This window comes from Bordetella tumulicola, from assembly GCF_965138755.1.
Lineage (GTDB): Bacteria > Pseudomonadota > Gammaproteobacteria > Burkholderiales > Burkholderiaceae_B > Bordetella_A > Bordetella_A tumulicola.
The window spans coordinates 743927-801064 of sequence record NZ_CBCSFP010000001.1; the positions used below are offsets into that span (position 1 = coordinate 743927).

At 59.3% G+C, this 57138-nt stretch carries 55 protein-coding genes (2 of these 55 only partly in view); 13 read left to right on the forward strand and 42 right to left on the reverse strand.

Features of this window, described 5'->3' with window-relative positions:
- The 19 genes from rpoD to ndk all read right to left on the reverse strand — a co-directional run.
- Positions 1-55: the 5' portion of an RNA polymerase sigma factor RpoD gene (gene rpoD / locus ACNAZS_RS03480; protein ID WP_415786175.1), read on the reverse strand. Its footprint begins 2243 nt before the window's first position; the window shows 55 of its 2298 coding nt (coding positions 1-55); the start codon lies at positions 53-55; its stop codon lies off the left edge, out of view.
- A 495-nt stretch (positions 56-550) separates the two neighbouring features.
- The gene (gene dnaG, locus ACNAZS_RS03485; RefSeq protein ID WP_415786177.1) at positions 551-2653 is read right to left on the reverse strand and encodes a DNA primase; all 2103 of its coding nucleotides are present in this window, start codon (positions 2651-2653) and stop codon (positions 551-553) included.
- 19 nt (positions 2654-2672) lie between these two features.
- Complete coding sequence (gene rpsU / locus ACNAZS_RS03490; protein WP_012417992.1) at positions 2673-2885, reverse strand: 30S ribosomal protein S21; 213 nt, start codon at positions 2883-2885, stop codon at positions 2673-2675.
- A gap of 306 nt (positions 2886-3191) precedes the next feature.
- Positions 3192-3740: a phosphoribosyltransferase gene (locus tag ACNAZS_RS03495; protein ID WP_415786180.1), complete on the reverse strand. Its 549-nt coding sequence runs from the start codon at positions 3738-3740 to the stop codon at positions 3192-3194.
- A gap of 141 nt (positions 3741-3881) precedes the next feature.
- Positions 3882-5177: an adenylosuccinate synthase gene (locus tag ACNAZS_RS03500; protein WP_415786182.1), complete on the reverse strand. Its 1296-nt coding sequence runs from the start codon at positions 5175-5177 to the stop codon at positions 3882-3884.
- Positions 5178-5255: 78 nt separating this feature from the next.
- Positions 5256-6413, reverse strand: coding sequence for an ATP phosphoribosyltransferase regulatory subunit (locus ACNAZS_RS03505; RefSeq protein ID WP_415786184.1), 1158 nt, complete (start codon positions 6411-6413; stop codon positions 5256-5258).
- 212 nt (positions 6414-6625) lie between these two features.
- Positions 6626-7516 carry a protease modulator HflC gene (gene hflC / locus ACNAZS_RS03510; RefSeq protein WP_415786186.1) on the reverse strand — a complete coding sequence of 297 codons (891 nt, stop codon included), beginning with the start codon at positions 7514-7516 and terminating at the stop codon, positions 6626-6628.
- Positions 7517-7534: 18 nt separating this feature from the next.
- Positions 7535-8839, reverse strand: a complete 1305-nt coding sequence (gene hflK / locus ACNAZS_RS03515) for an FtsH protease activity modulator HflK (protein WP_415786188.1) — start codon at positions 8837-8839, stop codon at positions 7535-7537.
- Positions 8805-9911, reverse strand: coding sequence for a GTPase HflX (gene hflX, locus ACNAZS_RS03520; protein ID WP_415786190.1), 1107 nt, complete (start codon positions 9909-9911; stop codon positions 8805-8807). The genes hflK and hflX overlap by 35 nt, the downstream gene beginning before the upstream one ends.
- A 159-nt stretch (positions 9912-10070) precedes the next feature.
- Entirely contained in the window at positions 10071-10307 is a 237-nt protein-coding gene (hfq, locus tag ACNAZS_RS03525) for an RNA chaperone Hfq (protein WP_415786192.1), read from the reverse strand.
- A 162-nt stretch (positions 10308-10469) separates the two neighbouring features.
- Positions 10470-11540 carry a histidinol-phosphate transaminase gene (gene hisC, locus ACNAZS_RS03530; RefSeq protein ID WP_415786194.1) on the reverse strand — a complete coding sequence of 357 codons (1071 nt, stop codon included), beginning with the start codon at positions 11538-11540 and terminating at the stop codon, positions 10470-10472.
- Between the two features lie 2 nt (positions 11541-11542).
- Positions 11543-12904 (reverse strand): ribosome biogenesis GTPase Der, encoded by a 1362-nt coding sequence (gene der, locus ACNAZS_RS03535; protein ID WP_415786196.1) that lies wholly within the window; start codon positions 12902-12904, stop codon positions 11543-11545.
- A gap of 21 nt (positions 12905-12925) precedes the next feature.
- Positions 12926-14083, reverse strand: coding sequence for an outer membrane protein assembly factor BamB (gene bamB / locus ACNAZS_RS03540; RefSeq protein WP_415786198.1), 1158 nt, complete (start codon positions 14081-14083; stop codon positions 12926-12928).
- A gap of 4 nt (positions 14084-14087) precedes the next feature.
- The gene (locus ACNAZS_RS03545) at positions 14088-14726 is read right to left on the reverse strand and encodes a YfgM family protein (protein WP_415786200.1); all 639 of its coding nucleotides are present in this window, start codon (positions 14724-14726) and stop codon (positions 14088-14090) included.
- A gap of 7 nt (positions 14727-14733) precedes the next feature.
- Complete coding sequence (hisS, locus tag ACNAZS_RS03550) at positions 14734-16014, reverse strand: histidine--tRNA ligase (RefSeq protein WP_415786202.1); 1281 nt, start codon at positions 16012-16014, stop codon at positions 14734-14736.
- A 57-nt stretch (positions 16015-16071) separates the two neighbouring features.
- Positions 16072-17358, reverse strand: a complete 1287-nt coding sequence (gene ispG / locus ACNAZS_RS03555; protein ID WP_415786204.1) for a flavodoxin-dependent (E)-4-hydroxy-3-methylbut-2-enyl-diphosphate synthase — start codon at positions 17356-17358, stop codon at positions 16072-16074.
- 12 nt (positions 17359-17370) lie between these two features.
- The gene (locus ACNAZS_RS03560; RefSeq protein ID WP_415786206.1) at positions 17371-17889 is read right to left on the reverse strand and encodes a helix-turn-helix domain-containing protein; all 519 of its coding nucleotides are present in this window, start codon (positions 17887-17889) and stop codon (positions 17371-17373) included.
- On the reverse strand, positions 17886-19031 hold the full coding sequence (gene rlmN, locus ACNAZS_RS03565; protein ID WP_415786208.1) for a dual-specificity RNA methyltransferase RlmN: 1146 nt from the start codon (positions 19029-19031) through the stop codon (positions 17886-17888). The genes ACNAZS_RS03560 and rlmN overlap by 4 nt, the downstream gene beginning before the upstream one ends.
- A 27-nt stretch (positions 19032-19058) precedes the next feature.
- Entirely contained in the window at positions 19059-19484 is a 426-nt protein-coding gene (ndk, locus tag ACNAZS_RS03570) for a nucleoside-diphosphate kinase (RefSeq protein WP_415786210.1), read from the reverse strand.
- A 154-nt stretch (positions 19485-19638) separates the two neighbouring features.
- Between ndk and ACNAZS_RS03575 the strand changes: the two genes are divergently transcribed.
- On the forward strand, positions 19639-22524 hold the full coding sequence (locus tag ACNAZS_RS03575; protein WP_415786212.1) for a valine--tRNA ligase: 2886 nt from the start codon (positions 19639-19641) through the stop codon (positions 22522-22524).
- A gap of 127 nt (positions 22525-22651) precedes the next feature.
- On the opposite strand, the gene ACNAZS_RS03580 is transcribed toward ACNAZS_RS03575, so the two are convergent.
- The 3 genes from ACNAZS_RS03580 to ACNAZS_RS03590 all read right to left on the reverse strand — a co-directional run bounded on the left by ACNAZS_RS03580 (position 22652) and on the right by ACNAZS_RS03590 (position 25293).
- A complete protein-coding gene (locus ACNAZS_RS03580) occupies positions 22652-23644 on the reverse strand; it encodes a Bug family tripartite tricarboxylate transporter substrate binding protein (protein ID WP_415786214.1) in 993 nt (330 codons plus the stop codon).
- A complete protein-coding gene (locus ACNAZS_RS03585; protein WP_415786216.1) occupies positions 23641-24507 on the reverse strand; it encodes a TauD/TfdA dioxygenase family protein in 867 nt (288 codons plus the stop codon). Before ACNAZS_RS03585 ends, ACNAZS_RS03580 begins: the two co-directional genes overlap by 4 nt.
- Before the next feature lie 177 nt (positions 24508-24684).
- Complete coding sequence (locus ACNAZS_RS03590; RefSeq protein WP_415786218.1) at positions 24685-25293, reverse strand: RNA-guided endonuclease InsQ/TnpB family protein; 609 nt, start codon at positions 25291-25293, stop codon at positions 24685-24687.
- A gap of 137 nt (positions 25294-25430) precedes the next feature.
- On the opposite strand from ACNAZS_RS03590, the gene ACNAZS_RS03595 reads away from it, so the two are divergent.
- On the forward strand, positions 25431-26312 hold the full coding sequence (locus ACNAZS_RS03595; protein ID WP_415786220.1) for a LysR family transcriptional regulator: 882 nt from the start codon (positions 25431-25433) through the stop codon (positions 26310-26312).
- A gap of 33 nt (positions 26313-26345) precedes the next feature.
- On the opposite strand, the gene trmD is transcribed toward ACNAZS_RS03595, so the two are convergent.
- The 5 genes from trmD to alaS form a co-directional block, all read right to left on the reverse strand.
- Positions 26346-27113 carry a tRNA (guanosine(37)-N1)-methyltransferase TrmD gene (trmD, locus tag ACNAZS_RS03600; RefSeq protein WP_415786222.1) on the reverse strand — a complete coding sequence of 256 codons (768 nt, stop codon included), beginning with the start codon at positions 27111-27113 and terminating at the stop codon, positions 26346-26348.
- Positions 27113-27736 (reverse strand): ribosome maturation factor RimM, encoded by a 624-nt coding sequence (rimM, locus tag ACNAZS_RS03605; protein ID WP_415787052.1) that lies wholly within the window; start codon positions 27734-27736, stop codon positions 27113-27115. Before rimM ends, trmD begins: the two co-directional genes overlap by 1 nt.
- 42 nt (positions 27737-27778) lie before the next feature.
- Complete coding sequence (gene rpsP / locus ACNAZS_RS03610; protein ID WP_415786224.1) at positions 27779-28039, reverse strand: 30S ribosomal protein S16; 261 nt, start codon at positions 28037-28039, stop codon at positions 27779-27781.
- Positions 28040-28137: 98 nt separating this feature from the next.
- On the reverse strand, positions 28138-28395 hold the full coding sequence (locus ACNAZS_RS03615; RefSeq protein WP_415786226.1) for a sulfurtransferase TusA family protein: 258 nt from the start codon (positions 28393-28395) through the stop codon (positions 28138-28140).
- Positions 28382-31003, reverse strand: a complete 2622-nt coding sequence (gene alaS, locus ACNAZS_RS03620; RefSeq protein WP_415786228.1) for an alanine--tRNA ligase — start codon at positions 31001-31003, stop codon at positions 28382-28384. Before alaS ends, ACNAZS_RS03615 begins: the two co-directional genes overlap by 14 nt.
- A 424-nt stretch (positions 31004-31427) precedes the next feature.
- On the opposite strand from alaS, the gene ACNAZS_RS03625 reads away from it, so the two are divergent.
- The 4 genes from ACNAZS_RS03625 (at position 31428) to ACNAZS_RS03640 (ending at position 36193) form a co-directional block, all read left to right on the forward strand.
- A complete protein-coding gene (locus ACNAZS_RS03625; protein WP_415786230.1) occupies positions 31428-32138 on the forward strand; it encodes a response regulator transcription factor in 711 nt (236 codons plus the stop codon).
- The gene (locus tag ACNAZS_RS03630) at positions 32135-33436 is read left to right on the forward strand and encodes a sensor histidine kinase (RefSeq protein WP_415786232.1); all 1302 of its coding nucleotides are present in this window, start codon (positions 32135-32137) and stop codon (positions 33434-33436) included. The genes ACNAZS_RS03625 and ACNAZS_RS03630 overlap by 4 nt, the downstream gene beginning before the upstream one ends.
- Positions 33437-33542: 106 nt before the next feature.
- The gene (locus ACNAZS_RS03635) at positions 33543-34601 is read left to right on the forward strand and encodes a glycosyltransferase family 2 protein (RefSeq protein ID WP_415786234.1); all 1059 of its coding nucleotides are present in this window, start codon (positions 33543-33545) and stop codon (positions 34599-34601) included.
- Positions 34598-36193, forward strand: a complete 1596-nt coding sequence (locus ACNAZS_RS03640; RefSeq protein WP_415786237.1) for an ArnT family glycosyltransferase — start codon at positions 34598-34600, stop codon at positions 36191-36193. The genes ACNAZS_RS03635 and ACNAZS_RS03640 overlap by 4 nt, the downstream gene beginning before the upstream one ends.
- Here the strand turns inward: ACNAZS_RS03640 and ACNAZS_RS03645 are convergent.
- Positions 36141-36536 (reverse strand): GtrA family protein, encoded by a 396-nt coding sequence (locus ACNAZS_RS03645; protein ID WP_415786239.1) that lies wholly within the window; start codon positions 36534-36536, stop codon positions 36141-36143. The two genes, ACNAZS_RS03640 and ACNAZS_RS03645, sit on opposite strands and share 53 nt — an antisense overlap.
- 87 nt (positions 36537-36623) lie before the next feature.
- On the opposite strand from ACNAZS_RS03645, the gene ACNAZS_RS03650 reads away from it, so the two are divergent.
- From ACNAZS_RS03650 to ACNAZS_RS03665, 4 genes are all read left to right on the forward strand, one after another.
- On the forward strand, positions 36624-37460 hold the full coding sequence (locus ACNAZS_RS03650) for a ChbG/HpnK family deacetylase (protein ID WP_415786241.1): 837 nt from the start codon (positions 36624-36626) through the stop codon (positions 37458-37460).
- Between the two features lie 239 nt (positions 37461-37699).
- A complete protein-coding gene (locus ACNAZS_RS03655) occupies positions 37700-39169 on the forward strand; it encodes a catalase (RefSeq protein ID WP_415786243.1) in 1470 nt (489 codons plus the stop codon).
- Positions 39170-39254: 85 nt separating this feature from the next.
- Entirely contained in the window at positions 39255-40139 is an 885-nt protein-coding gene (gene yghU, locus ACNAZS_RS03660) for a glutathione-dependent disulfide-bond oxidoreductase (protein ID WP_415787055.1), read from the forward strand.
- 32 nt (positions 40140-40171) lie between these two features.
- Positions 40172-40300, forward strand: a complete 129-nt coding sequence (locus ACNAZS_RS03665; protein ID WP_415786245.1) for a hypothetical protein — start codon at positions 40172-40174, stop codon at positions 40298-40300.
- A 32-nt stretch (positions 40301-40332) separates the two neighbouring features.
- Here the strand turns inward: ACNAZS_RS03665 and ACNAZS_RS03670 are convergent, their stop codons facing one another.
- Positions 40333-41349: an XdhC family protein gene (locus tag ACNAZS_RS03670; RefSeq protein ID WP_415786247.1), complete on the reverse strand. Its 1017-nt coding sequence runs from the start codon at positions 41347-41349 to the stop codon at positions 40333-40335.
- A gap of 123 nt (positions 41350-41472) precedes the next feature.
- Between ACNAZS_RS03670 and ACNAZS_RS03675 the strand changes: the two genes are divergently transcribed.
- Positions 41473-42045, forward strand: coding sequence for a nucleotidyltransferase family protein (locus ACNAZS_RS03675; protein WP_415786249.1), 573 nt, complete (start codon positions 41473-41475; stop codon positions 42043-42045).
- A 41-nt stretch (positions 42046-42086) separates the two neighbouring features.
- On the opposite strand, the gene ACNAZS_RS03680 is transcribed toward ACNAZS_RS03675, so the two are convergent.
- The 5 genes from ACNAZS_RS03680 to ACNAZS_RS03700 all read right to left on the reverse strand — a co-directional run bounded on the left by ACNAZS_RS03680 (position 42087) and on the right by ACNAZS_RS03700 (position 48434).
- The gene (locus ACNAZS_RS03680) at positions 42087-43244 is read right to left on the reverse strand and encodes an alpha-hydroxy acid oxidase (RefSeq protein ID WP_415786251.1); all 1158 of its coding nucleotides are present in this window, start codon (positions 43242-43244) and stop codon (positions 42087-42089) included.
- 105 nt (positions 43245-43349) lie between these two features.
- Positions 43350-44513, reverse strand: a complete 1164-nt coding sequence (locus tag ACNAZS_RS03685) for an acyl-CoA dehydrogenase family protein (RefSeq protein ID WP_415786253.1) — start codon at positions 44511-44513, stop codon at positions 43350-43352.
- Positions 44514-44571: 58 nt separating this feature from the next.
- Positions 44572-45741, reverse strand: coding sequence for a CaiB/BaiF CoA transferase family protein (locus ACNAZS_RS03690; protein ID WP_415786255.1), 1170 nt, complete (start codon positions 45739-45741; stop codon positions 44572-44574).
- Between the two features lie 14 nt (positions 45742-45755).
- On the reverse strand, positions 45756-47447 hold the full coding sequence (locus tag ACNAZS_RS03695) for a thiamine pyrophosphate-binding protein (protein ID WP_415786257.1): 1692 nt from the start codon (positions 47445-47447) through the stop codon (positions 45756-45758).
- A gap of 12 nt (positions 47448-47459) precedes the next feature.
- The gene (locus ACNAZS_RS03700) at positions 47460-48434 is read right to left on the reverse strand and encodes a Bug family tripartite tricarboxylate transporter substrate binding protein (protein WP_415786259.1); all 975 of its coding nucleotides are present in this window, start codon (positions 48432-48434) and stop codon (positions 47460-47462) included.
- Between the two features lie 249 nt (positions 48435-48683).
- Between ACNAZS_RS03700 and ACNAZS_RS03705 the strand changes: the two genes are divergently transcribed.
- Positions 48684-49433 carry an IclR family transcriptional regulator gene (locus ACNAZS_RS03705; RefSeq protein WP_415786261.1) on the forward strand — a complete coding sequence of 250 codons (750 nt, stop codon included), beginning with the start codon at positions 48684-48686 and terminating at the stop codon, positions 49431-49433.
- Here ACNAZS_RS03705 and ACNAZS_RS03710 read toward each other — a convergent pair.
- Positions 49380-50792 carry an RNA-guided endonuclease TnpB family protein gene (locus ACNAZS_RS03710; RefSeq protein ID WP_415786263.1) on the reverse strand — a complete coding sequence of 471 codons (1413 nt, stop codon included), beginning with the start codon at positions 50790-50792 and terminating at the stop codon, positions 49380-49382. The two genes, ACNAZS_RS03705 and ACNAZS_RS03710, sit on opposite strands and share 54 nt — an antisense overlap.
- A 149-nt stretch (positions 50793-50941) precedes the next feature.
- Here ACNAZS_RS03710 and ACNAZS_RS03715 point away from each other — a divergent pair, with 149 nt between their 5' ends.
- The gene (locus ACNAZS_RS03715) at positions 50942-51205 is read left to right on the forward strand and encodes an enolase C-terminal domain-like protein (RefSeq protein ID WP_415787057.1); all 264 of its coding nucleotides are present in this window, start codon (positions 50942-50944) and stop codon (positions 51203-51205) included.
- Positions 51206-51220: 15 nt separating this feature from the next.
- Here ACNAZS_RS03715 and ACNAZS_RS03720 read toward each other — a convergent pair whose 3' ends face one another.
- From ACNAZS_RS03720 to ACNAZS_RS03750, 7 genes are all read right to left on the reverse strand, one after another.
- Positions 51221-52639, reverse strand: a complete 1419-nt coding sequence (locus tag ACNAZS_RS03720; protein ID WP_415786265.1) for an MmgE/PrpD family protein — start codon at positions 52637-52639, stop codon at positions 51221-51223.
- Entirely contained in the window at positions 52636-53532 is an 897-nt protein-coding gene (locus tag ACNAZS_RS03725; protein ID WP_415786267.1) for a polysaccharide deacetylase family protein, read from the reverse strand. Before ACNAZS_RS03725 ends, ACNAZS_RS03720 begins: the two co-directional genes overlap by 4 nt.
- A gap of 1 nt (position 53533) precedes the next feature.
- The gene (locus ACNAZS_RS03730; RefSeq protein ID WP_415786269.1) at positions 53534-54283 is read right to left on the reverse strand and encodes an ABC transporter ATP-binding protein; all 750 of its coding nucleotides are present in this window, start codon (positions 54281-54283) and stop codon (positions 53534-53536) included.
- 7 nt (positions 54284-54290) lie between these two features.
- Positions 54291-55076 (reverse strand): ABC transporter permease, encoded by a 786-nt coding sequence (locus tag ACNAZS_RS03735; RefSeq protein ID WP_415787059.1) that lies wholly within the window; start codon positions 55074-55076, stop codon positions 54291-54293.
- Between the two features lie 110 nt (positions 55077-55186).
- A complete protein-coding gene (locus ACNAZS_RS03740) occupies positions 55187-56173 on the reverse strand; it encodes an ABC transporter substrate-binding protein (protein WP_415786271.1) in 987 nt (328 codons plus the stop codon).
- A gap of 25 nt (positions 56174-56198) precedes the next feature.
- Entirely contained in the window at positions 56199-57002 is an 804-nt protein-coding gene (locus ACNAZS_RS03745; protein WP_415786273.1) for an enoyl-CoA hydratase, read from the reverse strand.
- A 38-nt stretch (positions 57003-57040) separates the two neighbouring features.
- Positions 57041-57138, reverse strand: the 3' end of a protein-coding gene (locus ACNAZS_RS03750; RefSeq protein ID WP_415786275.1) for a CaiB/BaiF CoA transferase family protein. 1099 nt of this gene lie beyond the right edge of the window; 98 of the gene's 1197 nt are visible here — the last part of the coding sequence; its start codon lies beyond the right edge, outside the window; the stop codon is at positions 57041-57043.

The window sequence follows — 57138 nt, forward strand, 5'->3', positions numbered from 1 at the left end:
CGAGCGTACCGGCCTCGTCATTTGCAGGGGAGGTTTTGCCTGATGTTCTGGTCATAGTCGCTTCCGTGGTCGTCGCAACCCGTGATTGGGGTCATTGCACCGCATAAACCGGCCGCACGCGCAAACGCGCCGCGATCCGGTCGATGCGGGTAAAACAGGCAAGCACGCTGAAATCACGTGCGCTACATTGTCTGTAGCGCGGATCCGCATGGATCCCACTGTTGCCCCCTCTAGCCTGACGGCCCAGGGGCGCCGCGTATCGCGAATTCGTTCCGGCCGGGTTTCCGGGCGTCGGGATGGGCTGTCTTGCCTGCGACAGGCTCTGCCAGTCTGAAGGGGTCTTGCCCCCAAGCTGCTTGCGATAGATACAGCCCCACCCTACGACGCCGCTGGCCAAAACCCTGGCCGGACCTGCGTACTTACCACCTAATTGTAACAACTTCAGCGGCCACATAGGTCATCTCATTGACACATGTTGATCTTTGACCCACATAGTGAAAATTGCGATCCGTAGTGCTATACCGCTGGAAAACCTTTAATTGTACCGTACTTAGTGTTTCCCGCTATTCTTGAGAACCAGCAAATGCGCGGACAGTTCCTGGTAACGCTGACGGGCTTCGTCCGTACTCAGCCCGGCCGCCGCCAGCCCGGACATTTCCGCTCGGACGGCCTCGAACTCGATCCTGCGTAGCGCGTCGTCCCATTCGGTCTGAGGCTCGGGCAGATCCTCCTGTGCCAGCAGATCTGCCCGCAGACTTTTTAGAACAGTCGCCAGATCGGAATCCGGATCGGCAGCCTGCAACAACGCGCCAACATGGCGTGCGCCGCTAGCTTGGGCCAACATGATCAAATCCCTGACTAACCCTAGATGGGGGCCCTTGTCCAGAACTTCAAGCTGCTGATCGCCCATAGTGTCGACTAATTCGGGATGCGCGAGCAATAGCGTCAGCAAGCGCTTGGCCAGCGAGGGCATCGTGCGCCGCCCTTCGTAGCCACCGATACCGTCGTTGCGTTTACCACGCCACTGGCCGCTGCCGCCTTTGCCGCCCTGCCAATTACCCTTCTGGCCGTCTTTCCAATTGCTTTTTCGGCCACTTTGCCAGTTTTCTTGGGCGCCAGGCTGGCCGCTCCAACCCCGACCCTGTGCGGAATCGTCAAAACCCATCCCGGATACAGGCTCGCTTTCGTAGCTGAAATCCGCCGGTTGATAGTCAAAATCCGGAGGGGGACCATCGGAATGGCCGTAATCATCGACCCGATCCACCCCGGACGCCGCCGTGCCGGAGGATGCCGCGGCATGCGGCGGCACAGTGCCCCCCGTCGCGGGCTTTCCGGGGGCAGGCTGGGCAAATGGACGGGCCGGCGCCTGCGCCAACACCTGAGCCATTTCCTCGGGCGTCAATTGCACCTGACGCGCCATTTCGCGCTCGATCTGCAACCGCAGCGCGCACTCGGGGATAGCCGCCAACAAGGGCTTGGCCTCGTGCAAACAACTGGCGCGACCCTCGGCCTCGGCCAGATTGTGCCGTGAGGCGAGCTCCTCGAGCAAGAACCGCGACAACGCCATGGCGTCAGCCAAAGAGTCCCTGAACGCCTCGGGCCCCAATTCGCGTACGTAGGAGTCCGGATCGTGCTCGGCGGGCAGAAACAAAAAACGAATCGCAATATCATCGCGCAGCACGGGCAAGCATGCCTGCAAGGCGCGCCAAGCCGCGCGGCGGCCGGCAGCGTCACCATCGAAGCTGAACACGACCTTGTCGCTGGCGCGCAGCAATTTTTTGACGTGGTCGGGCGTGGTGGCAGTACCCAGCGTGGCGACAGCGTGGGCAATGCCCTGCTGTGCCAGGCCCACCACGTCCATGTAGCCCTCGACGACGATCACCTGCCCTTCCTTGCGAATGGCCTGCCGGGCCTCCCAGAGGCCGTAAAGCTCCTGGCCCTTTGAAAACACCGGCGTTTCCGGTGAGTTCAGGTATTTGGGCTCACCTTTGCCGATGATGCGGCCGCCAAAACCCACCAGACTGCCGCGTGCGTTTCGGATAGGGAACATCACGCGCTCGCGAAAACGATCGTAACGACGGCCGTCTTCGGACTCGATCACCAAGCCAGCTTCGACTAGCGTGGGATCGTCGTAATGACTGAAAACCTTGGACAAACCGTGGCGGTCGGTACCTGACCACCCCAGACCAAAATGCGCCGCGACCTCTCCCGTCAAGCCACGCTGCTTCAGATACTGAATAGCGGCGGAAGACGCGCGCAACTGGCGCAAATAATGCGCTTGCGCGGCGTCCAGCACCTGCGTATGGCGAGACGTCTCGGCCTTTCGACGCGCGGATTCAGCCTGCTGGCGCGGGCTGCGGTCTTCTTCGGGGACGGTCATTCCGACTGAGCCGGCGAGCGTGCGCACGGCCTCGGGGAAACTGCTGCCCGTATGCTCCATCAGGAAAGTGATGGCGGTACCATGCGCGCCGCAACCGAAACAGTGATAGAACTGCTTGGTCGGGCTGACGGTAAACGACGGGCTTTTTTCGTTATGAAACGGGCACAGGCCAAGTAAATTGGCCCCACCCTTTCGCAACTGCACATATCGCCCGACGACATCTGCAACGTCGACCCGGGCGAGTAAATCTTGAATGAATGATTCTGGAATCAATAAATTCGGGAATCAAAAATCAATACATGCGAGGAGGCAGTTGCTGGCTACGAATCCGCTTGTAGTGGCGCTTGACCGCGGCGGCGTGCTTGCGCTTGCGCTCAGCGGTGGGCTTCTCGTAGAACTCGCGCGAACGCAGCTCGGTGAGCAAACCGGTCTTCTCAATCGTGCGCTTGAAGCGGCGCAGGGCGGCTTCGAACGGCTCGTTTTCCTTCAGTCGAACAATAGGCATAAAGTGGCAAACCTGCTTGGGATAACAAAAAGTTGAAAATACAGGGTGCGCTAACTGCAAGCCCGGCATAGTTTATTGACAGATCTTTGCCCTATTTCAGGCTCGATTTTTGAGCCTGGCGCCCCAAATACAGCAAGCGGCCAAGCAAAAAAACGTCAGTAAATCACGCCCATCCACGCCTATGCACCCTGGCGCCCCTTATAGGGTTCAGCGATAACCGGAGATTCTAACACGGTAATCGAAAAATTTCACATCTGTAAAACGACAAGACGTATGAAACCGGCAGCATCGCGCTGCCCGCCTGCGCTAGGCGACGGTCGACGAGCCTTTGCGAATCCACGCTTCGAGCTGATGCGGACGAAGACTATCGTAATCCTCGAACGGCTGGTGAATCCAGGGATTCGTGGGCAGTTTTTCCACAAAATAGTCTGGCGTGGCCTTGGAGTGGCCCTTCCACCACAATACCGCGCTGCGTAATTCGCTGATCTCTGGGAACTGTTGCTGCAAGTGCTCGCGCACCCGGTTGAATGTCAGACCCGTGTCAACCATATCGTCGACCAGCAATACCCGACCGGCCGGCGCGCCGCGCGTGATCGTAATGAATTTGGCGATATCCAGGTCGCCTTGTTTGGTACCAGCCGCCTCGCGATAGCTGCTGGTGGCCAAAATACCCAGCGGCGCATCGAAAATACGCGACATGACGTCACCCACGCGCACGCCGCCGCGCGCCAAACATAGAATCAGGTCGAACTTCCAGCCGGACTGATACACCTGCAGCGTCAGGCGTTCGATCAAACGGTTGTAGTTTTCCCAACTCACCCACACATGACTATCATCATTGACGGGCGTGCTCATGGCCAAGTTCTCCTAGAATGCAAAAGGCCGCCGTCGACATAGCCGACGGCGGCTTGGAATCATAACCCGACTGGCGATTCCTCTGAAACTCGAATCGCGGCGGCACACCATCGCTGGCGACCGCCATGGGTCGAGTGTGTATCAGCCTTTGAGCGGGTGACGCAGCACAATGGTTTCGTTGCGGTCCGGGCCCGTCGAAACGAGGTCGATCGGCACGCCACAAACCTCGGCGACACGCTCGAGATAGCGACGCGCCTGAACCGGAAGCTTGTCGTATTCGGTGATACCCACCGTCGACTCGCTCCAGCCGGGCAGCTCTTCGAGCACGGCTTCGGCCTGAGCCACGGCATGTGCGCCATAAGGCAGCACATCACGGAACTCGCCATTGACGCGGTAACCCACGCCCAACTGGATATTTTCCAAGCCGTCGAGCACGTCGAGCTTGGTGATGCACAAGCCGCTGATACCGTTGAGGCGCACCGAACGCTTGAGCGCGGCACCATCGAACCAGCCGCAACGACGCGCACGCCCCGTCACGGAACCGAATTCCTTGCCAATGGTGGCCAAACGCACACCGATCTCGTCTACCAGCTCCGTGGGAAACGGACCCGAGCCCACGCGCGTGGTGTAGGCCTTGGTAATGCCCAACACGTAGTCCAGCGACTGCGGACCCACGCCCGCGCCCGCCGACGCCGCACCAGCCAGGCAGTTGCTGCTGGTGACAAACGGGTAGGTACCGTGATCGACGTCAAGCAGCGCACCCTGCGCACCCTCGAACAACAGGCGCTGACCGGCTTGTTGCATGGCATACAGATTGCTGGACACGTCTTTGACCATGGGGGCGATAGCGGGAGCCAGCGCCATCGCCTGATCGCGCACTTGCTCAGCCGAGACCGGCTGCGCGCCCAGATACTGGGTCAGCACGAAGTTGTGATAGTCCAGCACCTCGGCAAGCTTTTCGTCGAACAGCGCGGGATTAAACAGGTCTTGTACACGAAGGGCGCGGCGCGCGATCTTGTCTTCGTATGCCGGGCCGATACCGCGGCCCGTAGTGCCGATTTTGCTGTCGCCTTTGCGGGCCTCGCGGGCCTGATCAATGGCGATGTGATACGGCAGAATCAGCGGGCAGATTTCAGAAATCTGCAGGCGCGAGCGTACATCCAGGCCGGCGGCTTCGAGCTCTTCGATTTCCTTGAGCAGCGCCTCGGGCGACAGCACAACGCCGTTGCCGATGAAGCACGTCACCCCAGGATGCATGATGCCCGACGGGATCAATCGCAGAATGGTTTTCTGACCATTGATCCACAGCGTATGGCCGGCGTTGTGACCGCCCTGAAAGCGCACCACGCCCTGGACGGACTCGGCCAGCCAGTCGACGATTTTGCCTTTGCCTTCGTCACCCCATTGGGTGCCGATAACCACTACGTTCTTGCTCATTGTACGAATCGATATCGAGTTTCTCGGGAAATCCGGAAATCTCCCTGCGGCCCCCTTGTAGACAAGGGGGAATCAGTTTTACAACGTTCGAACCACCCATGCGCCGTCTTTCAACGTCAACTCACGGTCGCAGATGAATTCATCCTGGCTTTGCTCGTGGCCAGGCAAGACCTGTACGACAATCTTGCCCTCGCGCCGCAATTGCCGCACTGCTGCAACCAAGGCGGGATCCTGGCCCCAGGGCGCGCGTACCGCACACGCCCGCTCGGCAGGCGGCAAGCCGCGTGCCAACTTTCGCAAATCCAGACTAAAACCTGTGGCGGGACGAGCCCGACCAAAAGCACGACTGACGTCGTCATAACGACCACCACTGACCAAGGCATCGTGCCAGCCCTCGGCATACAGCGCAAAGGTCACGCCAGAATGGTAGCCGTAGCCACCGATATCAGCCAGATCCACACCCAGCGCTACGTCGGGCATGGCATCAATGATGTTTTGCAGTGCATCGAGTGCGGCCGCCACACCAGGCAGCAAAGGCAGGTCGCGCCGGGCCTGCCCGAGGATCTCCGGCCCCCCGTAGAGGCCGGCCAGACATTGCAAGGCCGCCAGCGTGTCGGCACGCATGCCGTCCGCCTGTTGTGCCAAGCTCGCCAGGCCGGGGATGTCTTTTTCGCGCAGCAGCAAAATGATGTCTCGTACGCGCGCCGCGGCTGCGGGATCGGCGTCGACCAATGCGCGTACCACGCCGGGATGGCAGAGATCCAGGCGGGGCTGACGCACTCCTGCCGTCGCGACGGTATCCAGAACGAGCGAAATAATCTCGAGGTCCGCCTCGAACCCTGCATGGCCGTAGATCTCGGCGCCGATTTGCAGCAACTCGCGGCTGGACAATAAATCGGCCGGCCGGGCATGCAACACCGTGCCGCAATAGCAGAGCCTGGTGACGCCGGCACGATTGAGCAAGTGCGCGTCGATGCGCGTCACTTGCGGCGTCATGTCTGCCCTCACCCCCAAGGTGCGACCAGAAAGCTGATCGACCAACTTGCAGGTGCGCAGATCCAGATCGCTGCCGGTACCGGACAGCAATGAATCGATGTATTCGACCAAGGGCGGCGCGACTAGCTCAAAACCGTAGGTACGGTAAAGATCGAGCAGTCCGCGGCGTAGTTCCTCGATGCGCCGAGCCTCGGCCGGAAGTACGTCGGCAAGGTTTTCGGGCAGCAACCAGTTACCCATGAGTGTTTTTACCTGAATGACACTTGAAGAATTGCGTGGGCGACGCCCAAAACAAAAGCGGCTGAAAGGGCGTAAGCCCGCTCAGCCGCCTGCGGAATGTTTTCTAGCTTACGCGGTATTGTACATGGTTTGAGGGCTTGTGCAGTACGCGCGGTGGCGTACTGCACAAGCCCTTTTTCCTGAGGTTTCGCGTAGGACCTGAAAACCGGCGTTTACGGTTGGGCCGGCTTGGCCTGCCCGGTGGAACTCTTCATGAACTGGAAGTATTCCGAGCTCGGATCCACCACCAGGACGTCACCCGGCTTCGAGAACGACGAACGGTAGGCCTCCAGGCTCTTGTAGAACGAATAGAAGTCGGGGTCTTTGCCAAACGCGGCCGCATACAAACCGCTGGCCTCGGCATCGCCCTCACCCATCACCGTCTGCGCCTTGGCATACGCCTTGGCCAGGATCACCTCGCGTTCACGATCGGCTTCGGCACGAATTTTCTCGCCTTCTGCCGCACCGAGGGAGCGCAACTCGTTGGCGACGCGTTTGCGCTCCGCCTCCATACGACGATAGACGGATTCGGAGATTTCCGGCGCGAACTCAATCCGACGCAACCGGACATCGACGATCTGCACGCCCAATGGCTCAGCACGCTTGGCCACGGTGGTGAGAATTTCGGTCATGATCTTGTCGCGCTCTGACGACACGACTTCTTTGACGGTACGCACGTTAACCGACGCGTTCAGCGCATCGCGAATCTGCGCTTGCAGACGCTCTTGTGCGGCACGCTCGTTACCGCCAAAGGTCACGTAGTACAAGCGAGGATCGGCGATACGCCATTTGACGTACGAATCGATGAGCAGGTTTTTCTTTTCGGACGTCTGGATGCGCTCGGCCTCGGTGGTCTCGATCGTCAGGATGCGCTTGTCCAGCGTAACGACGTTTTGGAACGGCGGCGGCGCCTTGAAATACAGGCCGGGCTCGCTAATGACCTTGCGCACCTCCCCGAGTGAAAACACGAGGGCGTAATCGCGTTCGCGTACGGTAAAGACGCAGGAAGACAGGGCGGCCAGCACCAACAGAAGGCCGACCAGGATAGGCATGAAACGTTGCATGATCTTGGGCTCCCCGGATTAGCGCGTCAAACGATCGCGAGACAGCGTATTGCCACTGCTGCCACTATTACCGGTATTGCCGGACGAATTTGCGGTGCCAGTACTACGCGGGGGAGGTTCCGGCACGGCGGGCACGCTGGCGCCAGGCAACGCAGTGGGTTTCACCCCGGAAGCGTCACGCGCTGTTTGCTGCATGATCTTGTCGAGCGGCAAATACAGCATGTTGTTGCCGTTTTTGGTGTCGACCATGACCTTGCTGGCGTTCGCGAAAATTTGCTGCATCGTTTCCAGGTACATGCGTTCACGCATGATATTTGGCGCTTTTTGGTATTCAGCCAAAATGCTGTTGAAACGTGACGCATCGCCCTGCGCATCGCCAATGACCTTGGCGCGATAGCCTTCGGCCTGCTCAGCCATACGTGCCGCCTGACCACCCGCCAATGGGATGACCTGGTTGGCATAGGCCTGCCCTTCGTTGATCTGGCGCTCGCGGTCCTGGCCTGCCTTGACTGCGTCATCAAATGCGGCCTGCACTTGTTCGGGCGGCTGCACGTTCTGGATAGCCACAGTGCTGATCTGGATGCCCGACTTGTAACGATCGAGAATCTGCTGCATCAGGTTTTGAACCTCGACAGCGACTTCGGTACGGCCTTCGTATAGCACGAAATCCATGGGCTTCTTGCCCACGATTTCACGCATGGCGGTTTCGGAGGCTTGACGAACCGAATCGTCCGGGTCGCGCATATTGAACAGGTAATTCGGCGCCCCATCGGCACGCAGGCGGTACTGCACCACGAACTGCATATCGACGATATTTTCGTCAGTGGTGAGCATCAGCGATTCGGCCAACACCTTGTTGCGTGAGCCGCCCCGGAACCCGACTTCGAACGTACGAAGCTGGGAAATATTGACAGACTCGGTACTCTGGATCGGATACGGCAAACGCCATTGGAACCCAGGGGGTGCCGTGCTCTTGTATTTGCCGAACTGGGTCACCACCGCGACCTGGCCTTCCTGGACGATATAAAAACCGCTCGCCAACCACAGCAGTACCAGCACCCCGGCGATAACGCCCAGGCCGATACGGGCGCCGCGCGGCGACGGCGGCGTCATCCCGCGACCACCGCCAGGGCGATTATTGCCACCCCCGCCCTTACGGCCGAACAACGAGCCAATGCGGTTATTGAAATCGCGCCAGACCTCGTCGAGGTCGGGCGGATTGTCTCCGTTGCCTTTTGGCCTTTTGGGCGGCTCGGAGCCATTATTATTACCGCGACCCCAGCCGGGATCATTCAGATTGAAGAGTTTGGAAATTCGAGGCATTGTTTCCCACAATATGACCGATCTCTGCAATTGCCCCGCGCAATGCATCCAGACCGGCGCGCTCAGTAGCGCTTACAAATACTCGCGCAATCGTACCATGTGCATCACGCTCGATCCGAGGTTCCAGGCCAGCCCGATCAATCTTGTTGTGCACCAGAATGGTGGGAATCGATCCCGCGCCGATTTCGGCCAGGACTTTGTTGACCTCGGCGATCTGCTCGTCGCGTTGCGGACTGGCCGCATCCACCACGTGCAACAGTACGTCCGCGTGGATCGTTTCTTCGAGGGTGGCTCGAAATGCGGCGATCAAATTGGGGGGCAGATCACGGATAAAGCCCACCGTATCAGACAGCACGACAGATCCCGTGCCCTCGATCCAGATGCGACGCGTCGTGGTGTCCAGTGTGGCAAACAACTGATCTGCCGCATAGGCCCCCGCCCGGGTCAACGCATTGAACAAGGTGGACTTTCCTGCGTTGGTGTACCCCACCAATGAAACGGAAAGCGCACCGCCTCGCGCACGCGCGCGACGCTGTGTCACCCGCTGGCGCTCTACGCGATCCAGTCGTTCGCGCAGCATCTTGACCTTGGCGCCGATAATGCGGCGATCCATTTCGAGCTGCGCCTCACCAGGCCCTCGCATACCGATCCCGCCACGCTGGCGCTCCAAGTGAGTCCAGAGACGCGTCAACCGGGTGACCAGATGCTGCAACTGCGCCAACTCGACCTGTAGTTTGCCTTCGTGGCTTTTGGCGCGCAGCGCAAAAATATCCAGGATGAGTGCAACCCGGTCCACCACACGCAAACTGAACTCGCGCTCAAGGTTACGCTGCTGCGCGGGTGATAGTGGCTGATCGAACAAGACGATATCAGCCAGCAATGTGTTGGCCATCACGACGGCCTCTTGGACCTTGCCCGAGCCAATGAAAAACTTGGCATCGGGACGATCGCGCCGCGCCGTCACGGTGCCGACGATTTCGGCGCCCGCCCCACGCGCCAGCATGGCGAACTCTTCGGCATGCGCGGCGAAGTCAGGATTACCCAAATCAACGCTGATAATCAACGCACGCATACATTTTCCTTCAATCCGAGCCTACGGCTTGCTGCCCCAAAATGGGGCGTTTCTATCTTGGGGCGGCTCGACGGCAAATAAAATGCCCCATTACAGCGAAAATGCCCGCCGACACTAGCCGTGCGGCGGGCAGAAAAAGGTACAGCCGGAGCTTGACGATTATTCAGCGGGAGCATCCACCTGAAAATTGACAGCACGTGCGGGAACCACGGTGGAAATGGCGTGCTTGTACACCATTTGCGTGACGGTATTACGCAACAGCACGACGTACTGATCGAAAGATTCGATTTGCCCTTGAAGCTTGATACCGTTTACCAAGTAGATGGACACGGGCACATGTTCTTTGCGCAGCGTGTTTAAAAACGGATCTTGCAGAGTTTGCCCTTTATTGCTCATTGGCCAGGCTCCATTGTTTGTTTTGAGTGGTGGCAGACGCCGAAACATGTACTCTACAAGGTTTTCCCGAGGCGTGCCACTTGCCTTGCAGGGCAAATTCTTTCATATGGTGTCTGGTTTTTGTTAATGGCAGGGCAAATGGTTTGCCCTGTCGTTTATCCCTTAGACCAAGATGGTTTTAAGAGCTTCTATCAGACGCGCACATTGCGACTCAGTTCCCACGGTAATGCGTAGGAACTGGTCAATGCGGGCCTGCTTGAAATGGCGCACGATGATACTGCGTTCACGCAAGGCTGCGGCCAACGCGGCACCATCATGTCCGGGATGACGGGCAAAGACGAAATTGGCTGCCGACGGCAACACGTGGAAACCCAGCGCGTGCAGCTCATTGACCAACGCGGTGCGCGTCGCTATCACGAACTGGCAGGCATTCTCGAAGTAGGCTTTATCCTCTAGCGCGGCAACTGCCCCGGCTTCGGCCAGGCGATCGACAGGATAAGAATTGAAGCTGTTTTTGACGCGCTCCAGGGCTTCGATCAACACTCGGCTGCCGACCGCATACCCTACTCGCAGACCGGCCAGCGCACGCGATTTGGACAGAGTCTGGATGACCAACAGATTGTCATAACGGGAAACCAGGCTCGCGGCGGATTCCGCCCCGAAATCGACGTAGGCTTCGTCAATGACCACAACAATGTCAGGGTTGCCTGCGACGACACGTTCGATATCTGCCAGTGGCAGTGCGCGACCGGTCGGCGCGTTGGGATTCGGGAAAATGATTCCCCCCGCTTTACGCTCGACCGACGGCAGATAGTCCTGCACGTCGATACTGAAATCATCCGTCAGCGGCACTGCCTGATACGTGATTTGATACAGCCCGCAATACACGGGGTAAAAACTGTACGTGATATCGGGAAACAGCAACGGCGCATCGTGCTTGAGCAAGCCCTGGAATGCGTGCGCCAGGATCTCGTCAGACCCGTTACCCACGAACACTTGATCGGGTTGGACACCGAGATTGGCGGCGACGGCCACACGTAGACGCTCGGAGCCCGGATCCGGATAGAGTTTCAAACTGTCGTTACAAGCCGCCTGCATCGCCTGCAGTGCCTTGGGAGACGGCCCAAGCGGATGCTCGTTGGTATTGAGCTTGACCAAGTCTTGCAGCTTGGGCTGCTCGCCCGGCACATACGGGCTGAGCTTGCCCACGACGGGGCTCCAAAAACGACTCATGCTTATTTGTCCTGCGCGTACGGATTATTTGACGACTTGAACTCGATACGCAGCGGCGTGCCGGAAAGTTTGAAAGCCTCTCGGAAACGCGTCTCCAGATAGCGACGATAAGAGTCCGGGATCGCGTCTAGCGCATTGCCATGGATCACGACCAGAGGCGGATTCTGCCCGCCTTGGTGGGCATAACGCATCTTGGGACGGAAAATCCCCTTGCGAGGAGGCGGTTGCTGCTCGACAGCAGCTTGCAACTCACGGGTGAGTTTAGGCGTAGACAGCTTGGCGAATGCCGCAGCATGCGCGGACACAACGGACTTCAGCAGTGGCTTGATCCCCTGCCCCTTCAGGGCAGACGTCATATGCATGGGCGCGAACGACAAGAACCGCAGCTTGCGATTGAACTCGCGCTCGATGCGCTCGCGCTGATCGATGTCCAGGCCATCCCATTTATTGATTGCCACTACCACCGCACGGCCGGTCTCGAGCACAAAGCCGGCAATATGCGCGTCCTGGTCCGAGACCTCGGTCTGCGCATCGATCATCAAGAGCACAACGTTGCTGGCCTCGATCGCCTGCAAGGTCTTGATGACTGAAAATTTTTCGACGGCTTCGAAAACCTTGCCGCGCCGGCGCAGCCCGGCGGTGTCAATCAAGGTGAACTTGCGCCCGTCACGCTCGAAGTCGATTTCGATCGCATCGCGCGTCGTGCCTGGCAAGTCGAACGCGATAACACGCTCTTCACCCATCAGCGTATTGATCAGCGTGGATTTGCCGACATTGGGCCGACCGACAATGGCCAGCTTGATGCGATGGTCGGGCGGCAAATCGGCGACAGCGCTGCCCTCGTCGGGTTCGGGTTCAGGCTCGACGAGATCCTCTAGCGCCAGGCCGATGAGGTCGACGATACCATCGCCATGAGCCGCCGAAATCGGATAAGGCGTGCCTAGACCCAACTCGTGAAACTCGCTGGTGGCGTTGCCGACGCCCATGCCTTCCGCTTTGTTGACGGCCAGCACGACGCGTTGTTGCCCGGACTTGCGCAACAATTTGGCGATCTCGTGGTCGTGCGCGTTGACGCCGGCCCGGGCATCGACCAGGAATACCACCACGTCGGCCTCGGCAATCGCCTGCCGGGTCTGGCGCGCCATTTCGCGCAAGATGCCGGTCTTGGCGACGGGCTCGAAACCCCCGGTATCCACCGCGATAAAGGGAATATCCCCCACCCTGCCCTCGCCATAATGGCGATCACGCGTCAGGCCCGAAAAATCGGCAACCAGCGCCGCGCGAGAGCGCGTCAAGCGGTTAAAAAGGGTCGACTTGCCCACATTGGGGCGTCCGACCAGGGCGACGACGGGCTTGAGAGACACGGTTGAGTTAAGAAATAAAAGTTAGTTAGTGCCAATCAGCACAAGATTGCCATTGCCATTTTGTACCAGCACGCCGGACGGCGTGGCCTGCAAGGGCGAGACGATGGCACCGCCTCCCACCGACAATCTGGCCAGCAGACTGCCATCACTGCTCGACAGGAAATGCACGTAGCCGTCCAGATCGCCTACTGCAATGGCGTTACCCATCGCTGCAGGCGCGGTCAATTTGCGGTTTTTCAGGGCAGATTGCTTCCAGACATTGGAGCCGCTATCCAGGGCGAAGGCGTTGACCACGCTGTTCTGATCGGGCGCATAAGCAAATCGGTCATCAATCGCCATACCGCTGGCGCTGGAGAAATCCTTGGCCCATACCGGGCGCCCGCCCTGGCTGACGTTAAAGCAGACGATACGACCCTGGTAGGCCACGGCGCACAGCAGGCTACCCGCCAAGCGAGGCGACCCCACCACATCCGTCAGGCGCTCCAGGTCGCTGGCGCCACGCGGCGTGGCCACGGTGCCTTCCCACTGGACGTTACCGCTACCCACGTTGATCGCCAGGAGTTTGCCGCCCGGCAGACCCGTAATGACCAATCCCTCGGCAATGCGCATTTGGCCACTGCTGCGCAAGGCCAGTGCGGGCCCGGGGCGTTGCAAGCTCCAGAGGCGTTCGCCCGTTTCGATATTAAAGGCCTGGATACGATAGTCGCCGCTACGAACCACGACGGCGCCGAAACCGACCACCGGAGCGACATCGACCTCGCTGGAGGCTTTGGCCGTCCATTTGACTTTGCCGGTGTCGTCAAAAGCCGTGATATCACCAAGGGGCGACGCCACCACGGTGGTGTTGCCATCGCTACCCACGCCCGCTGACAGATCCGTATCGGTGGAGGCTTTCCAGACCACGCGACCACTGGCCAACTCGAGCTTGGCCACGGAGCCATCCGGGGTCGCTGCATAAACCGCATCGCCCACGACTGCCGGCACGAAACCCAGGCCCGCGCCGCTACCGATGGACGTCGACCATATCTGGCGCACGGACAACCCCGGCGCGTACTCGGTCAACTCAGCGGGTTCATAACGATCGTCGTTACTGGAAAATATCGAGCAGCCGGCCAGGGCCAGCAAGCTGGCAGTAAAAGCAACCCCACGCAAAGCTCGGTTAAAACGCAAAATAGTCATACGGTCAGGCTCCGCTGAGGGCGTCCAATTTCAGTTGCACGGCTTGTCGCAAAGGATCCCCTGCCCCCAGTCCATCCAGGGCCGACTGCCACGCCTTGCGGGCATCCTCGGGTTTGCCTTGAGCCGCCAAAATATCACCGCGACGGTCCGCATACAGCACCGCAAAAGCCGCGGGCGGATTGTCGAGTTGGGTCAGCGCGGCATCGTACTGTTTTTGATCCAGCAACAAGCCTGCCAGACGCTCGCGCGCGACAGGCTGCAGCGCCGGATGCTTGGACTGAGTCGACAGCCACTCGAGCTGCTGACGAGCGCCATCGACGTCGCCTTGCTCGACCAGGGCCTGCGCTGCGACCAACGCGCCGCGCGCCGCATAGCCCGTCGCGGCGTAATCATCACGCAGCGTCGAAATGGCTGCCTTGATACGCGCGGCGGAATCCGTGCTTTCTAGACGGGCCGCGTCTTCGAGGGCTTCAAAGTAGCCCATGGCCTGATTGGCGCGATGGCCCTGATAGGCCTTCCAGCCCCACCAACCGCCCCACGCAAGCGCCGCAACAGCCACCAGCGACATGACGAGCGTGCCATAGCGAGCCCACCAAGCCTTGATTGCGTCGAGTTGTTCCTGTTCTTCGAGATCGTATGCCATGCTTACCCTAGGATTTCAAAACATCCGCCAAGCGGTCCAGTGGAACCTGTTGCTGCGCGGCCTCGCTAGCCGCATCCGCACGCAGGAATTTGACACTGGCCGTTTGCGCGGCCACTTCATCGCTACCAAGAATAACCGCAACGCGAGCACCGCTGGCGTCCGCCCGCTTGAATTGCGATTTGAAACTGGCAGAACCCGCATGCACGATGACCGCCAACCCTGCATCGCGTAGCTGCTCGCCCACGCGTGCGGCCAGGCGTTGCGCGGGTTCGCCTTGGTGAACAACATAAACGTCGCACTCTGCCGTGGCGACCGCGGGCGCGCTTTGCTCCCACAGATCCAGCAGGCGCTCCATGCCGATAGCAAACCCGACGGCCGGTGCGGGCTTGCCGCCCAGCAATTCAACCAATCCATCGTAGCGACCACCGCCGCACACCGTACCTTGCGAGCCCAGGCGATCCGTAACCCATTCGAAAACGGTCGAGTTGTAATAGTCGAGGCCACGCACCAGACGAGGATTGAGTCGGTACTCGATTCCGGCATCCGCAAGCAGTTGGCACAAGCCATCGAAATGCGCCTGTGACTCGTCGCCCAGGAAATCAAACAAATGCGGCGCGCTGTCGGCCATGGCTTGCATCGCCGGATTTTTCGTATCCAGCACGCGCAGCGGATTGGTGTACAGACGGCGCAGGCCGTCTTCGTCCAGCACGTCGCGATGCTGCTCCAGGTGCGCGATCAGCGCGGCACGGTGGGCGGCGCGCTCGGCTGGCAAGCCCAGGGAGTTCAGTTCCAGACGCACATCCGTCAGGCCTAATTGCTTCCACAGTCGCGCCAGCATGATGATGAGCTCGGCATCGACGTCCGGCCCGGCGAAGCCCAGTGCTTCGACGTCAATCTGGTGAAACTGGCGATAGCGGCCGCGCTGCGGGCGCTCGTGACGAAACACGGGGCCAATGCTGTAGACGCGATGCGGCCGGTCATACAGCAGATTGTGCTCGATGGTGGCACGCACCACACCGGCCGTCATTTCAGGACGCATGGTCAACGAGTCGCCATTGAGTGCATCCGTGAACGTATACATCTCTTTTTCGACGATGTCCGTGACCTCGCCGATGCCGCGCGTAAACAAGCGGGTGTGCTCCAGCACCGGCGTGCGCACATTGCGATAGCCGTAGCTGCGCAGCCAACTGCGCACGATGTCTTCGAATTGCTCCCAACGAGCGCCATCGCCCGGCAGTACGTCATTCATGCCGCGGATCGCGGCGACTTTTTGAAACGCTTGCGTCATCTTCATCATGCCGTGGCGGCCCGCACTGCGGCCCACCATACGGCTCAGCCCTTACTTTTAATGAGTGGCCTGCGCACCATAACGGCGCGCGACGTAGTCTTCGACAATGGTCTGGAATTCTTCGGCGATACGTTCCCCCTTGAGGGTAACGGTACGTTCGCCGTCGATAAACACCGGTGCCGCGGGCACTTCGCCCGTACCCGGCAAACTGATCCCGATATCCGCGTGGCGGCTCTCACCGGGACCATTGACCACACAGCCCATCACCGCAACGTTCATGCTCTCGACGCCCGGGTAATTGGCACGCCAGACAGGCATCTGTCGGCGTAAATAAGACTGTATGCTGTCGGCCAGTTCTTGGAAAAATGTGCTGCTGGTACGACCGCAACCCGGGCAAGCCACCACCATGGGCGTAAACGCACGCAAGTTCATGGTTTGCAGGATTTCCTGAGCCACCACGACCTCGCGAGTGCGATCGCCCCCGGGCTCGGGAGTCAGTGAAATACGAATCGTGTCGCCGATACCCTGCTGCAGCAACACCGACAAGGCGGCGGTCGACGCAACGATCCCTTTGCTGCCCATGCCGGCTTCGGTGAGCCCCAGGTGCAACGGGTAATCGCAGCGTGCGGACAGGTCGCGGTACACCGCGATCAGGTCTTGTACGTGACTCACCTTGCAGGACAAGATGATGGCATCACCGCGCAGACCGAGCTCTTCGGCCCGCTGCGCATTGCTGATAGCCGAGACCACCAACGCGTCGCGCATCACGGCCTGGGCTTCCCAGGGCTGGGCGCGGCGGCTGTTTTCGTCCATCTTGCGCGCCATCAACTCGTGATCCAGGCTGCCCCAATTGACGCCAATGCGCACTGGCTTGTCGTAACGGCAAGCGACTTCGATCATTTGCGCAAAATTGTCATCGCGGCGCTTTCCGCCCCCCATATTGCCGGGGTTGATGCGGTACTTGGACAACGCCTGCGCGCAATCGGGAAATTGCGTCAGGAGTTTGTGGCCGTTGTAATGAAAATCGCCCACCAACGGCACCGATACGCCCATGCGATCGAGTTGCTCTCGGATCGCAATGACCTCGCGCGCGGCTTCGGGGGTGTTGACCGTAATGCGCACCAGTTCGGAACCGGCTTGCGCCAAGTCCTTGACCTGAATAGCGGTCGCGATGGGCTCTGCGGTATCGGTATTGGTCATGGATTGCACCACGACCGGCGCCTGGCCACCAATCGTGACCACGCGATCCCCCCATGTGACAGCAACCGACCGGGTTTGGCGGCGTGGCGCAGCCCCTACCTCTGGAGGCGGGGCGTCTTGGCAGGGCAATGGCAACTCTTGCATGCGTCTATTGGATTACGGGTTTGCGCTGGACAGCCAACCGGGCAACCAATCGGCGGGTAACCAGCCTTGCCAGATCGCATACGCGCCCAACGCCACCAACAGGGCCAGGATCACCCATAGCCAACCCCAAGGGGCGGCACTGCGACTATCGCTGCGCCCGCTAACGGCCACGGGAATGGGAACGGTGCGTGATTCCCGGTGAACAGAGCCCGGCGCCGACAACACGCCGACCTGGCTTTCGACCGAAGAAACGATAGCGGCTGCATCGGTGTCGAGCAAGCGCGCGTAGCTGCGAACCAGTCCACGCAAGGAAACGCCTTTGGGTAATTTGTCCCATTGTTCGTCTTCGAGCGCCTGGATCTGGCGTGGCGAGAACTTGATGCGGCTCGAGACGTCGTCCAAGGACCACCCCTTGGCGACACGTAGACTGCGCAAGGCTTGGCCTACAGGTGTCGAGGTATCGACACGTGCCGCCTGCTCTTGGGAGTTTGACTCGGTAGAAAGAGCGAGCGCATCAAGCTCTTGCGTCATGCCGGCACCTGTGCAATAGGAATGGATCGGCCAGCATTACGCTGGGCAACACGCGTACGGTCACGGACCTCGCCGGCCAACTGCCCACAAGCCGCATCGATATCGTCGCCACGCGTTTTGCGTACCGTCGTCACAATACCGGCATCCATCAGACGCTGGGCAAAAACCTTGACTCGGGCGGAAGGCGAACGCTTGAGGCCCGAGGCGGGGAACGGATTAAAAGGAATCAGGTTGAGCTTGCAGCGTACCTGACGCGCGACCTGGATCAGCGCCTTGGCATGCTGATCGCTATCGTTCACCCCGTCCAGCATGCAGTATTCGAAAGTAATGAAATCTCGCGGCGCGCTGGCCAGATAGCGTTCGCACGCCGCCAGCAATTCTGCCAGCGGATATTTTTTGTTCAGCGGCACCAGATCATCACGCAGCGCGTCTGTCGGCGCGTGCAATGAGACGGCCAACGCCACCGGGCAATCTTTGGCGAGCCGATCCATCATGGGAACAACACCGGAAGTCGATACCGTGACGCGGCGGCGCGACAAGCCATAGGCGTTGTCGTCCAGCATCAATCGCAGCGCAGGCAACAACTGATCGTAATTGAGCAGAGGCTCGCCCATGCCCATCATGACAACGTTGCTGATGACGCGCGTATCGTCGTTGCGCCCTTCGCCCAGGCGCGCCGTACCGGCGTCTGCCTCGAGAACGCGCTTGGCCCACCACAACTGGCCGATGATCTCGCTGGTTTGCAAATTGCGGTTGAACCCCTGGTGGCCCGTGGAGCAGAAGCGGCAGTTCACCGCACAGCCTGCCTGGCTGGACACGCACAAGGTACCGCGATCGTCTTCGGGAATGAAGACGGTCTCGATGGCATTGCCCTGCCCTACATCGAACAGCCACTTGCGTGTGCCGTCGGAAGAGCGCTGCTCGGTATTGACCGGCGACGCCTGGATAAGGCAGTGCTGCGCCAATTGCCCGCGAAACTCGCGGGCCAGATCGGTCATGGCATCGAACGAGTCAGCCCCGCGCTGATGCACCCAACGCTGCAACTGGCGGGCGCGAAACGGCTTGCCCCCCCACTGCCCGACCAGCTCGGACAATTTGGCGGCATCGAGGCCCAGGAGATTGACGCGTTCGGCGGTTTCCATGACGTACTCAGGCAATGCTAATCCGGATCAACGGCTGTGAATGTTGATTTCGGGGAAGAAGAAAGCGATTTCCACAGCGGCGGTCTCGGGAGCATCGGAACCGTGCACGGCATTGGCGTCGATGCTGTCAGCGAAATCGGCGCGGATGGTGCCCGCCTCTGCTTTCTTGGGATCGGTTGCGCCCATCAGGTCGCGGTTCGTCTGGATGGCGTTTTCGCCTTCGAGGGCTTGTACGAACACCGGGCCCGAGACCATGAAATCAACCAGGTCCTTGAAGAAGGGGCGCTCTTTGTGCACGGCGTAGAAACGCTCGGCATCGGCACGCGACAGTTGTTGCAGGCGCGCGGCGATGACTTTCAGGCCAGCGTTTTCAAAGCGAGCGACGATCTGACCGATGACGTTCTTGGCCACGGCATCGGGCTTGATAATCGAAAGTGTGCGTTGGACGGACATGGAGACTCCAAATTCCTAATAAAAACAGGGACTTCTGTAGGGTTTACAGTAACCCGGCATTCTAACACGCCGTCAAGTCCGTAATACATCTTAAAATGAATGGTTCGCTCGGCCAATAAATTGGTCGGGCCCCGTTTTTTGCCGGAACCCCGTAATGACCGAAGCTGCTGCCCAAACCTCCCCCGACACCCACACCGCCGACCTGCCCAAGAGCTTTGAGCCCGCAGAGCTTGAAGCCCACTGGTACAACGAATGGGAGCGCCGCGGCTATTTCACGGCGGGCCAACACGTAAAAACGGGGACGGACGCTCAACCGTACGTCGTCCAGTTTCCCCCGCCCAACGTTACGGGCACACTGCACATGGGACACGCCTTTAACCAGACCATTATGGACGGTCTGGTGCGCTATCACCGTATGCGCGGCGACGACACCGTGTTCATTCCGGGCACCGATCATGCCGGCATCGCCACCCAAATCGTGGTGGAACGCCGCCTGGATGCCCAAAATATTTCACGCTACGACCTGGGTCGCGAAAAATTCGTCGAAAAAGTGTGGGAATGGAAAGAGCAATCGGGCAACACCATCACCAGCCAGGTACGTCGCCTGGGCGCCTCCGCCGACTGGCCTCGCGAATACTTCACCATGAACGACAGCATGTCGCGCGGCGTGGTGGAAACCTTTGTGCGCCTGTACCAACAGGGCCTGATTTATCGCGGCAAGCGGCTGGTCAACTGGGATCCCAAACTGCTGACGGCCGTCTCCGACCTGGAAGTGCAGTCCGAAGAAGTCGACGGCTACATGTGGCACATTTTGTACCCGTTTGTCGACGGCCCGCAAACCATTGTGGACAAGGATGGACAGACGGTCACCCTGCGCGGCATGACCATCGCCACGACCCGCCCCGAAACCATGCTGGCTGACGGCGCGCTGTGCGTACATCCCGACGACCCCCGCTACCAGCACCTGATCGGCAAAATGGTCGAGTTGCCGCTCTGCGACCGCAACATTCCCATCATCGCCGACGACTTCGTTGATCCTGATTTCGGTACCGGTTGCGTCAAAATCACCGGCGCGCACGATTTCAACGACTACGCCTGCGCGCAACGCCACGATCTGCCGCTGATCGTGATTTTCACGCTGGACGCGCACATCAACGAAAACGGCCCCAAGCAATTCCAGGGCATGGAACGCTACGAGGCCCGTAAAGCTGTCGTGGCCCAACTCGAAGCCGAGCAATACCTGGTCAAGATCCAGCCGCATAAAATGATGCAGCCCAAGGGAGACCGCACCGGTGTGGTGCTGGAACCCATGCTGACCGATCAGTGGTTCGTGGCGATGAGCAAGCCCGCGCCCGAAGACACCCTGCATCCAGGCAAGAGCATCACCGAGGTTGCCCTGGACGTAGTGGCCAACGGCCAAATCAAGTTTTATCCGGATAACTGGACCACGATCTACAACCAGTGGCTGAACAACATTCAGGACTGGTGCATCTCGCGCCAGCTCTGGTGGGGCCACCAGATCCCGGCCTGGTACGCCGAGGACGGCCAGATATTCGTCGCCCACTCCGAGGCACAGGCCCAGGAACAAGCGCGCGCCGCGGGCGTGACGGGCCCGCTCAAGCGCGACGACGATGTACTGGACACCTGGTTTTCGTCGGGCCTGGTTCCCTTTACGACGCTGGGCTGGCCCGAAGACACGCCTGACCTGCGCCGCTATCTGCCGTCCAGCGTGCTGGTCACGGGTTTTGACATCATTTTCTTCTGGGTGGCTCGCATGGTCATGCTGACCACGCACCTGACGGGTCAAATTCCGTTCAAGCACGTGTATGTGCATGGCCTGATCCGCGATGCGGACGGCCAGAAAATGAGCAAATCCAAGGGCAACACGCTAGATCCGGTGGACCTGATTGATGGTATCGACCTGGATGGCTTGATCGCCAAGCGGACCTATGGGCTGATGAACCCCAAGCAGGCGAGCACCATCGAGAAAACCACCCGTCGCCAGTATCCTGATGGCATTCCGTCTTTTGGTACCGACGCGCTGCGTTTCACCATGGCGGCCTATGCCACCTTGGGCCGCAACATCAACTTCGACCTCAAGCGCTGCGAAGGCTATCGCAACTTCTGCAACAAGCTGTGGAATGCGACCCGCTATGTGTTGATGAATACCGAAGGCCACGACCTGACCGGCGATCAATCCGCCGAATTGTCGTTCGCCGATCGCTGGATCGTCAGCCAATTGCAGGCACTGGAAGCCGAAGTCGAGCGCGGCTTTGCCGACTATCGTTTCGATAACGTCGCCAACGCGCTCTACCGCTACGTGTGGGACGAGTATTGCGACTGGTACGTCGAGCTGGCCAAGGTACAGATCCAGAACGGCACGCCGGCCCAACAATTGGGAACGCGCCGCACCCTGATTCGCGTCCTCGAGGCCGTGCTGCGCCTGGCCCACCCCATCATTCCGTTCATTACCGAAGCCCTGTGGCAAAAGGTCTCGGTCGTGGCCGGCAAGCGCCAGGCCGATGCCACCGACAGCGTGAGCGTGCAGCCGTACCCGCGCAGCAACCCCGACGCCATCGACGCCGCTGCCGAAGCGGACGTCGCGGAGCTGAAGGCCCAGGTCGAAGCCGTTCGCGCATTGCGCGGCGAGATGAACCTATCCCCCGCACAGCGAGTCCCGCTCATTACGCAAGGCGACGCCGCCACACTCAAGCGCAATGGCCCTTACCTGGCCGCACTGGCCAAGCTCAGCCAAGTCGATGTGGTCGACACGCTACCCGATGCCGGCGCCCCGGTACAGGTGGTAGGTACCGCCCGCCTGATGCTGCACGTTGAAATCGACGTCGCGGCCGAGCGTGCTCGCCTGGACAAAGAAATCGCCCGCCTCGAAGGCGAAGTCACCAAAGCCAACGGCAAACTCGGTAACGCGAGCTTTGTCGAGCGCGCGCCAGCCGCCGTCGTCGAGCAAGAAAAGGCCCGCTTAGCGCAATTCAACGACGTCCTGTCCAAGGTCCACGAACAGCGGGCCAAGCTGGGGTAAACGCATCTCGCCACACAAGACGGCCACCCAACCGTAAACGCAACCCGTCCCTGGGGCATCGAGCAGAATGATTTGCTCGGATGCCGTCAGGGACGATGCTTATTGATGCCTTGACGTGTAAAGCGACTCAGTTGTCCATGCTGATGCCAGCCACTTTGACGACCGTTTTCCAGCGCGCAATCTCATCCAATTGAAATTTGCGCAGCTTCTCGCCGACCGCGTCCCCAGGCTTGGCGCCTATGTCTTGTATTGCCTTACTGGTTTTGGGTGCATGCAAGATCGCCGAGACGTTGCTCTGCAACAGATGCAAGCGATTTGCCGGGGTTTTTGCCGGCGCGAACAGGGCATACCAGGCCGTGGCAACATAGTCCGCGATCCCCGCCTCTTGCATGGTGACGACCTCTGGAATCACCGCGTTGCGCACGGGATCACAGACCGCCAACGCCCGCAAAGCGCCGCTCCTGATGTGCGGCAGAACAAGAGGCAAATCAGCAAACATCACTGGCACTCGTCCCCCCACAAGATCGACCAAGGCCCCCGCGCTGCCCTTGTACGGCACGTGCTGCATCGATGTTTGAGTCGAGTATTTGAACAACTCGGCCGCAAGGTGCTGAGATGCGCCCACGCCTCCCGATGCATAACTGATACTGCCCGGGCTGCCCTTTAACAGTTGCACGAGCTCCTTGACGCTCTGCACTTTCAGATCAGGATGGACGACCAACACGAGTGTGACCTCGCCCGCCAACGCAATGGGCGCGAAGTCAGTGACGGGGTCATAGGGCATGTTGCGATAGATGAGCGGATTGGTCGCATGCGTTCCAATTGAACCCATGATTAACGTATAGCCGTCGGGAGAAGACTTGGCCACATAGTCTGCGCCAATATTGCCGCTGGCGCCCGTACGATTCTCTACCGTCACGGGCTGCTTTAGTCGCTCGGACAACTGCGCACCAATCAGGCGTGTCAACACGTCCGTGGAACCGCCCGGTGCAAACGGCACAATCATATGGATCGGCTTGCTGGGGAAAGCCTCTTGCTCGGCGGCAAACGCCATAGACGGCCCGAGCATGCATGCCGCAACCATGCTGCGCAACACATCCCTTCGATGACAGGCCGTCATACCGTGACCTCCATTTCCGCAACGTGCCCTGAAGGCGTACCGAGCACGGTTGTGCGCTCCAGATGCCGCCTGCACTGAGGGTCGTAATCTCCCAATGCGAGATGGCTAGTGCAACGGTTATCCCAAATCAGTAAATCGTTCGCCTGCCAGCTATGGCGATAGACAAAATGAGGACGCGTCGCGTGACGAATCAGAAAATCGATCAAAGGCTTGCTTTCTTCCTGCGTCATTCCTTCGAAGCATTTAACCTTTTCGCCGATGTATAGCGCCTTACGCCCCGTCTCGGGATGAACGCGCACGACAGGCTGCGCCACGGGTGGGTTCAACCGTTGATTTTCCTTTTCCCAGGTCGCGGATAGTCCCGAATTTTTTCTCTCAGAATGGTGAACGCCATTCAAACCCTCAAGCATCTGCTTCATGCGCCCTGACAGCGTGTCATAGGCAAGATACATGTTCGCAAACAGGGTGTCCCCTCCCACGGGCGGCACTTCAATCGCATGCAGAAGCGACCCCAGCGCCGGCGCAAGCGTGAACGACATATCGGAATGCCACATCTGGCCGGTGTATCTAGAGTTCGACGGGCCACCATCTGGTTTTTGATCATTGGTCACCATCAACAGCACCGGCAACGTAGCGTCCCGATCCATGGGCAGCGACTCATGCTCATCCAAATCTCCAAATCGACGACTGAACGCAATGTGCTGCTCGCGGGAAATGGATTGGCCTCGTATCAGGAGCACACCGAATTGCAGAAATCCTTGATGCACCTGCTTCCACTCAACCTCAGAAACAGGAGAATGCAGATCCAACCCGATGACCTCCGCGCCCAAAGCGAACGAAAGTGGTCTAAAGTCAACAGCCATGTTTCACGCCTCCTCTTTCTGGCCATTGAATCACCCGACGATGGTTTTGATAATCGGTAATATTGAAAGAATTATTTGATTTTTCGGAAGAAATTGACTGCTCCCTTCCCTAAAAGGAAAGGGATTCCCACTTCATAGAACCGAGCCGTTGCGCATCAACACTCATGCACTCAGGTCTTACCGATCGACTTTTTCTCCTGTTGAGAGCGTCGCAAAATGAGTCAGTCCCAGATCAATCCCAACACAGCCCGGCGCGGGCGTTTTCTGCGCCACGATGTCATCACACAGCAGGCTGACAAAGTATCGCCCTGCGGGGTCTTTGCTGACGGTGACGGTGGTGACCTTGGCTGCCTTGGGGAGCTGACGGGACCAACGAATCGGGAGCGCCTCGCGCATCTTCGCCAACTTGAGCGAGCGGCCATCCCAGCGAAAGGCACTGGCGGTGTATTCGGCAGATTGCGGACCGTCCTTGCGCTTGAATCGCGCGTATCCCGTGCGTTTCGCGAAGAAATTAACAAACGCCGTTTGCAAATGGCGCAGCGTTTGTTGCAGAGGAACACTACTGACCTCGTTCAACCAGAGGTGGTCCGGCGTCTTTTTCAGCGCCGTCAGTGCAGCCGAGGTCGCGTGATACGCCAGACGCTCTTGCCGCTGGGCCCAGGCCGTCGAACGAAGATTAAGCATGTGGTTATAGACCATACGCACACAACCAAACGTGCGAGCCAGCGTGATCGCTTGCTCGGGCGTGGGATAGAACCGGAATCGGTAGGCACGTTTGGTTTGCATGCCCGAGATACTATTCAAACCAAACCAGATGGCTGGATATCCATCCAGACAACAGCTCAAGTAAGACCAATCCTGCAGCCTGACGGCGGCGTCCCTTTCCTCCCCGGCAGGAATGCCGAGGTTTCTCGGAGCAATGGATGAACCTTCGCCGTATCGAGAGTTTTATTGCCGTCGCCGAGCTACTCAGCTTTAGCGCTGCCAGTGCCAAACTGCATCGCTCGCCTGCGGCGGTCAGCACTCACGTGCAACAACTCGAGGCGGAATTGGGCGTTCCACTTTTTGATCGCACCACACGGCAAGTCGTCATGACGCCTGACGGCCAATTGTTTTATGCACGTTGCCAGACAGTTATCCGTGAACTGGCGGATATCTCCCGAGAGCTGGGAGACCGGTCGGCACTACGCGGAGGCCACGTATCAATTGGCACGGTTCCGTCGATTTCAAGCCTGAAACTGCCGGCTGTCTTGGGTGAGTTCAAAAGCAGGTATCCGAACGTCACGTTAGAACTACACGAAGGGCCGATCAATCAGATCCATCAACACCTGAGAGAACGCGTTACCGATTTCGCCGTCGCGCCCCTACACGAGGACTCGCGCGAACTGGATCACACACCAATCATCGATGATCGATTCGTTGCCATCCTTCCCCGTTCAATCGCGGCGAATCGGAAATACATCACGCTGAAGACCCTAAATCAATTCGATCAACTCGCGCTGTCTCACGAGACGGCGGTGCGAACGACGGTAGAAGTCGCCTTCCGGAATGCCGGCTTACGCTATCTCCCCAAAATCGAACTGACCCATCATCAGACGGTTATCAGTATGGTAGAAGCGGGGCTTGGCGCTGCCATCCTTCCCATGATCTGCGTACCCAAAGACGGCAGCGCCAACTATCAGGTCGTGCCTATTCGCCCGGCCAACATCAAACGGCAAATCTGCATTGTGACCTTGAGCGGCAAGAAACTCAGCCCGGTGGCCCAGACCTGCGCAGACCAGATTGCCCTGGCCCTGAGGGAGTGAATTCGTTTTTATCCCGCGTGGCAGCGGAAAGATCTACAACCCGGACGCCAGCGTCGCCAGATAACGTTCATCGGCCTTGGTCAGCCAACCATTGGCGCGTGCGCGGGCTAGCAGATCAGGACGGCGTGCTGCCGTGAGGCGCAGGGATTGCTCGCGGCGCCAACGCGCGATGTTCGCGTGATGGCCGCTCAGCAATTCAGCGGGGACGCTCTGACCGTCATACACCTCGGGCCGCGTGTAGTGCGGGCTATCGAGCAAGCCGGAAAGCGTGTCGTTAAAGGAGTCCTGTAATGCGGAGTCGCCATCATTCAGGACACCAGGCAAGAGCCGTACCGCGGCATCGACCACTGCCAGTGCGGCGATTTCTCCGCCCGACAAGACAAAGTCACCGAGCGAAATCTCGTCCGTTACACAACGATCGATAAAGCGCTGGTCGATGCCCTCGTAGCGGCCACAGATCAGGATCGCCCCCGCACTGTCGGCCAACGACTGGGCGGCTTGCTGGTCGTAGCGACGGCCCGTAGGCGACAACAGCACCACGGGCGCTAGCCCACCCCCCTGAGCGGCGCGATCTTGCTGCGCAGCGGCGACAGCGGCCTCTAGCGGGGCCGCCATCATCACCATGCCAGGGCCACCGCCATAAGGACGGTCGTCAACAGTGCGGTGCACATCGTGGGTATAGTCGCGGGGATTCCAGGCACGCAACGCCCATAGGCCTTGCGTGTGGGCTCTGCCGGTAACACCCAAGTCGCGCACCGTTCCGAACATGTCCGGAAAAAGCGTGACGACATCGAAGCGCATCAGAATTCCGCGGGCCAGTTGCTATCAATGCGGCGCGCCGACAAATCGACCGCCAGAATGTGGGCACCCACAAAAGGCACCAGCATTTCCAGCGGGCGACCCTTGGCGTCAAGCCTGGGCTCAGGCTCAGCACCCGGCGCTGGAGCGCGCTGCAACACGACACGCAAGATCGCGTGCGCGCCATTATCGGCCACGTCCTCGACAACACCGATACGAGCGAGTTCGCCCTCGGCGTCCGAATAAAATGCGCAGCCGATCAGATCAACCCAATAGTATTCATCGTCTGCGGCCACCGGGAATTGGCTACGCGGCACCTGTACGGAGCAACCACGCAACGCCTCGGCCTGATCGCGATCGTCAATACCATCTAGCTGAGCCACGACGGTCGTGCCCTGGGGCCGGGCCTGTAATACTCGATAAGTATGAGGTGCAGACGTGACAACGCCTCGCGCCGTTTCGGGGGCGAGGCGAGCCAACCACCAGGTTTTCACCCGGCGTAGTACATCAGCCTGTGCGGAATGCGGCTGCACTTTAACCCAACCCTTGACACCATACGCCCCGCTGACGCGGCCTAATTCGACTAAGTCGTCAGGCACTACGTTGCGAGTCGTGGCATCAGGCATAGGGCCAGCAACCGAACGATGCACAGGATTTCCGGCGAGCCCTTAGGCTGCGGCGGAAACCTTGGCCGAGTAGTCTTTGACCAGACGCTCGACGGCGGGCGACAGTTGTGCGCCGGTCTTGGTCCAGTACTCAACGCGATCCAGCGCAATACGCAGCTTTTCCGCGCTATCGCTGGCGACGGGGTTGTAAAAACCCACGCGCTCGATAAAGCGGCCATCGCGACGATTACGCGAATCGGCAGCTACCAGGTTGTAGAACGGACGCTTTTTGGAGCCACCGCGGGCCATGCGAATCACCACCATAGGTAATCCCTTGAATTAGTTGTGAAAAACGGAAGATTCTAGCATTAAATCGAGAGTCATGGCAAGCCTTACCTCACCCTACTCCCAGAGGGCGGTACTTATCTCCGACGCAAAAAATGTAAAACAGCGTCTTGGGCCTCGTGCTGCGCGACGAGCTCGTTACCAGTCTGCTTGGCGAAGGCCTGAAAATCGCGCGTGGCCTTGGGGTCGGTCGTGGTCACGCGCAACACCTGACCGCTCTCCATTTGAGCCAAGGCTTTTTTGGCACGCAAGATGGGCAGCGGGCAAGTCAACCCGCTGGCATCGACCTCGTGCTGGAAAGCCGGCAGACCCTCGACAATATCAGAGGCGTTCATCAACCCATCCTGTCACGCTGGCCACAGCGGCCGGCAACGCCTGGGCGTCGGATCCACCGCCCATCGCCATATCGGGCCGCCCCCCCCCTTTGCCGCCGACCTGGCTCGCCACAAAGCCCACCAGCTCGCCCGCCTTGACGCGGCCTGTCAGATCGGCCGTCACGCCACCCACCACACTGATCTTTCCATCGCCGCCGGCGCTGGCCAGCAATACGACGGCCGATTTCAGGCGGTCTTTGAGGTTGTCTACCATTCCACGCAGGGCCTTGGGATCGACGTCGCCGATGCTGGCGGCCAATACCTTGACACCCTTGATGTCGGCAGCCTTGGCGGCCAGGTCATTGCCCGCGCTGGCGGCCAATTTGCCGCGCGCCTGCTCCAGGTCTCGCTCTAGCGCACGCACCTGATCCTGCACCTGGGCGATACGTTCGGGCAGATCTGCGGGCGTGCTGCGCAACACGCCCGCTGCACGCAGCAGCAAGGCCTGTTGATTCTGTACCCATACCAGAGCGTTATCGCCGGTGATGGCCTCAATCCGGCGCACGCCAGCCGCGACCCCCCCTTCGTTCACGATCTTGAACAGACCGATATCGCCCGTACGGGTGACGTGCGTACCGCCACACAGTTCGCGCGAGAAACCGATATCCAGCACCCGCACCGTGTCGCCGTATTTTTCACCGAACAACGCCATGGCGCCACCCTTGACGGCATCGTCATACGCCATGACCTGGGCCTGGGCGGGCTGGTTTGCCAGCACCTCGGCGTTGACGATGGATTCAACCTGCGCGAGCTGCTCGGACGTCATCGGCGCATCGTGAGCGAAGTCGAACCGGGTCTTGTCCGGATCCACCAGCGAGCCACGTTGTTGCACATGGCTACCCAACACCTGGCGCAAGGCCTTGTGCATCAAATGGGTCGCCGAGTGGTTACGTACCGTGCGCGCACGGCGCACGGCATCCACGCGTGCCAGCAACGTGTCTCCGACGGTCAGGGCACCGGATTCGAGCTCCCCATGGTGCCCAAAGACGCCGGCCTGAATCTTGAGGGTATCGGCCACGGCAAAGCGAACCCCGCCCCCCTCGAGCAAACCGGTGTCACCGACCTGGCCGCCCGATTCGGCATAAAAAGGCGTGGCATCCAGCACCACGACGGCCTTTTGGCCAGCCTGAACACGGTCGACCTGAGTGCCATCCACGTACAGCGCAGTGACCTTGACCCCGTCGAGCTCGAGCTTGTCATAGCCCTCAAAGCGTGTCTCGGCCCCCTCGTAGCTCAGGCCTTCGGCCATTTTGAACTTGCCGGCGGCGCGTGCCTGATCCCGCTGACGCGCCATCGCAGCCTCAAAGCCGTCCATATCGACCTCGACATTGCGCTCGCGGCAAATGTCGGCGGTCAGATCCACCGGAAAGCCATAGGTGTCGTACAGCGTGAACAACGTCATGCCGTCCAACTGTGCCCCTGCCGACACGCCGGCCAGCGCACCATCCAGGATTTTCATCCCATGTTCGAGGGTTTCGCCAAAGCGCTCTTCTTCTTGCTTGAGCACCTGCGCGACGCGCTCGGCCGCCTGAGCCAGCTCGGGATAGGCCTGCCCCATTTCGGCAACCAGATCCGGGACCAACTTGTGGAAAAACGGCTTGGTTTGCCCAAGTTTGTAACCGTGGCGCAGCGCACGACGCACGATACGGCGCAGCACATAACCCCGGCCCTCGTTGCTGGGAATAATGCCGTCGACAATCAGGAAAGAACACGCACGAATATGGTCGGCGATGACTTTCAACGAGTTGTCTGCAAGATCCTTGACGCCGGTTTCGCGCGCAGCGGCCTGGATCAGGTTACGGAACAGGTCAATCTCGTAATTCGAATGCACACCCTGCAGGACCGCCGCGATACGCTCCAGGCCCATGCCGGTGTCTACACAGGGTTTGGGCAAGGGCTCCATGTTGCCGGCGGCATCACGCTCGAACTGCATGAACACGAGGTTCCAGATTTCGATGTAACGGTCGCCGTCCTCTTCGGGGGAACCCGGAGGGCCGCCCCAGACATGGGGGCCATGGTCGTAGAAAATCTCGGAACACGGGCCGCAAGGGCCGGTGTCAGCCATCTGCCAGAAGTTGTCCGACGCGTAGCGAGCCCCCTTGTTGTCACCAATGCGGATGATGCGTTCGTGGGGGACCCCGATTTCCTTGGCCCAAATATCGTAGGCCTCGTCATCCTCTTGGTAGACCGTGACCCAGAGCTTTTCGGCCGGCAACTTGTAGACGGTGGTCAACAGCTCCCAGGCATATTGGATCGCGTCGCGCTTGAAATAGTCGCCAAAGCTGAAATTGCCCAGCATTTCAAAGAACGTGTGGTGCCGGGCCGTATAACCGACGTTTTCCAGGTCGTTGTGTTTGCCGCCGGCGCGCACACTGCGCTGCGACGACGTCGCGCGCGAATAGGAACGGGCTTCCTTGCCGGTAAAGACGTCCTTGAACTGCACCATTCCCGAGTTGGTAAAGAGCAGCGTGGGGTCGTTGCCCGGCACGAGCGACGCCGAAGGCACAATCGTGTGCCCTTTCGACTGGAAAAATTGCAGGAACTTCTGGCGAATCTCTGAGGATTTCATGCGTGGACGAACCGGGATTAAGGCGAATCTTTAATTATAGAGGGTTGGCCGCCTAACGTCATAGCAGCGCCCGGTATAGCGGCACCACCGCGCGAGGTCGCAGATATCCGCGACAGAGTGCGGCGCAGAAACAAGCTGCATGCCCTGGGGCCCAGAAAAGGGCCACGAATCGTTCGAAAGGCACCCTGATTTCAGAAAATTTGACGAAAATTCGACGAACAATGATCCATGCTTAACTGTCAGCGCCTCTTGGCGTACTTGGCGTACTTGGCGTTGGATGCCTGGGTTTCGCCGGATCATCGCGGCTTTCGGTATGCTGGCTAGCACTGACGCGTCCGTCTATATTGGACGGCAACCCCAAGAGCCACCCTTTAAGAACAGGCCCAATTCAGCGTCAACAACCGTGCCATCGCCCTGCCCGCCTATGAAAACCGTTTCGGCCAATGTCCGTTACCAGGTATTAATCGTTGAAGATGATCTCACTATTGCGGGTAATCTTTATCAATTCTTAGAGATGGGGGGGTTTATCCCTGATGTGGCTTACGATGGATCGACGGCGCTGCGCATGCTGCAGAACCAGTCTTTTGATGCCATCGTGCTGGATGTGGGCTTGCCTGGCAAAGACGGCCACCAAGTTTTGCATACCCTACGAACCGAATGGCGCAAAGCCATTCCGGTATTGCTGTTGACGGCCCGGGATACGTTGGAAGACAAACTAGCTGGCTTTGGACATGGCGCTGACGACTACCTGACCAAGCCATTTGCCCTTGCTGAAGTACAAGCGCGCTTGTTGGCGCTCATTCACCGGGCAACGGGCACCGTCGTCGATGCCATCCAGACCTGTGGCTCCTTGCAGTTCGATGCGCGCACTCGTGACGTATCGGTCGCGAACCAGTCACTGCATCTCACGCGAAAATCCGCGCTGATTCTGGAGACGTTGCTGCGAAACGCGGGCCAAGTCGTATCGAGAGAGGCACTCGAGTCCGTGCTGTGGAACGATGAGCCGCCCTCCAGCGACGCCCTGCGCAGTCAAGTGCATCTGCTCAGACGTGCCTTGTCGGACGCCGGCTTTGACGGTATCGAAACCGTACACGGGATAGGCTGGCGGCTGGTACTGCCCGTCGCCGAATCATGAAAAACGGTACGCTCACGCAACGAGTGATATGGGCATTGACCGGCGCAGTCGCCATCTTCGTCGGCGCGCTGGCGTTGCTGGCCTATCTGGCGTTCGATCAAATGGAAGACGGGTTAGTCGATCAGATCCTCACGTCCGAGGGAGATCGCCTCGTGCATCACCTGCAAACTGACCCTGATTTTGCCGTTCCGAACGACACGCTGGAACTCAGTGGCACGATGCGTGTCTGGCTGCGCCCCGATGTCACGACCAGCGACATGCCCACTGTGCTCAAGGAGCTTGCTCCGGGATTGCATCTACTAGAGCCCGACAACGAAACCTGGCATGTCATGGTCGCCGACACGCCACGCGGACGGCTTTACCTGCGGTATGACGCCACAGAGCATGAAGCCCGTGTACACGAGTTCGGTTTAATCGTGTTGGGCATGGGCGTACTTTGCGTCATCGCCGCGTATGCCTTGTCGCGCCGTATTGCGGCCATTGCCGTCGGCCCGCTCTTGGATCTCACCAGCCGGCTATCGAACTGGGCGCCGGGTTCGCCGGATATTGCCATCACGCGCGACGACGAAGCGGGTCGACTGATCGAGGCGTTTAATCGCGTGCAGAATCAGGTGGATCACTCCATCGCTCGCGAGCGCGAATTTGCCGCCAATATCAGCCACGAAGCTCGCACGCCGTTGGCCGCTATTCGGTCTGACAGCGAAATCATGCTTCTGGATGCGGCATTGCCCGCCGACCCACGAGAGCGTCTGACACGCGTCATCGCCAACGTCGATCACATCGTCGCCTCGCTGGAAAGCGCGCACGCTATGGCGCGAGACCAACCCCGCCCGGCCGAACCTGTCGATCTGAACACCTGCATGGATGACGCGTGGCGTGGTCTGGAAGCGATCGCGGAGGCCTGTGGCCTGATATTCCAGAACCATATTCCTGCACAAACCGTGCGGATGCTGGACAGATATGCACTGCTGACGGTGCTGCGCAACTTGGTACGCAACGCGATAGACCATGCCGCCCCCGCGACGTTAACGGCATTATTGACTGTCGACGGTACCCTTGAGTTGCGTGACAACGGGAAAGGAATCAAGGCCCAAGAGTTACCCTTTTTATTTCAACGGCATTACAGCGGACGTCTGGTGGACGAGGGTGCCCGTCCTGCGGCGCGAGGCGATTTTCAACACGGCCTGGGTCTGGCCATCGCCAAGCGCGTCTGTGACATGCAAGGCTGGAAGCTTGATGTCAGGTCGCAGTCGGGCGGCCCGAACCAGGGTACGTGTTTCACACTGCGTTTTGCCTGAACGCGCCCGCTTAACTTGTTTTTCGAGATGCTTTCTTCGCATTTGACGAAAATTCGACGTACACCTGCACATACTGGGCGCTCTTGAACACTAAGTCCCCATTGTTATGCCCATCGAATTTCGTTTGGAAACGCAGGCCCACGCGCTGCCGCCCCTTGCGCCCGAAGTATCGCTAACCGCCACACTCACCCGCGCGGCCAGATTCGACGACGTGCAAATCAGTTGTGTAGTCCCGTGCCTAAACGAATGCGACAACCTGCACCTGTTGCTGCCCGCTTTGCGTGAACAGTTGAAATCTCTGTCGTCGCAATGGGAAATCATCGTCGTTGATGATGGCAGCACCGACGGCACTCAGGACCTGATGCGGGAATGGTCCACGCACGACGGTATGCGTTACCTGCAACTGTCGCGTAATTTCGGTAAAGAAGCCGCGTTGTCTGCGGGCTTTAAGAGCGCCGACGGCGACGTCATTATTTGCCTCGACGCGGACTTGCAACACTCTCCCTCACTCATCGGCGCCATGCTCGAGCGCTGGCGCTCGGGCGCCGACATGGTCTATGCCGTACGCGCGCACCGCGACGACGAATCCTGGTTCAAACGCACCGGCGCACGCTGGTTCTACCGTTTGCTCAGCAGCAATCGAAACGTACAGGTACCGGCTCATGCGGGAGACTTTCGCCTGATGGATCGGCGTGTCGTCGACACGTTAGTGGCGCTGCCGGAGCGTACTCGCTTCATGAAAGGGTTGTATGCCTGGGTGGGATTTCGTGCAGAACCTCTACCCTATACCCCCGACGCGCGTGCGAACGGAATGAGCCACTATGGCGTCTGGCGGTTAGTACGCCTAGCCCTGGCAGGGTTGACCGCCTTTACCACTTGGCCGCTGCGCATGGTCAGCCTACTTGGCAGCATTTTTGCGCTGCTCTCATTTGCCTATGGCGGTTTTCTGGTATTTGACTACCTCACCAATGGCAATCACGTCTCGGGCTGGACGACCATCATGACCGCCCTACTGTTCTTCGCGGGCGTAAATTTGATCTCGCTAGGTGTGGTCGGCGAGTACATCGCCCGCATTTTCGACGAGGTCAAAGGTCGGCCGCTGTACGTGGTCCGCCAACAACGCGGGCGAGCCCGCCGTGCCCGTTCTGCTCAGGTACGCTCTTGAACGCGCGCCGCGATACCGGGGCCCCCCTGTGGGTGCCCCCCGCCGGCTGGTTGCTATTGGCGATCGGTACTTGGTTGGCTTTCCTGGCCTGGGCACGTGCTCTCACGCTGCCTGATGAGGGTCGCTATGCAGGCGTCGCGTGGGAAATGCTACGCAGCGGCTCGCATGCGGTGCCGTTGCTCGATGGCATGCCTTATTTTCACAAGCCGCCGCTGTACTACTGGATGGCCGAACTGAGTTTCAAACTATTTGGCCTGAACGAATGGGCGGCACGCGTGCCCTCATGGTTAGCCGCATGGGGAGCGTTATCCGGCCTGTACATTTTCGTGCGCCGCTATCGCGATGCGGCAACCGCAACCGTTGCCGTTGTCATGCTGGCCACCACGCCCTTCTTTTATGGTGGCGCACAGTTCGCGAACACGGATATGCTGGTTGCGGCGATGATCACCCTGAGCGTACTGGCGGGTGCAGACGCCGTCCTGCGTGCGCAATCCGATCAACCGTACCGTCTGATGTCCCTGAGTGCCGCGGCCTTCGCGGGCCTGGCCGTGTTGGCCAAGGGCCTGATCGGGCTGGTCTTGCCTGGCGCCACACTTTTCTTGTGGCTGGTATTGACTCGACGTTGGTACGGCTTGAGGGTATTGCTTTGGCTTCCTGCGCTGGTGCTGTTCGGGCTGGTGGCCGTGCCATGGTTTTGGCTCATGCAGCAGCAATTTCCCGATTTCTTTCATTATTTCTTCGTCTATCAACACTTCGAACGATTCGCCCAGTCTGGCTTCAACAATGCACAGCCCTTCTGGTTCTACCTTCCGGTCACCGTTGGCCTGACATTGCCCTGGTCGCTATGGGGAGGCGGCGCATTACGTAGAGCGTTCTGGCAGTCTGCAGACCCTGCGGGGCTGCGCAGTCTCATGGCGATCTGGGTGGTGGTCATTTTGGGTTTTTTTTCCATCCCCAGCTCGAAGCTCATCGGCTACATGCTGCCGGCGCTGCCTCCGCTGGCCGTGTTGTTGGCCATAGTGGTCGAGCGCGCGGTGCGGCAAAGCGCAACCGGCCATGCGCGGCGACTGACCTATCGCTGCATCGCCGGGTCAGCCATCCTTTGTGTCATTCTAGTTTGTGTATTCGTGGCCAACCCGCGTCACAGCGCCAAGCCCGTCGCTCGCCAACTTGCTGCGCAAATGCAGCCCGATGATACGTTGGTGACGCTGCATGCCTACCCTTTTGATCTAGGTATTTACACGGGAGCCACGCGGCCTGCTTGGGTGGTCGACGACTGGAACAACCCCGATATTCCGTTGCGCGACAATTGGCGCAAAGAGCTCTATGACGCGGGGCGCTTCGATCCCCAGACTGCCGCCCGTGTCCTGATTCAGCGAAAGGACCTCTTGGCCCGTCTGTGCGCGGCGCCTGCAGGCAGCCGGTTCTGGGTGTGGGGGGATGCCGATGACGGCAAGCGCACTCTCATTTTGCAAGGCCTGGACGCCCGTCTTTCGGATCGACGTTACCAGGTTTGGCGCGTGGACATAGATGCAGCGTTCAGCGACCGGATGTGTGGCGAAATGCCCAAAGCCGACTCCCCAGGAAAGTGAGTACCGCCAGTCCTAGCAGGATCAATGCAAGCAGCACGTCGTAGCGTAAACGCGTGACGTGCAGCAACCAGGCGTACGCGGCCTCGTTAATCAGAAATCCGCACGCAGAAATGAGAAAGAAACGCCGTGCGGCAGTCACCCAGTGTGCTGCCAAGCGACGAAAGGTAAGTCGATAATGACCCGTGAACGACACGACAAAAGCAATCAACCAGCCTATCGCATTGGCAGCGAGAGGTGGGATATGCAACCATTGAACGCTTGTCACCGCGACCAGCCAGTGCGTCACGGCCGCGGCACAGCCGACGGCGACGAACCAAGCAAGTTGTTTGATCAGGGCAGCCATATAAATTGGGGCAATGCCGACACAGGCAACAGAAGAAACGCAGATCGATGCTGGAAATACATCGTCGTGTGTGGCGACGATTTTGGCATGAATTTGAATATCGATGCAGGCATGCTTGAATTAGCCGCATTAGGCCGGCTCAGCGCGATCAGTTGCCTATCACTTGGACCAACCTTTACGACCCATGCGCGGCGTTTGCGTGACCTTGATGTTGACGTCGGCCTGCATTTGAATCTCACTGAATCGTTCGGCCTGCAAGATCAACCCGCCGTGATGCCTTTACCAACGCTGATTACGCGAGCCTATATCAGCCAACTAGATAGCGGTTGGATTGATGAGCAATTGGCACGCCAGCTAGACGCCTTTGAGGGAGTGCTCGGCCGAGCACCCGACTATGTCGACGGCCACCAGCATGTACACCAGTTACCTGGCGTGCTGCCACGCCTGCTACGGGTGCTGGAACTACGCTACGGCAGCGATCGCCCCTGGCTGCGTCACACGGCACCGGGAACGCAAAGCGGTGTCCCCTTAAGGGAATCCGCTAAAGCGCGACTGATCGGCACGCTGGGTGCGGGGTCCGTCGAGCGCGCGGCTCGCTCTGACGGCTGGCGTACCAATCGTCGTATGTTAGGCGTCTACGATTTCCACGGGGGGCCGCGTCGCTATGCGCAATTACTGCATCATTGGCTAAACAACGCCCGAGATGGCGACCTGCTGATGTGCCACCCCGCGCTACCCGGCGCCGCAGACAAGCTGGGAGCTCAGCGCGCAGCGGAGTTTGCAGTCCTTGCGAGCGCCGAACTAGGGCAATGGATGTCACGCAATGGCGTGCAAGTCGCACGCGCCAACTGGCCAATGAGATCCGCGACACCTGAGACAGCCTGCTCGGTGACACCCGACTCCCGGGACGCAGGCAATAGGTAGGCAAAAACCAACAACCTCGTCGTCGTCATGGTGATGCTGGACGGAAGTACCCGGTACGACGAGAATCCGGGAGTGGCATGGATTTCGTGCTCCTGACTCGTGTCGGCAATGGCCATCGGGGTGGATGTCATTATCCTGCTGCTGGCTGGCCTGTATAGTTATCGACGTAAGCGTAAAGCGCGTGCCCGTTGCGTACCGGCGCATGCAACACAGATCGTATTTGCTGAAAGGAACACACCATGAGTGATTCTAAAAAACCGGGCAATCCCCCCTCGACCACGGGCGCAGGCGCACCTGCTGTCAGCGACCGTAATTCGCTGACCGTCGGTACAAACGGCCCCATCCTGCTCCATGACGTGCACTTCCTCGAGCAAATGGCGCACTTTAACCGCGAGAAAGTGCCCGAACGTCAGCCGCACGCAAAGGGCGGCGGTGCGTTTGGGGAGTTCGAAACCACTGCGGATGTCTCGGCCTACACCAAGGCCGCGTTGTTCCAAAAAGGCTGTAAGACCGAAATCCTCGCCCGTTTTTCGACGGTGGCGGGCGAATCCGGCAGCCCGGATACTTGGCGCGATGTACGCGGCTTTTCGTTGAAATTCTATACAGACGAAGGCAATTACGATCTGGTCGGCAACAACACGCCCGTTTTCTTTGTGCGCGACCCGATGAAGTTCCCGCACTTCATCCGCAGCCAGAAACGCCTGCCGGACTCGGGCCTGCGTGATGCCAACATGCAGTGGGATTTCTGGACCAATAATCCCGAATCCGCCCACCAAGTGACCTATCTCATGGGCGTTCGCGGCCTGCCCCGCACTTGGCGTCATATGAACGGCTACGGTTCACATACGTATATGTGGATCAATGCTCAAGGCGAACGATTCTGGGTGAAATATCACTTCCATACCAAACAAGGCATGGAATTTTTCACGAACGCAGAGGCCAGCGAAATGTCCGGCCTGGATGCCGACTACCATCGCCGAGACCTGTTCAACGCCATCGCAAACGGCGACCACCCGGTCTGGGTCATGTCCGTTCAGATCATGCCGTATGACGATGCCAAGACCTATCGTTTCAATCCTTTTGACTTGACCAAGACCTGGTCGCACAAGGATTACCCGCTGATCGAAGTGGGCACGATGACGCTCAATCGCAACCCCGAAAATTTCTTTGCGCAGATTGAACAAGCGGCTTTCTCGCCGGGTAACACGGTGCCAGGTATCGGCCTGTCGCCGGACAAGATGCTGTTGGGACGCGCCTTCGCCTATGCCGATGCGCAACGCAACCGTATCGGCACGAATTTCCATCAACTGCCGGTCAACAAACCCAAGGTCCCCGTCAACACCTATATGTTTGACGGCCAAATGGCCTATGAGCACAGCGGAAATCAACCGGTTTATGTGCCGAATTCCGGTGGGCGCACATGGTCCGATGAGACCGGCAAGGTGGAGGATGGCTGGGACACCGATGGCGACATGGTGCGCAGCGCCTACCAGTTGCACGCGGAAGACGACGACTTTGGCCAAGCCGGCATCCTGGTGCGCGAGGTGTTCACCGACGACCAACGCAATCAGTTGGTCGACACCGTTGCCGGCGGTCTGCTGGGCGGTGTACGCAGCCCGGTGCTCGAGCGTGCGTTCGACTACTGGAAGAACGTGGACCCTGACATCGGCAAGCGCATCGAAGACAAGGTGCGTGCGACCAAGAAGTAATTTCAGGCCATAGCCGGGCCAGTCTGATTCTGGCCGGCTGCGCCCTTTCCTCCCGGCATGAATGCCGAGGTTCCCGGAGCAAATGATGAACAATTCGTCCGATTATGTCCCGCCCAAGGTATGGAAGTGGGAAAAGCAAAACGGTGGTCGATTCGCGAACATTAATCGGCCCGTTTCTGGCGCCACGCATGAAAAAGAACTGCCGGTGGGCCGACATCCCCTGCAGCTTTATTCACTGGCCACGCCTAATGGCCAGAAAGTGACGATCATGCTGGAGGAACTGCTGGCATTGGGCCACCAAGGCGCCGAGTACGACGCTTGGTTGATCCGAATCGGCGAAGGCGATCAATTCGGCAGCGGCTTTGTCGCGGCGAATCCGAACTCGAAGATTCCAGCGCTGGTCGACCGCAGTACGCCTACGCCCATTCGCGTCTTTGAGTCGGGCGCCATCCTGATGTACCTGGCGGAGAAGTTCGATGCCTTTCTGCCGACCGAACCCGCCGAACGCGCCGAGTGCCTGTCGTGGCTGTTTTGGCAAATGGGCAGCGCGCCCTATCTGGGTGGAGGGTTTGGGCATTTTTATAGCTATGCGTCCGTCAAGATCGAGTACGCGATTGATCGCTTCGCCATGGAGGCCAAACGACAACTGGACGTGCTCGACAAGCGTCTGGCAGACAACGAGTTTCTAACGGGCGACCAGTACACCATCGCGGATATGGCAGTCTGGCCGTGGTACGGCGGCCTCGTCAAAGGAGAGATCTATGACGCCGCCGAATTTCTGTCCGTGCAGGAGTATACGAACGTCCTGCGTTGGGCAAGCGCCATCGCGGCCCGCCCCGCCGTGCAACGAGGCCGGATCGTCAACCGTGCCCGCGGAGATCTATCCAGCCAACTGCACGAGCGACACGACGCCTCGGATTTCGACTTGCGTACGCAGGATAAACTGGAGGGTAGCGACGGGAAGGTCTGATCCGTTCAAATAAATACTAGCGAACAGTCACCATGCAGCAAACTACCCTGCCCTGCGGCACCGGCTCGGATGGCCTGCCGATCGGTCTGCAACGGGTAGGCGGCTTTCGCCAGGACGCGGAGTTGCTCAAGGCCTGCGCCGTGTTCGAGGCGGCAGGTTAGCCCGGACACCGTGTGCCGACTGAAAAAACACGTCAGGAAGCCGATGTTTCCTGACGCGTCTTGGCGCTCTCCACGGATAGCGTATCAGGAAGCGCCACCCCATTTTTGATGGCAAGCACCTGGGCCATGATGCTGACAGCGATTTCCGCGGGCGTCTTGCTGCCAATATAGATGCCGATCGGTGCGTGCAGGCGCTGCAATGATTCGGGGGTCTCGTCGAAATACTCGATAAAGCGCTTTTTGCGTTCGTTGGTATTACGGCGCGAACCGATTGCCCCCACATAGAATGCTGGGCTATGCAGTGCCTCGAGCAGCGCCAGGTCGTCGAGCTTGGGGTCGTGGCTCAAGGCCACCACGCACGTCCGCGAATCGGGTTTCATCGCAAGGACGGCGTCGTCGGGCATGTCGGAGACTAGCGCGACACCAAGCACGGACCAACTCCCGGTGTGTTCGACGCGCGGATCACAGACAGTGACCGCAAAATCGTTAAACAACGCCATGGTAGCGAGGTATTCGGCCATTACGCCCGCGCCGATCAGCAACATCCGATATTGCGGCCCCAGCGTACTGGACAACATCGCACCATCAAAGTGCAGCGCCTCGGGAGCGGTGGTGGGCGTCAGAGTGACGGCGCCGGTGGCGCAGTTCACCGACCGCTGGACGAGGTGGCCGGACTCCAGTTGCTGAACCAGCGCATCCAGTGCCTCAACATCGGGCTGAAACTCCAACAGCAATTCCAGCGTACCGCCACACGGCAACCCAAACTGATGCGCCTCGTCCGCCGTGACGCCGTAACGCACGAGCGAGGGTGTCGACCGCGGTATGCCCTCGCCTCCATAGGCCTGGGTATAGCGTTGCACCAAGTCGTCTTCGATACAGCCCCCTGACACCGAACCGATGCAGCGGCCGTCTTCGCGTAATGCCATCATGGAACCGACTGGGCGCGGGGATGAACCCCAGGTTTTGACGACCGTGACGAGCATGACTCGCTGCCCGTCGGCGTGCCAATCGCGTGCGCTGCGCAATACGCGTACGTCGACGCTTTCCATGCGATGATTTCCTTATACGTGGCGGGCTGTGCTCGTTCCCGAACGTCCCGCTTGCCTACTGTCTACGGTTTGCCGCTAGCCAGGATAGACTAAGCACATCCCATTAATCGATCGTATTGCCAAATGCCAAAAACGCTACCTGATCCCGTCGTCATTGTACTTGCAGCCGGCCAGGGAACCCGTTTTCGCGCGTCAGGGGGACAGGTGCACAAGCTTGACGCAGCGTTAGCGGGGCTGCCCGTGCTACAGCACGTGATACGCGCGGTGACGGCGTCGGGATTGCCGTGGCACGTTGTCCACCATGCATCGGGAGCCGGTATGGGCGACTCTATCGCCGCAGGCATCAACGCCACGGTCGATGCGCCAGGCTGGCTTATCCTGCCTGGCGACCTGCCACTGGTCACACCGCACTCGTTACGTTGCGTGGCGCAAGCGCTGGCCACATACACCGTGGTGGTGCCCCATTGGCAACAGCACCGGGGGCATCCAGTCGGGTTCAGCGCGGCGTGTCGCGATGCACTGATGCAACTGTCCGGCGAGATGGGTGCCGCATCGGTGGTGCGCCATTACCGCACATCAAATGAGGTCCTGGACCTGGCGCTGCACGACAGGGGCATCATCACCGATATCGATACCGTGGCGGATCTGGCGGGCGCGGAAAGCCTCCTGGCCTCGCGCTCTCGCCCATCGCGTTGACGGCCGATAGACCACCCATCAGCCCGCTATCGGCCCAGGCGCTACCCTGCCCCCAGGTCACGCAACGACGCCATGGTGACCTCGTAGGGGTGGGTGACCCCCAGCAGGGCCATATTCCGATGGACTTCCTCGTGTAGCAGCGTCAGTGCCCGAAGCACCCCTGCCTGCCCGGCGGCCGCGACGGCGTAATTGAAGGGGCGTCCGGCAAAGACGCAACGCGCTCCTAAGGCGAGTGCTTTTAAGACATCGGACCCCCGCCGTATTCCACTGTCCATCATCACCACCGTCTCGGGCACGGCCGCTACGATGTCAGCCAACACGTGCAGCGGCGATACGGCCCCGTCCACTTGGCGGCCACCGTGATTGGAGACCACGATGCCGTCCACGCCGATAGAACGGCAGACCTTCGCATCCTCAACGGAAAGTACGCCTTTGATGATCAGGTTGCCCTGCCAGAAGGTGCGCGCAGCCTCGATGTGCGACCAGTTCAGGCTGTCACGGCTCTTGATGTCCCTGTTCAGGTTTTTAGAGAGAACCGGATGACCCCGCTCGGCTCTCCAATTCTCGAGATGCGGCATGCCATCGTTCAACAACATGCGCGCAAAGCTACCAAACAACCATCCGGGTCGCGAGATCCCCTGCAAGGCCAGATTCAGGCTAGGTCGCAGGGGCGATGAAAAACCATTGCGCACATACCGGTCGGGGCTCACCGAGACCGGCAGATCCACCGTCAATACCAGATTCTTGTATCCCGCCGCGGCGGCGCGATCCAGCAGGCGTTGGATTTCGTCTTTTTCACCCGGTACATAGGCCTGAAACCACGCGTTGGGCGCGGCCGCCGCGACGGTTTCGAGGCGGGTCAGCGACGCACCGCTCAGGACATACGGCACATTGCGTTGATGCGCCGCCTGGGCAAGCGCGACGTCTCCGTGATAGGTGTACATGGCACCCAGCCCCACCGGTGAAATGCCGAATGGACTGGCATATTCGTGACCAAACAGCGTAATCCGCTGATGCCGGCCAGAGACATCTTGCAGCATCCGCGGAATAAAGCCGTAACGCTCAAACGCATTTCGATTGCGCCGCAGGGACACCTCGTCCTCGGCACCATTCTGGATATAGCTGAATATCGCCCGAGGCAGTGCCTTGCGGGCGAGTTCTTCGAAATCCAGCAAATTTTGAACGTTATCCAAACGCATTTGTCGCCTCATTTTTATGATCGACATAGAGTGTACGTCCGCCTGCGCCCTTTGCGAATTCCGCAACGATTCCGCGGCAGGCCCGCAGAGCCAATGTTTTACGATTTAGTAGGACTTGGGCAGACCCAATGTTTTCTCGGCGATGAAGCTAAGAATCATCTGCGGACTCACGGGTGCGAGGCGCGGTATCCATGCCTCGCGCAAATAGCGTTCGACGTGATATTCCTTGGCGTAGCCCATGCCGCCATGCGTAAAGATGGCGTTCTCGCAAGCCGTGTAGCAGGCTTCGGCCGCCAGGAACTTCGCGCTATTGGCTTCTGCGCCACAGGGTTGTTTCTGGTCGTACAGCCACGCGGCTTTTTGCACCATCAGGTGAGCGGCCTCCAGCTCCATCCACGAACGCGCCAGGGGATGCTGTATGCCCTGATTCTTGCCGATCGGCCGATCGAACACTTCGCGTTCCTTGGCGTAGCGGCTGGCTTTGCGCAGCGCGACCTGGCCCAGGCCGACGGCCTCCGCGGCAATGAGGATACGCTCGGGATTCAATCCATGAAGAATGTAGCTGAACCCCTTGCCTTCGTCGCCGATGCGGTCTTCGACAGGGATGCGCAAGTCATCAATGAACAGTTGGTTCGAGTCCACACACTTGCGGCCAAGCTTTTCGATTTCGTGCACTTCAATAGCGGAACGATCAAGGTCCGTATAGAACAGGCTCAGCCCTTCACTCCCTTTACAGTCCTCAATCGGGGTCGTACGCGCCAGCAATAGAATTTTATTAGCGACTTGGGCGGTCGAGATCCACACCTTCTGACCCGTGACCACGTAATGATCTCCCTGGCGAACGGCACGGGTTTTCAGTTTGAGCGTGTTCAAGCCCGTATTGGGCTCGGTGACGCCGAAGCAGGCTTTGTCTGTACCTGCGATCAGGGGCGGTAGCCACCGTTGTTTCTGATCTTTCGTACCAAACACCACAACCGGGTGCAGGCCAAAAATATTCATATGTACGGCCGATGCACCAGACAGGCCAGCACCGGTAGCCGATATCGTGTGCATCATCAGTGCCGCCTCGCTGATCCCCAGCCCCGCGCCGCCGTACTCCTGCGGCATGGCAATGCCCAGCCACCCTGACTGCGCCAGCGCCTGATGAAAATCAAAGGGATAGCCGCCGTTCTTGTCCTTGTTGAACCAATACTCATCATCGAACGGTTCGCACAGGCGTTCAATCGCCGATTTTATTTGTTCGTGCTCGTCACTGAGTCTGAAATCCATGACACGTATCCTGCTGGGGTGGATGGTTGAAAAATATTGATGCGACGCTGCCCTAGCCTCACACAACCACGGGAGCCGGAAAATCAAACTCGAGCTGGTGTTGACCAAAACACGGCGGCGGCATGCGATAACGCGCGGGGGTTCGGCTGAGTTTTACCGGCGAGGCGATACCCATGTAGCCATCGTGCTCCAGGACCATTTGACGATGCGCGGTATGAGGATGCTGCAAGGCTTGAGGGATGCTCAACACGCTCGAGCACGGCACCCCCGCCTGAAGCAACTGTTCAGAAAGCGCCTGGGCGTCGTGCTCACGCAGCAGCGCGATCAATGCCTGGCTAAGCGCCTGCCTGTTGGCGCACCGATCACGATTCGATGCATATCGCGGGTCCTTTGCGATCTCTGGAACGCCAAGCGCCTCGCACAGAATCCCGAACTGACGGTCATTGCCAACAGCGAGAAAAATCGGGTCGGTCGCGGTTGGAAAGGTATCGTACGGGGCAATGTTGGGATGGGCATTGCCCGTTCGTTCAGGCTTGGCGCCAGAGGCAAAGTAGCTCGCCGTATGCGGATGCAAGATTGACAGAGCGCAATCGAACAGCGCGATGTCCACGAACTGCCCGCGGCCGCTGCGACGTCGCTCTTGCAGGGCCAACAACACACCGATCGCGGCATTCATACCCGTCACCATATCCACGATCGGCACGCCCACGCGCGTGGGTTCGCCAGCGGCATCGCCATTGACGCTCATGATGCCGGACATGGCCTGGATTGCGGCGTCGTAACCGGGCATGCCACCCAGCGGACCATCGGCGCCAAAGCCGGATACGCGGCAATGAATCAATTGCGGAAACCGTTCGCTCAGCACGTCGAAACCCAGCCCCCAACGCTCCATCGTGCCACTCTTGAAGTTCTCGACAAGGACGTCGGCATTCTCCAGTTGAGCCAGCAAATGATCGCGCCCGGTTTCGGACGATAAATCAAGCCAGGCGCCGCGCTTGTTGCGATTGATCCCCTGGTAATACGCCGCGACGTCGCCCATGAAAGGGGGACCCCAGGTGCGAGTTTCATCGCCGGCGGGCGGCTCGATCTTGATCACATCTGCACCGTGGTCGGCCAATATCTGAGTGCAATAGGGGCCGCTTAGCACCCTGGAAAGATCGATGACACGGATGCCGTCCAATGCCCCGCCGACCGAGTCGCGGTCAGTCAAACTAGAAGCTTTCTGCATGATCGCCTGCCACGTTATGGTTTCGCCTCATCACCCGCCCGTGCTTTGGCGGCATTGATCATCGCGGAATAGGGGTAGTACGGCGGGAACGGTCCGATGGCGTGCATGTCGACCTCTACGAGAGAGGGGCCGCGCGTCGCGAGCGCCTGCTGTACGGTGGCGCCAAAGTCCTCTACCCTGCTCACGCGCCAAGCCGGCATATTGGCGAGTTCGGCCAGCTTTAACAGATCGGGCGCCAACAGATTGCTATGCGCATAGCGTCCTTCGCACATCGCATCCTGCATGTGCTTGATGACGCCATAGCCACCGTCATTCATGACGATCATCACGATGTTGGCAGCTTCCTGCACAGCCGTCCATATCTCCGTCATATTGAAGAAGAAACCCCCGTCACCACTAAGCAGCACCACTTTTTGATTCTTGCTGCCGATCGCTGCCCCGATACCGAGCTGAAGCCCCTGGCCGATGCCCGCCCCTACGGGATAGATGTTGTGATGCTGGTCATGCAGCGGGAAAAGGCGATGGCCCCACGTGCTATTGCTGAGCGTAACGTCGCGCGCGAAGATGGTATCGGCGGGCATCACGGCACGCAGTTCAGACGCAAAGTCTTGATAAGGGCCCAGCGTCTGTCGAAAATCAGCGATCGCTTGTTGCTTCGCATCGCGCACGGCCTGCGTAAATGCCGGATCAATCGACAATGTCTCGTCGCGCAAGCGGGTCAGCAGCTGCCGCAGCGCGACGGCGGCATCGGCACATACGAGAAGCTTGCCGGGATAACCGCGATCCTGGGCAGCCGGATCCACATCGATTCTCACCAGGTTGTCTGGCAGCTTCAGTTTGTGATCAAGGGTCTCGTGCCCACGCAACCGGGAACCCACGACGAGCAGGAGATCGGCCTGCTCATAAAGCGCTTGAACCGCCGGGCTGCCCGGGCCGTTGAGCCCGCCGAGATTCGAGGGATGGTCGTCGGTGACGACACCGTGCCCATTCCAGCTCGTGACCATGCCAAAGCCCAACTCCAGCAATGCAGCTAGCTCCCGACTCGCATCCCGGGCGCCGCCACCTGCCCAGATCATGGGACGCTTGGCGGCTTTCAGGAGTTGCGTCAGCTGCTGGATCTCTTGCGCTGACGGCTCTCGCGATGCTGGCGCGGGAACGACATAGGCCTGTGCATCGGCGGGCCGGCCGATCTCGGCACGCTGAATATCGATGGGAATCTCGACACTGACGGGGCCTCTCGGTGCCGTCACCGCCTCGGTCCAGGCCTGCTTCAAGACATCGAGCGCCTCGTTTGCTGCGCGCACGCGAAAGGCTTTCTTGCTGACGCTGCTCAGCATGCCTAGCTGGTCTGGCACGTCATGCACGGCGCCCGTATCGGCACCGATATGAGCCATGGCGCTCTGGCCGGTGAGGTGTAGCAGCGGCGTACCCGCAAACCTGGCCTCTACCAAGCCAGGCACCGCATTGGATGCGCCCGGCCCGGTACTACTGATCACGACGCCGACCTTGCCGCTCGCACGCGCCAGGCCGTCAGCCATGTGCGCGGCGCCCGTCTCTCCGCGCGTCATCACCATACGGATGGTGTTGTTCAGCGTGATACCGTCCATCATCGGGATGTTATGGACGGAGATAATGCCGAAGACGGTGTCTACACCGTTATGGGCGAGAAAGTCTGCCACCAAGTGGCCAACAAGGTATTTCGACATCAAATTGCTCCCTTAATCCTGGCGAAGATTGGCACGCTCGGCGAGGTCGCGAAACTGCTCTCCCTCGCTTGCAATACGTTCCCCCACTTGCTTGGGAGAACTGTCGACGATGGTGTAGCCCGAGGCTTGCATCCGCTCGCGAAAAGCGTTGTTGGCAAGTATTTTTGCGTTCGCGTCCGACAGGGCCTTAACCACTTCTGCCGATGTGCCGGCAGGTGCCAGGATGCCCAGCCATCCGTCAAAAATGAACTTGGGATAACCGGCTTGAACCATGGTCGGGACGTCTTTGAACATGGCATTGCGTTCACCCGAGGTAACGGCCAATGCCCGAACACGACCGCTTTCCACCAGGTTTTTCGCCGTGGTATTCAGGTCAAACAACATGGTGATCCGGTCCGCGATCAGGTCACTTTGCGCGGGTGCGTTGCCCTTGTACGGAACGTGCGTCAGCTCAATGCCCGCGTTTTGCTCGAAGAGTTCGCCGGACAGATGGTTCGACGCGCCCACGCCGGCAGACCCGTAAGTCAACTTGCCGGGATTCGCCTTGGCCGCCGTCACCAGGGATTGAATGTCCTTATAAGGGGATGCGGCGTTCACCAGCAATACGTTGGTGTAGCTCACCACCGTCGCCACGGGCTGAAAATCCTTGATCGGATCAAAGTTTGTCTTTTGCAGCGCGGGGGTAATCGTGACGGTCGGGCTGGCGGTGAAAAACAGGGTATAGCCATCGGCGGGCGCGCTCGCGACGGCCTGCGCCGCAATCGTTCCGCTGGCGCCACCGCGGTTTTCAACCACCACGGACTGCTTGAGTAGCTGGCCCAGGTGTTGCGCATACTCACGCGCCACAATGTCCACCGACCCCCCGGGCGAATAACCCACCAGCAACCGTATCGCTTGATTGGGATAGCCCCCTTGCGCCATGACGGCTGAAAAAGGAACCGCGCTCAGGCAAACGGCCGCTGCCAGCTTTTTTGACCAGATGTTCATATCGTCTCCGTGTGTTCTGTATTGCCGCTCAAACCGCGCGGCTTTTTGGAATGCCGGTGGGCATGTCGAGAAAACTATATCACCTTAAATTCTTATGAAAGAATAATTATTCCTACACATGAATTTTTGTTAAGCTGGATAAAATTTTGATACCCAGGCAATGCAGTACCTCGCGTTGACCCTTCTTGGCCGCTGACCCAGACAGGCTCTTGCCCGACGGGCGCCTTGTCCTATCGATAGGATGGATTTATGTCGGAAGTAAAACTTGTCGCCCGTACACTTGATTTATTTGAATGCTATGCAGACAAGGGGGAACCGCTGTCTCTCACCGAGCTCTCGCAGGGATTACAGGCACCGATGTCCAGCACGCTGGCGCTGGTGCGCACGCTGGTAGGCCGCGGCTACCTCTACCAAACACGCAAACGCACCTATTACCCGACAAAGAAATTGATGGGCATCTGTACGTCCATTGACATGCAAGATCCCGTACTGGACATCTTGCGCCCTTACTTGGTGCGACTACGGGACAAAAGCCGTGAAACCGCGGTTCTGGGAACACGTGAAGATTTGCGGGTGCTTTATCTGGACGTCGAGCCCTCGTCCCACCCCATCCGCTATACCGCGCAAGCCGGCGAGACTCGAGGCTTGCACTCGAACTCCCTAGGCAAAGCCTTGTTGTCGGCCTTGGAAGAGAAGGAATTGCAGGATGTGCTGGGTCGTCTCAAACTGACAGCGCTGACCGATAAAACCCTGAGCAGCCCATCAGCGTTGCGGGCAGATTTAACGCTATCTCGTCAACGAGGCTGGTCAGCGAATATCTCGGAAAGTGTTCCGGATCTCGCCGCCGTGGCTGCGCCCTTTTGCCTGGCCGGAAAATGGTATGCCCTATCCATCGTCGGACCGATCGTCCGAATGCAGGACGCATGGGATCAGCATGTAAAGGTATTAACCGGCGTCATGAAGGATATCGCGCAAGATCAGGCTGTGGAGAATATGTGAGGGATAGCCGCAGGAGATATCGACACGAAGATCGACACGAAGATCGACAATATCAATATCACGATTTTCTCTTGGGACGACATCGCACCGACGAGTTACGCGGCGCATACCAGCAAATTTTCCGGTTCGAGCAAACTGGGTTTGTTGTCTATCCAAACCGTTGACTGCCCCTTCCCTAAAGGGAAGGGATTCCCACTTCACCGAACCGAGCCGTTGCGCATCAACACTCATGCACTCAGGTCTTACCGTTTCTCCATGGGCTAACACCGCCAGCCCGGCGGCTAATACGTTATTCGCTGCGTTGAGGTCACGGTCGTGGTCTGTTCCGCATCCCGGGCACGACCAACGCCGTACGTTCAACGACAACTTGGTCAAGACATGCCCGCAATGGCTGCAACGCTTGGTGGAGGGGTACCAGCGATCCACCCGCACGACGTCTCGTCCAACCCAACGCGCTTTGTATTCAAGCTGTCTCACGAACTCCGCCCATCCGGCATCACCGATGGATTTAGCAAGACAGCGGTTTTTCTGCATGGCTGATACAGACAAGCTTTCTACGGCGATCACTTGGTTCTCGTGGATCAACCGGGTGGAGAGCTGGTGCAGGAAATCCCTGCGGGTGTCTGCGATCTTGGCATGCAGTTTGGCGACTTTTAGTCTCGCCTTGGCACGGCGAGCCGAGCCGCGTTGTTTCCTGGCCAAACGGCGTTGTAGCTTGGCCAACTTGGCTTCATGTTGTCGAAAGACCTGCGGCGCATTGATTTTTTCTCCTGTTGAGAGGGTCGCAAAATGAGACAGCCCCAGGTCAATCCCGATACAGTTCGACGTCGGAGGTTTCTGTGCCACGACGTCATCGCACAGCAGACTGACAAAGTATCGTCCTGCGGGGTCTTTGCTGACGGTGACGGTGGTGACCTTAGCAACCTTGGGAATCTGACGGGACCAACGAATCGGGAGCGCCTCGCGCATCTTCGCCAATTTGAGCGACCGGCCATCCCAACGGAAAGCACTGGCCGTGTATTCGGCGGATTGCGAACCGTCTTTGCGTTTGAAGCGCGCGTATCCCGTGCGTTTCGCGAAGAAATTAACAAACGCCGTTTGCAGATGGCGCAGCGTTTGTTGCAGCGGAACACTGCTAACCTCGTTCAACCAAATGTGGTCCGGCGTCTTTTTCAGCGCCGTCAGCGCAGCCGAGGTCACGTGATACCCCAGACGCTCTTGTCGCTCGGCCCAAGCCGTCGAACGAAGATTAAGCATGTGGTTATAGACCACGCGCACACAACCAAACGTGCGAGCCAGAGTCATCGCTTGCTCGGGCGTGGGATAGAACCGGAATCGGTAGGCACGTTTGGTTTGCATGCCCAAGATACTATCCAAACCGAACCAGATGGCTGGATATTTATCCAGATATCAACTCATATCAGACCAATCCTGCAGCCCGACGGCTGCACTCCTTTCCTCCCCGGCATGGATGCCAAGGTTTCTGGAAGCAATGGATAAACTACGAAATCCACCGCGGTGGAAATTCGTTGAACAACGTCGCGCAATTGCATGTCGCCATGGCGTTAAAAAACACGGAATTCTTCGAAGTCTTGCTTCCGGGCGGTGCGCAGAAATATAGCCTGATTGACGACATTGAGCCCGACGCGGAAGGCTACGCTCATGCACCCACCGAACCGGGCCTGGGCGCCAAGATCGACTTTGACCTCATTGAGCGCAAGCGTATCGCGGTATTGTCGTGTTTGCGTAATCCTTCGAATCAAGGGAACTGATGTCTCTAGCGCCTTTCACTCTATGCGCCTCGGGCACATCGACGCGGGCTGCAATGGCGACAATGCATCCCAATCCGCGTGCACAGGCAACGCCAGGCAAGCTTGGATCTTTGCCTGGGTCTCACTCACCGTCCAACCCGCAGCCATCATCAATCGCTGCGTCAGATCCGTCAACGCCGCCAGTGTCAACGGATTTTCCGGATCACCGGGCGCGTCATCGGCTTGCGCCTGGAACGTACGACCATCTTTCAATGACATCGTGACTGCGGAGCCAAAATGCGCAGGATATCGAGCATTGCTGCGCGCATCGGTTAGCAGCCGTGTCAGCGACCGCAGTCGTGCGCAATCAGGATCCGTCAACGATGGGCCATCCAGCTGCGCCGGCTCCAGGCTACCTGACAGCAAGGCCTGCGCCACGACATGCTGCAAGCTAAATCGCGCTTGCGCGGCACTTACCGGCTCGGGCCTATCGCAAAATGCAATAGCGTCGTCATAGGTATGAATGTCGATGCTTCGTATCTCGTCCACCAATGCGGTACGTGGCGGAATGCTGGAGAGTGCGCTTAACCACATTTTTCGCACATCCAATGCGGCGGCGATCGCCGCATGAGCGTGACGACAGGCCGTCCAAGGTTTGAAGCTGACGCCATGGATATGAGGATCGCTGTCTGGCGCATTCAAAACAGCCGTCGCGTTGCCCTGCTCGGACAACGCTGCAAAGAAACCCTTATCACCCTCCAACGCATGTTCTGGGCCTGTCAATCCGGCGCGCGCCCACAAGGCAGCCTGTACGCCCACCTGTGCCGCGCGTTGCGTATGCCAAGGTTTCGCATCGCAATCGTCCAGTCGGATTTGCCATAAGCCAGCCGCCTGTGTTGCAGCCAGGCAAATGGCATGTGCGCATTGCTCCGCACTTAACTTTAGAAGCGCTGCCGCCGCAACGGCAGCGCCGATTGCACCGCAAGTCGCGGTGGGATGGAAAAACCGGTAATGCGCCGGGTTGGCCGCTAACCCCATGCGTATCGTGGCCTCGTACCCTCGCGCCAAGGCATCCAGCACGGTTGGCCCTGATGCGCGAAGTGCCCGCCCCATATGCAAGACCACGGGGACGATCACGGGTCCGGGATGAACGAGCGCGCCACGATGCGTATCGTCAATCTCCAGCAGGCTGCCCAGCGCCGACTCGAACCACAAATCAGCGGGTCCGGGCATTAGCGCTGCCACCGTGTCAGACGTCATCGCGCCAACGTCGCTTGCCGGCGCAATGCCACCGTGTGCATGCGCCACATGGGTGGCCAACTCGGTCACGGCAGCTAATGCCGCACCACCATGCCAGTGCATCACATGCAGAGCAGACCGGTCCCGCGTGCGCGCATCGACCGGTCGCAGGCACAGTTTCGCCAGCGTCAAGGCCAGCGGCATGCGCGTCGTCAATGCGCTTTCTCCGTTTGCGAACCGGGTGCTGGAAACTGCGCGGCGTACCAATCCGCGATCGCGCTTCCGTTGAGAAATACGACCCTCGGATGCGCGATCAGCAGGTCGAGCATTTCTTCGAAATAGCCGAACCTGTGCGGAACACCCATCAAATGGGGATGCAGGCCTAGCGCCAGCACGCGGGGTTGAATCTGGCTTTCCCGCTCGAACAGGCTTAGCGTGCGCTGAAGGCGCAGCAAAAACTCATTAGACGCGTGCTTTTCGATGGCGTAGATGATCGAGTCGTTCAACTCCAGGTTGTACGGCATTTGCATCAACGCGCCCGTTTTCACCTGCATCCAGTTGGGCAAATCATCCACGACCCAGTCACACACGTAATCGACGCCGGCCGCAGCCAGTATGTCTGGCGTGTCGAAGGTCTCGCGCAATCCCGGGCTTAACCAGCCGCGCGGACGCATCCCCGTGAACGCCGCAATCTTGTCCAGGGTTTGCTCAATAATATCGGCCTCGGCACCCGCATGATTAATGGACTTTTGGTGCATGCCGTGCCCGATGAATTCCCATCCGTGACGGAGCATGGCCTCGGCGGCGCGCGGGTAAGCATCGATCACGCTGGCATTGCAACTGGTTGACGCGGGCAACTCGCGTTGTGCGATCGCGTTGAGCATACGCGGCAAGCCCGCACGCATGCCGTAATCGGCCCAACTGAAATTGGGTACGTCGGGCACGGTTTCTTTACCATGCGGCGGCGTGATCAATGTTCTGGGCATGGGCTGATCCAGGCTCCAGTTCTCGACATTGATCACCAGGTGCACCATGATCGCGCCGTCTGGATGTGGCTGACACACCGAACGGTCTTCGGGGAAAGCATAAGCAATGCGCGGATTCGCCATGTCAGTGCCTTATCTGCTTCAGAATATCCAACTTGAGGCCATTGAAAACCTCGCCCGTGATCAGATCCAGAGACCGAGGACGTTCCAGCGGTACCGTCATGCGCGACGCGATGCGTCCCGGACGCGCGGACATGACATAAATCGTGTCGGCCAGCAGGATAGCCTCGTCAATATCATGCGTGACGAACACGACTGTCGTGCGCAGGTTTTGCCACACGGACAACAGCAACTCCTGCATCGTCAAACGAGTCTGTGCATCCAGCGCACCAAAAGGCTCGTCCATCAACAACACTTTGGACTGCATCGTCAATACACGAGCAATGCCTACGCGCTGCCGCATGCCACCGGATAACTGCACCGGCAAATGCTTGGCGAAGGCCGACAGCCCCATAATGTCGAGCATCTCGCGCGCACGCGCTTCGTAGGCGTTTTGAGGCATGCCCGCGACCTTGGGACCGAACACCACGTTTTCCCAGACGTTAAGCCAGGGGAACAAGGCCGCCTCCTGGAACACCACACCGCGCTCGGGGCCAGGGCGCGACACGGTGGCGCCATTGACCGTCAGGCGGCCTGAACTGGGCGCCTCGAAACCCGCGATGAGATTCAACAGCGTGGATTTTCCGCAACCCGACGGGCCAAGCAAGGCCACGAATTCGCCCGCGTGCACGTTCAGATCGATGCCCTCTAGCGCGTGCACGGGCGTCGCGCCCGGATAAGTCTTACTGACCTGTGATACCGCAATATTGGTCATGAGATCCTCAATGATTCTGCAACATGCGCCACAAGAGTACGCGGCGCTCGATCAGCACGATCAACCGGTCGCTGATATAGCCCATCAAGCCGATCGACACCATGTCGGCCAACACGATATCCATGCGACCGACGTAATAGGCATCCCACAGGACGTAACCCAGCCCCGATTTCACCGCGACCATTTCAGACACGATGACGGCCGTCCAGGCGATGCCCAGCCCTATGCGCAATCCGGTAAAGATCGATGGCATCGCCGCCGGTAGTACGACACGCCGCAATAGTTGGCTTGAGGTGGCCCCCATCATGCTCGCGGCGCGAATCAAGTTACGATCGACGTCGCGCGCACCCTGTGTCGTGTTGACCACGATCGCGTAGAACCCGCCCAGAAAAATCAGGAAGATGGAGCCCATATCGCGTATGCCAAAGACAGCGATGGAGAACGGCAGCCACGCCGTGATCGGGATCGGACGTAGCCCCTGCACCATCGGATCCAGCATGTCGGACACGAGTCGGCTCCAGCCGATGGCCAGTCCCGTCGGAATCCCGACCAACATGGCCAGGGCGAACCCCTGAAAGACGCGCATCGCGGAATACGAGACATTGCTGACCCATGTTCCCAAGTAGGGATTCAGGCCAAGCCCCGGACTACCGAAAATCCAGTCATACCAGGATAGGGCCACCTGCCACGGTGTAGGGACGATGCCCGCGAACCGCGCGGAACTGCCCGCCGCCTGCCAGATCAACAGGACCAGGATCGGCACGATGAACCCAAGCAGGGTCTGCTTGAGCATCTGTGAACGACGTGGAGGTTTTTTTTCCACTAGCGCCACCTGTTTTAACGTAGATGCGTTCAACAAACTCTCCTGGCGTGACGAACGAAAATCGCCACGCATCGTTTACGTTATTTAGACTGCATCACCTGTTCGATCAAGGACGGGTCCCAGGCTCGGGTCACGTCATCACTGACATCTTTCGGTATCACGCCCAAGTCATGGAAGGTCTTCGCCTGGCGCTGCAATTGATCCAGATCCAGCACGCCGCCCAGCTTGATGAGCTTTACCGATTCACGCGTAACGTCGATCGGCAGACCGGTGTATTTCGCATAGGCTTGCGCAAAGGCTTCGGGATCCTTGGCGAACCGCTCTTCCGCGGATTTGTAGGCCCACAAAAAGCAGGTCACGGCTTCGCGTTTGGTCTTGATGGCCTCTCGCGTGGCGGCCAGTAACCCCAACTCGGCGCCGACGGCTTTGGATTGGCTGTACTCCAGATTTTTAGAGAAATAGGCATCACCCGAGGCCACCAACTGCGATTCGAACGGTTCCCACAGAGCTACCGCGTCCACATCACCGCGCTGCAAAGCCTGCACGAATGCGGTACCACCCCCCTGGATATTCACGGCCGTAAAGCTGTTGTACGGCACGTCCTTCTCCGTCAACGTGGCGGCCCACTGGAACCAGACGGCTGACCCCGGCGCAATGCCAATGCGCTTGCCTTTGATGTCGTCCCAGTCTTTGATATCGACGCCTTTGCGGGTCACCAGGTATTTGGGAGATGAGGCCACGCCGGTCAGGCCGACCAGTTTGTCACTGCCCTGCGCCAGCGCAATCGCCAGATCCGCCGGGCCGACGCCCGAAATGTCGACCGACCCCGACAACAGCGCCGTGCGAGCGTCTGCATAGCGCACAAACTCGACGGGCTTGATCGTGACGTTGCAGGATTTGACCTCGTCGGCGACGAACAGCATGGGCGACAAGTGGCCGACCTTGACGTATCCGACGCTCAGTTCCTGTGGCGTCGCAGCAGCCTTGGGTTGCGGGCCGACGGCAACGCTCATCGCGGCATACCCCGCCAAGGCGAGGGTCAACGCAGTCTTGATGAATGTTTTCATGATTTCCCCTTGTTTGACATCAAAATCAGCGTCCTGCGAAGCGCGGCAATCGCTTTTCGCGGAACGCGGTTTGGCCTTCCTGGTAATCCTGACTGTCGAAGCAGGCCTGTACGGCCGCATTCACCTCGTCGGCCGATGGCGCCCCCGCAAGGCCTGGCAAGTGCCGTAATGCCAGCTTGGCTGCCCGCAGGCTGAGTGGAGCATTGCCGCTGACGGCATTGATGCGTTCGATGGCGCTCCGATCGAAATCCGTATCGTCGAAAACCTCGGTGGCCAACCCGATGCGCGCCGCTTCGAGCCCATCGAAAGTGCGGGCGGTCATAAACAGATCGGAACATCGCGCCGCACCCAGGACTTCGCGCATGCGCGCGACGCCCACCAGGGTGTAGCCCAGCCCCAGCCGTGCGGCCGGCATGCGAAATCGAGCGCTGGCGTTGCAATAGCGCAGATCGCAAGACACCGCGAGGCCCATACCCCCTCCCATGCAGACACCGCGAATCACGGCGATGGTGGGATGACGACAAGCGATCAACGCGTTCTGCGCGCTGGCGACTGCCCGCTCGTAACGAGCCACCTGCTCAGGATCGTTGCGCTGTTCGCCGAACTCCGAAATGTCGGCGCCCGACACAAATGCCCTGTCGCCTCGCCCTTGCAGGACCACCGCGCGCACGTCGGAGTCACTGTCGCCCGACTGCACTGCCTGACCCAGGCTTTCCCACATGCTCAAGGACATGGCGTTGTATCGACGCGTATTCACGACCTCAATAACAAGCAATCCGTCAACGCGCCGCACATCGATATGACCCGGTGCGTTTTTCGGTGTTGTCATCCATTCCGGAGATGTCGTTATCGATTGCGGCTGCGTCATCACACCACCCCTTCGGCATGCAAACGCGCGATGGCCGCGTCGTCATACCCTGCCTCGCGCAGAACCTCGTCGGTATGCTCGCCCCAGCCCGGTGCGG

What these genes read in the sequence shown, in the direction of transcription:
- ACNAZS_RS03635 (WP_415786234.1), top strand. Translation starts at nt 33,543, where the DNA reads ATGCCCATCGAATTTCGTTTGGAAACGCAGGCCCACGCGCTGCCGCCC.
- ACNAZS_RS03670 (WP_415786247.1), bottom strand. Translation starts at nt 41,349, where the DNA reads ATGGAAAGCGTCGACGTACGCGTATTGCGCAGCGCACGCGATTGGCAC.
- hflK (WP_415786188.1), bottom strand. Translation starts at nt 8,839, where the DNA reads ATGCCTCGAATTTCCAAACTCTTCAATCTGAATGATCCCGGCTGGGGT.
- bamB (WP_415786198.1), bottom strand. Translation starts at nt 14,083, where the DNA reads ATGACTATTTTGCGTTTTAACCGAGCTTTGCGTGGGGTTGCTTTTACT.
- alaS (WP_415786228.1), bottom strand. Translation starts at nt 31,003, where the DNA reads ATGAAATCCTCAGAGATTCGCCAGAAGTTCCTGCAATTTTTCCAGTCG.
- ACNAZS_RS03560 (WP_415786206.1), bottom strand. Translation starts at nt 17,889, where the DNA reads ATGACGCAAGAGCTTGATGCGCTCGCTCTTTCTACCGAGTCAAACTCC.
- ACNAZS_RS03690 (WP_415786255.1), bottom strand. Translation starts at nt 45,741, where the DNA reads ATGCAGAAAGCTTCTAGTTTGACTGACCGCGACTCGGTCGGCGGGGCA.
- ACNAZS_RS03590 (WP_415786218.1), bottom strand. Translation starts at nt 25,293, where the DNA reads ATGCAAACCAAACGTGCCTACCGATTCCGGTTCTATCCCACGCCCGAG.
- ACNAZS_RS03615 (WP_415786226.1), bottom strand. Translation starts at nt 28,395, where the DNA reads ATGAACGCCTCTGATATTGTCGAGGGTCTGCCGGCTTTCCAGCACGAG.
- hflX (WP_415786190.1), bottom strand. Translation starts at nt 9,911, where the DNA reads ATGCGTGCGTTGATTATCAGCGTTGATTTGGGTAATCCTGACTTCGCC.
- rlmN (WP_415786208.1), bottom strand. Translation starts at nt 19,031, where the DNA reads ATGGAAACCGCCGAACGCGTCAATCTCCTGGGCCTCGATGCCGCCAAA.
- hfq (WP_415786192.1), bottom strand. Translation starts at nt 10,307, where the DNA reads ATGAGCAATAAAGGGCAAACTCTGCAAGATCCGTTTTTAAACACGCTG.
- ACNAZS_RS03685 (WP_415786253.1), bottom strand. Translation starts at nt 44,513, where the DNA reads ATGGATTTCAGACTCAGTGACGAGCACGAACAAATAAAATCGGCGATT.
- ACNAZS_RS03630 (WP_415786232.1), top strand. Translation starts at nt 32,135, where the DNA reads ATGAAAAACGGTACGCTCACGCAACGAGTGATATGGGCATTGACCGGC.
- ACNAZS_RS03580 (WP_415786214.1), bottom strand. Translation starts at nt 23,644, where the DNA reads ATGACGGCCTGTCATCGAAGGGATGTGTTGCGCAGCATGGTTGCGGCA.
- rpsP (WP_415786224.1), bottom strand. Translation starts at nt 28,039, where the DNA reads ATGGTGGTGATTCGCATGGCCCGCGGTGGCTCCAAAAAGCGTCCGTTC.
- ACNAZS_RS03500 (WP_415786182.1), bottom strand. Translation starts at nt 5,177, where the DNA reads ATGAGCAAGAACGTAGTGGTTATCGGCACCCAATGGGGTGACGAAGGC.
- ACNAZS_RS03585 (WP_415786216.1), bottom strand. Translation starts at nt 24,507, where the DNA reads ATGGCTGTTGACTTTAGACCACTTTCGTTCGCTTTGGGCGCGGAGGTC.
- ACNAZS_RS03675 (WP_415786249.1), top strand. Translation starts at nt 41,473, where the DNA reads ATGCCAAAAACGCTACCTGATCCCGTCGTCATTGTACTTGCAGCCGGC.
- ACNAZS_RS03705 (WP_415786261.1), top strand. Translation starts at nt 48,684, where the DNA reads ATGTCGGAAGTAAAACTTGTCGCCCGTACACTTGATTTATTTGAATGC.
- rimM (WP_415787052.1), bottom strand. Translation starts at nt 27,736, where the DNA reads ATGCCTGATGCCACGACTCGCAACGTAGTGCCTGACGACTTAGTCGAA.
- ispG (WP_415786204.1), bottom strand. Translation starts at nt 17,358, where the DNA reads ATGCAAGAGTTGCCATTGCCCTGCCAAGACGCCCCGCCTCCAGAGGTA.
- trmD (WP_415786222.1), bottom strand. Translation starts at nt 27,113, where the DNA reads ATGCGCTTCGATGTCGTCACGCTTTTTCCGGACATGTTCGGAACGGTG.
- ACNAZS_RS03700 (WP_415786259.1), bottom strand. Translation starts at nt 48,434, where the DNA reads ATGAACATCTGGTCAAAAAAGCTGGCAGCGGCCGTTTGCCTGAGCGCG.
- ACNAZS_RS03545 (WP_415786200.1), bottom strand. Translation starts at nt 14,726, where the DNA reads ATGGCATACGATCTCGAAGAACAGGAACAACTCGACGCAATCAAGGCT.
- ACNAZS_RS03680 (WP_415786251.1), bottom strand. Translation starts at nt 43,244, where the DNA reads ATGCGTTTGGATAACGTTCAAAATTTGCTGGATTTCGAAGAACTCGCC.
- ACNAZS_RS03665 (WP_415786245.1), top strand. Translation starts at nt 40,172, where the DNA reads ATGCAGCAAACTACCCTGCCCTGCGGCACCGGCTCGGATGGCCTGCCG.
- ACNAZS_RS03735 (WP_415787059.1), bottom strand. Translation starts at nt 55,076, where the DNA reads ATGCTCAAGCAGACCCTGCTTGGGTTCATCGTGCCGATCCTGGTCCTG.
- ACNAZS_RS03725 (WP_415786267.1), bottom strand. Translation starts at nt 53,532, where the DNA reads ATGGCGAATCCGCGCATTGCTTATGCTTTCCCCGAAGACCGTTCGGTG.
- hisS (WP_415786202.1), bottom strand. Translation starts at nt 16,014, where the DNA reads ATGACGCAAGCGTTTCAAAAAGTCGCCGCGATCCGCGGCATGAATGAC.
- ACNAZS_RS03695 (WP_415786257.1), bottom strand. Translation starts at nt 47,447, where the DNA reads ATGTCGAAATACCTTGTTGGCCACTTGGTGGCAGACTTTCTCGCCCAT.
- hflC (WP_415786186.1), bottom strand. Translation starts at nt 7,516, where the DNA reads ATGCAACGTTTCATGCCTATCCTGGTCGGCCTTCTGTTGGTGCTGGCC.
- ndk (WP_415786210.1), bottom strand. Translation starts at nt 19,484, where the DNA reads ATGTCCGTCCAACGCACACTTTCGATTATCAAGCCCGATGCCGTGGCC.
- ACNAZS_RS03625 (WP_415786230.1), top strand. Translation starts at nt 31,428, where the DNA reads ATGAAAACCGTTTCGGCCAATGTCCGTTACCAGGTATTAATCGTTGAA.
- yghU (WP_415787055.1), top strand. Translation starts at nt 39,255, where the DNA reads ATGAACAATTCGTCCGATTATGTCCCGCCCAAGGTATGGAAGTGGGAA.
- ACNAZS_RS03595 (WP_415786220.1), top strand. Translation starts at nt 25,431, where the DNA reads ATGAACCTTCGCCGTATCGAGAGTTTTATTGCCGTCGCCGAGCTACTC.
- ACNAZS_RS03505 (WP_415786184.1), bottom strand. Translation starts at nt 6,413, where the DNA reads ATGGGTAACTGGTTGCTGCCCGAAAACCTTGCCGACGTACTTCCGGCC.
- ACNAZS_RS03575 (WP_415786212.1), top strand. Translation starts at nt 19,639, where the DNA reads ATGACCGAAGCTGCTGCCCAAACCTCCCCCGACACCCACACCGCCGAC.
- ACNAZS_RS03745 (WP_415786273.1), bottom strand. Translation starts at nt 57,002, where the DNA reads ATGACAACACCGAAAAACGCACCGGGTCATATCGATGTGCGGCGCGTT.
- rpsU (WP_012417992.1), bottom strand. Translation starts at nt 2,885, where the DNA reads ATGCCTATTGTTCGACTGAAGGAAAACGAGCCGTTCGAAGCCGCCCTG.
- ACNAZS_RS03740 (WP_415786271.1), bottom strand. Translation starts at nt 56,173, where the DNA reads ATGAAAACATTCATCAAGACTGCGTTGACCCTCGCCTTGGCGGGGTAT.
- hisC (WP_415786194.1), bottom strand. Translation starts at nt 11,540, where the DNA reads ATGAGTCGTTTTTGGAGCCCCGTCGTGGGCAAGCTCAGCCCGTATGTG.
- ACNAZS_RS03710 (WP_415786263.1), bottom strand. Translation starts at nt 50,792, where the DNA reads ATGCAAACCAAACGTGCCTACCGATTCCGGTTCTATCCCACGCCCGAG.
- ACNAZS_RS03650 (WP_415786241.1), top strand. Translation starts at nt 36,624, where the DNA reads ATGAATTTGAATATCGATGCAGGCATGCTTGAATTAGCCGCATTAGGC.
- ACNAZS_RS03645 (WP_415786239.1), bottom strand. Translation starts at nt 36,536, where the DNA reads ATGGCTGCCCTGATCAAACAACTTGCTTGGTTCGTCGCCGTCGGCTGT.
- ACNAZS_RS03655 (WP_415786243.1), top strand. Translation starts at nt 37,700, where the DNA reads ATGAGTGATTCTAAAAAACCGGGCAATCCCCCCTCGACCACGGGCGCA.
- ACNAZS_RS03730 (WP_415786269.1), bottom strand. Translation starts at nt 54,283, where the DNA reads ATGACCAATATTGCGGTATCACAGGTCAGTAAGACTTATCCGGGCGCG.
- ACNAZS_RS03495 (WP_415786180.1), bottom strand. Translation starts at nt 3,740, where the DNA reads ATGAGCACGCCCGTCAATGATGATAGTCATGTGTGGGTGAGTTGGGAA.